The 51060-nt window shown below is 32.4% G+C and carries 40 protein-coding genes and 1 other RNA gene (1 of these 41 running past the window's edge); 14 read left to right on the top strand and 27 right to left on the bottom strand.

The features are described from left to right. From ACNQF6_RS06930 to ACNQF6_RS06915, 4 genes are all read left to right on the top strand, one after another. A partial coding sequence (locus tag ACNQF6_RS06930) for a T9SS type B sorting domain-containing protein (RefSeq protein ID WP_417964475.1) occupies positions 1–2359 on the top strand: 2359 nt, incomplete at its 5' end. 152 nt (positions 2360–2511) lie between these two features. Then, positions 2512–3420 carry a PorP/SprF family type IX secretion system membrane protein gene (locus ACNQF6_RS06925; RefSeq protein WP_417964473.1) on the top strand — a complete coding sequence of 303 codons (909 nt, stop codon included), beginning with the start codon at positions 2512–2514 and terminating at the stop codon, positions 3418–3420. Between the two features lie 11 nt (positions 3421–3431). Beyond that, the gene (locus tag ACNQF6_RS06920) at positions 3432–3827 is read left to right on the top strand and encodes a tetratricopeptide repeat protein (RefSeq protein WP_417964471.1); all 396 of its coding nucleotides are present in this window, start codon (positions 3432–3434) and stop codon (positions 3825–3827) included. Between the two features lie 42 nt (positions 3828–3869). After that, positions 3870–5810: an OmpA family protein gene (locus ACNQF6_RS06915; RefSeq protein WP_417964469.1), complete on the top strand. Its 1941-nt coding sequence runs from the start codon at positions 3870–3872 to the stop codon at positions 5808–5810. Positions 5811–6139: 329 nt separating this feature from the next. Here the strand turns inward: ACNQF6_RS06915 and ACNQF6_RS06910 are convergent, their stop codons facing one another. The 12 genes from ACNQF6_RS06910 to ACNQF6_RS06855 form a co-directional block, all read right to left on the bottom strand. Further along, a complete protein-coding gene (locus tag ACNQF6_RS06910) occupies positions 6140–6643 on the bottom strand; it encodes a CAP domain-containing protein (RefSeq protein WP_417964467.1) in 504 nt (167 codons plus the stop codon). 162 nt (positions 6644–6805) lie between these two features. Continuing rightward, positions 6806–7450 (bottom strand): pyridoxamine 5'-phosphate oxidase, encoded by a 645-nt coding sequence (pdxH, locus tag ACNQF6_RS06905; RefSeq protein ID WP_417964465.1) that lies wholly within the window; start codon positions 7448–7450, stop codon positions 6806–6808. Between the two features lie 96 nt (positions 7451–7546). Further along, positions 7547–8452, bottom strand: a complete 906-nt coding sequence (locus ACNQF6_RS06900; protein ID WP_417964463.1) for a ribonuclease Z — start codon at positions 8450–8452, stop codon at positions 7547–7549. A gap of 96 nt (positions 8453–8548) precedes the next feature. After that, positions 8549–8881 carry a ribonuclease Z gene (locus tag ACNQF6_RS06895; protein ID WP_417964461.1) on the bottom strand — a complete coding sequence of 111 codons (333 nt, stop codon included), beginning with the start codon at positions 8879–8881 and terminating at the stop codon, positions 8549–8551. A gap of 71 nt (positions 8882–8952) precedes the next feature. Next, on the bottom strand, positions 8953–9879 hold the full coding sequence (locus ACNQF6_RS06890; RefSeq protein WP_417964459.1) for an aspartate carbamoyltransferase catalytic subunit: 927 nt from the start codon (positions 9877–9879) through the stop codon (positions 8953–8955). A 52-nt stretch (positions 9880–9931) separates the two neighbouring features. Beyond that, a complete protein-coding gene (pyrR, locus tag ACNQF6_RS06885) occupies positions 9932–10471 on the bottom strand; it encodes a bifunctional pyr operon transcriptional regulator/uracil phosphoribosyltransferase PyrR (protein ID WP_282716456.1) in 540 nt (179 codons plus the stop codon). An 85-nt stretch (positions 10472–10556) separates the two neighbouring features. After that, complete coding sequence (locus ACNQF6_RS06880; protein WP_417964457.1) at positions 10557–11741, bottom strand: DUF418 domain-containing protein; 1185 nt, start codon at positions 11739–11741, stop codon at positions 10557–10559. A 459-nt stretch (positions 11742–12200) separates the two neighbouring features. After that, positions 12201–13820, bottom strand: a complete 1620-nt coding sequence (locus ACNQF6_RS06875; RefSeq protein WP_417964455.1) for an ABC-F family ATP-binding cassette domain-containing protein — start codon at positions 13818–13820, stop codon at positions 12201–12203. Between the two features lie 220 nt (positions 13821–14040). Further along, a complete protein-coding gene (locus ACNQF6_RS06870; protein WP_417964453.1) occupies positions 14041–16068 on the bottom strand; it encodes a beta-N-acetylhexosaminidase in 2028 nt (675 codons plus the stop codon). A 28-nt stretch (positions 16069–16096) separates the two neighbouring features. Beyond that, the gene (gene nagB / locus ACNQF6_RS06865; RefSeq protein ID WP_417964451.1) at positions 16097–18034 is read right to left on the bottom strand and encodes a glucosamine-6-phosphate deaminase; all 1938 of its coding nucleotides are present in this window, start codon (positions 18032–18034) and stop codon (positions 16097–16099) included. A 288-nt stretch (positions 18035–18322) separates the two neighbouring features. Continuing rightward, positions 18323–19927 carry a RagB/SusD family nutrient uptake outer membrane protein gene (locus ACNQF6_RS06860; RefSeq protein ID WP_417964449.1) on the bottom strand — a complete coding sequence of 535 codons (1605 nt, stop codon included), beginning with the start codon at positions 19925–19927 and terminating at the stop codon, positions 18323–18325. Positions 19928–19939: 12 nt separating this feature from the next. After that, complete coding sequence (locus ACNQF6_RS06855) at positions 19940–22969, bottom strand: SusC/RagA family TonB-linked outer membrane protein (protein ID WP_417964446.1); 3030 nt, start codon at positions 22967–22969, stop codon at positions 19940–19942. A 272-nt stretch (positions 22970–23241) separates the two neighbouring features. Between ACNQF6_RS06855 and ACNQF6_RS06850 the strand changes: the two genes are divergently transcribed. From ACNQF6_RS06850 to ACNQF6_RS06840, 3 genes are all read left to right on the top strand, one after another. Then, a complete protein-coding gene (locus ACNQF6_RS06850) occupies positions 23242–24294 on the top strand; it encodes a sensor histidine kinase (RefSeq protein ID WP_417964444.1) in 1053 nt (350 codons plus the stop codon). After that, on the top strand, positions 24284–24985 hold the full coding sequence (locus ACNQF6_RS06845; protein WP_417964442.1) for a LytR/AlgR family response regulator transcription factor: 702 nt from the start codon (positions 24284–24286) through the stop codon (positions 24983–24985). The genes ACNQF6_RS06850 and ACNQF6_RS06845 overlap by 11 nt, the downstream gene beginning before the upstream one ends. 195 nt (positions 24986–25180) lie before the next feature. After that, on the top strand, positions 25181–26650 hold the full coding sequence (locus ACNQF6_RS06840) for an MFS transporter (protein WP_417964440.1): 1470 nt from the start codon (positions 25181–25183) through the stop codon (positions 26648–26650). A 120-nt stretch (positions 26651–26770) separates the two neighbouring features. Here the strand turns inward: ACNQF6_RS06840 and fsa are convergent, their stop codons facing one another. The 3 genes from fsa to ffs form a co-directional block, all read right to left on the bottom strand. Continuing rightward, positions 26771–27427: a fructose-6-phosphate aldolase gene (fsa, locus tag ACNQF6_RS06835; RefSeq protein WP_417964438.1), complete on the bottom strand. Its 657-nt coding sequence runs from the start codon at positions 27425–27427 to the stop codon at positions 26771–26773. 124 nt (positions 27428–27551) lie between these two features. Further along, positions 27552–28355 (bottom strand): SDR family oxidoreductase, encoded by an 804-nt coding sequence (locus tag ACNQF6_RS06830; RefSeq protein WP_417964436.1) that lies wholly within the window; start codon positions 28353–28355, stop codon positions 27552–27554. A 79-nt stretch (positions 28356–28434) separates the two neighbouring features. Beyond that, positions 28435–28532: signal recognition particle sRNA small type (ffs, locus tag ACNQF6_RS06825), an RNA gene on the bottom strand. A gap of 88 nt (positions 28533–28620) precedes the next feature. Between ffs and ACNQF6_RS06820 the strand changes: the two genes are divergently transcribed. Continuing rightward, the gene (locus ACNQF6_RS06820) at positions 28621–29670 is read left to right on the top strand and encodes a glutaminyl-peptide cyclotransferase (protein WP_417964434.1); all 1050 of its coding nucleotides are present in this window, start codon (positions 28621–28623) and stop codon (positions 29668–29670) included. A gap of 12 nt (positions 29671–29682) precedes the next feature. Further along, entirely contained in the window at positions 29683–30921 is a 1239-nt protein-coding gene (hutI, locus tag ACNQF6_RS06815) for an imidazolonepropionase (RefSeq protein WP_417964432.1), read from the top strand. A gap of 50 nt (positions 30922–30971) precedes the next feature. Here hutI and ACNQF6_RS06810 read toward each other — a convergent pair whose 3' ends face one another. Next, positions 30972–31856, bottom strand: coding sequence for a hypothetical protein (locus ACNQF6_RS06810; RefSeq protein WP_417964430.1), 885 nt, complete (start codon positions 31854–31856; stop codon positions 30972–30974). A 104-nt stretch (positions 31857–31960) separates the two neighbouring features. Between ACNQF6_RS06810 and ACNQF6_RS06805 the strand changes: the two genes are divergently transcribed. The 3 genes from ACNQF6_RS06805 (at position 31961) to ACNQF6_RS06795 (ending at position 34880) form a co-directional block, all read left to right on the top strand. Next, positions 31961–32992 carry a formimidoylglutamase gene (locus tag ACNQF6_RS06805; RefSeq protein WP_417964428.1) on the top strand — a complete coding sequence of 344 codons (1032 nt, stop codon included), beginning with the start codon at positions 31961–31963 and terminating at the stop codon, positions 32990–32992. Positions 32993–33131: 139 nt separating this feature from the next. Next, positions 33132–34385: a DEAD/DEAH box helicase gene (locus tag ACNQF6_RS06800; RefSeq protein ID WP_417964503.1), complete on the top strand. Its 1254-nt coding sequence runs from the start codon at positions 33132–33134 to the stop codon at positions 34383–34385. A gap of 279 nt (positions 34386–34664) precedes the next feature. Further along, positions 34665–34880, top strand: coding sequence for an Hsp20/alpha crystallin family protein (locus ACNQF6_RS06795; RefSeq protein ID WP_417964501.1), 216 nt, complete (start codon positions 34665–34667; stop codon positions 34878–34880). A 135-nt stretch (positions 34881–35015) separates the two neighbouring features. Here the strand turns inward: ACNQF6_RS06795 and ACNQF6_RS06790 are convergent, their stop codons facing one another. The 3 genes from ACNQF6_RS06790 to aroC all read right to left on the bottom strand — a co-directional run bounded on the left by ACNQF6_RS06790 (position 35016) and on the right by aroC (position 39933). Continuing rightward, positions 35016–37223, bottom strand: coding sequence for a response regulator (locus tag ACNQF6_RS06790; RefSeq protein ID WP_417964426.1), 2208 nt, complete (start codon positions 37221–37223; stop codon positions 35016–35018). Between the two features lie 221 nt (positions 37224–37444). Further along, entirely contained in the window at positions 37445–38725 is a 1281-nt protein-coding gene (locus ACNQF6_RS06785) for a dicarboxylate/amino acid:cation symporter (protein ID WP_417964424.1), read from the bottom strand. A gap of 149 nt (positions 38726–38874) precedes the next feature. Continuing rightward, positions 38875–39933 carry a chorismate synthase gene (gene aroC, locus ACNQF6_RS06780; RefSeq protein WP_417964422.1) on the bottom strand — a complete coding sequence of 353 codons (1059 nt, stop codon included), beginning with the start codon at positions 39931–39933 and terminating at the stop codon, positions 38875–38877. A gap of 194 nt (positions 39934–40127) precedes the next feature. Here aroC and ACNQF6_RS06775 point away from each other — a divergent pair, with 194 nt between their 5' ends. Both ACNQF6_RS06775 and ACNQF6_RS06770 read left to right on the top strand, forming a co-directional pair. Further along, positions 40128–40967, top strand: coding sequence for a UDP-2,3-diacylglucosamine diphosphatase (locus tag ACNQF6_RS06775; RefSeq protein WP_417964420.1), 840 nt, complete (start codon positions 40128–40130; stop codon positions 40965–40967). 118 nt (positions 40968–41085) lie between these two features. Further along, positions 41086–41592: a hypothetical protein gene (locus ACNQF6_RS06770; RefSeq protein WP_417964418.1), complete on the top strand. Its 507-nt coding sequence runs from the start codon at positions 41086–41088 to the stop codon at positions 41590–41592. 48 nt (positions 41593–41640) lie between these two features. Here the strand turns inward: ACNQF6_RS06770 and ACNQF6_RS06765 are convergent, their stop codons facing one another. The 8 genes from ACNQF6_RS06765 to ACNQF6_RS06730 form a co-directional block, all read right to left on the bottom strand. Continuing rightward, on the bottom strand, positions 41641–42069 hold the full coding sequence (locus tag ACNQF6_RS06765) for a protease complex subunit PrcB family protein (RefSeq protein WP_417964417.1): 429 nt from the start codon (positions 42067–42069) through the stop codon (positions 41641–41643). A gap of 71 nt (positions 42070–42140) precedes the next feature. After that, positions 42141–43274, bottom strand: coding sequence for an N-acetyl-alpha-D-glucosaminyl L-malate synthase BshA (gene bshA, locus ACNQF6_RS06760; RefSeq protein WP_417964415.1), 1134 nt, complete (start codon positions 43272–43274; stop codon positions 42141–42143). Between the two features lie 75 nt (positions 43275–43349). Beyond that, a complete protein-coding gene (locus ACNQF6_RS06755; protein ID WP_417964413.1) occupies positions 43350–45362 on the bottom strand; it encodes a heavy metal translocating P-type ATPase in 2013 nt (670 codons plus the stop codon). Positions 45363–45570: 208 nt separating this feature from the next. Beyond that, complete coding sequence (locus ACNQF6_RS06750) at positions 45571–46191, bottom strand: phosphatase PAP2 family protein (RefSeq protein WP_417964411.1); 621 nt, start codon at positions 46189–46191, stop codon at positions 45571–45573. A gap of 155 nt (positions 46192–46346) precedes the next feature. Next, positions 46347–49343 carry a glycoside hydrolase family 3 N-terminal domain-containing protein gene (locus ACNQF6_RS06745; protein WP_417964409.1) on the bottom strand — a complete coding sequence of 999 codons (2997 nt, stop codon included), beginning with the start codon at positions 49341–49343 and terminating at the stop codon, positions 46347–46349. A 13-nt stretch (positions 49344–49356) separates the two neighbouring features. Then, positions 49357–49839 carry an ABC transporter ATPase gene (locus tag ACNQF6_RS06740; RefSeq protein WP_417964407.1) on the bottom strand — a complete coding sequence of 161 codons (483 nt, stop codon included), beginning with the start codon at positions 49837–49839 and terminating at the stop codon, positions 49357–49359. Between the two features lie 65 nt (positions 49840–49904). Then, on the bottom strand, positions 49905–50696 hold the full coding sequence (locus tag ACNQF6_RS06735) for a (Fe-S)-binding protein (RefSeq protein ID WP_417964405.1): 792 nt from the start codon (positions 50694–50696) through the stop codon (positions 49905–49907). A 103-nt stretch (positions 50697–50799) separates the two neighbouring features. Next, positions 50800–51060, bottom strand: the final stretch of a protein-coding gene (locus ACNQF6_RS06730) for a 4Fe-4S dicluster domain-containing protein (protein ID WP_417964403.1). It continues 1071 nt past the right edge of the window; only the last 261 of its 1332 coding nucleotides appear in the window; its start codon lies beyond the right edge, outside the window; the stop codon is at positions 50800–50802.

Below are 51060 nucleotides of genomic sequence, written 5' to 3'. Positions count from 1 at the left end.
TCTTGCAACTTCTGCTACGCAGTTCTCTAACGTAGGTGCTTACCCTATCGTGGTGACTTTAGGTAGTAATCCTAACTATGACGTTACTCCAGTAAACGGAACTTTGACAGTTACGCCAAGAGAAATTCAGGCTGTTGTGGATACAAATGTAATTCCTGTGAATGGAACAACTGGAGGAAATTCAGGTGTGAATGTTTTAACTAACGATACATTGAACGGATTGCCTATTAATCCTGCGGATGTAGTATTAAGCGCTACTCCAAACGGACCATTGACTATTAATCCTGATGGAACTGTGACTGTAGTACCAAAAACACCTGCGGGGACTTATACCATAAATTACACTATTTGTGAGATATTGAACCCTACTAATTGTGATACAGCTACAGTTACTATTGTTGTCGCTGCTCCTGTTATTAATGCTGTTGTGGATACAAATGCAATTCCTGTGAATGGAACAACTGGAGGAAATTCAGGTGTGAATGTTTTAACTAACGATACATTGAACGGATTGCCTATTAATCCTGCGGATGTAGTATTAAGCGCTACTCCAAACGGACCATTGACTATTAATCCTGATGGAACTGTGACTGTAGTACCAAAAACACCTGCGGGGACTTATACCATAAATTACACTATTTGTGAGATATTGAACCCTACTAATTGTGATACAGCTACAGTTACTATTGTTGTCGCTGCTCCTGTTATTAATGCTGTTGTGGATACAAATGCAATTCCTGTGAATGGAACAACTGGAGGAAATTCAGGTGTGAATGTTTTAACTAACGATACATTGAACGGATTGCCTATTAATCCTGAGGATGTAGTATTAAGCGCTACTCCAAACGGACCATTGACTATTAATCCTGATGGAACTGTGACTGTAGTACCAAAAACACCTGCGGGGACTTATACCATAAATTACACTATTTGTGAGGTATTGAACCCTACTAATTGTGATACAGCTACAGTTACTATTGTTGTTGCTGCTACTACTATTGATGCTGTTGCGGATACTTATTCTAATATAAATTGTACTTCATTTGGTGTAATTGGTAATGTATTAGCTAATGATACTTTAAATGGCAATCCAACGAAATCAGAAGAAGTTAACATCTTATCAATTTCAGGAGATAATCCAAATATCACATTAGATAATCTAGGTAACATTAATGTTCAAAGCGGAATAGTTAGTGGTTCATATATACTAATATATCAAATATGTGAAAAACTAAATCCAACTAATTGTCATACGGCTACAATAACAATAAATGTTCAAGATACAACTACTCCAATAATTACACAATTACCAGTCGCTTCAACAATATCTTGTGGTTTAACACCTAACTTTACTCAAGCATTGGCAACAGATACTTGTAGCTCTGTAAACTTAACATTCGTTGACCTAACAGTACAAGGAAGTTGTGTTGGCTCTTACACAATTACTAGAACTTGGACCGCGACTGATTTATCAGGAAACACCTCTACAGCTTCTCAAGTTATTACTGTTCAAGACACTGCTGGTCCAACTACAACAACAGCTTTTACGGCGATAGTTAGTGTAAATTGTGATGCAATACCTGCTAAGCCTGAACTTATATTTATTGACAATTGCTCTACTGTTTCACCGGCTATTTTTACTGAAAATATTATAAACAGAACCGAAAATTCTTATTCAATCGTAAGGAAATGGTCTGTGTCTGATGCTTGTGGAAATGTATCTGAGTTTACTCAAACAATCAATGTAAGTATTGCCAATAGTATTTTATCAATAAATAGTTCTATTTGTAATGATGGAGAAATCACAACGACAAATCTAAATGATTTCTTACCAATGGGAACTCCAACAAACGGAACTTGGGTAGATGTAAATAATTCTGGTGGATTACAAGGAAACATACTTAATACTGCTGGTCTTTCGGTTAGAGATTACACATTTGAATATAAAATTAATGATGCAAATTGCCCAAGAACTGTAAGAGTTGTCATGAAGGTAAATACTGGTTGTGGTGGTATTGTATTAGCTTGTGGAACCATATTAGTACATAATGCTATTTCTCCAAATGGAGACGGAATTAATGAAAAATTCATAATCGATAGTATTGATGATACCGTTTGTTATCCAGATAATACTGTAGAAATTTATAATCGTTGGGGAGTATTGGTTTTTGAAACAAAAGGTTATAATAACACTAGTAACTTTTTTGATGGTACTTCTCAAGGTAGAACAACCATCAGTCAACCTACAGGTTTACCTACAGGTACTTACTTCTATATCTTGAATTATACTTCTGTTGCTAGTGACGGAAAAATCATGATGAATAAAAAAGACGGATATTTATATATCGTAAATAATTAAAAAAAATAATGCCTGAGGACAAAAGTTCTCAGGCATTCTAAAATTAAAACAGCTCTATTTCTTAAATAAAAAACGCTAATAAAATTTATCAAGCCGACCTGCGGATTCTTAAAATGAGTTCGATAGATAGTTTAAGATAATAAATATCTACTATGAAAACAAAATTATTTTCTTTCGTTTTGATTTTTACAGCCTTTGTAAGTTATGCGCAACAAGATGCTCAATTTACTCAATACATGTACAACACAATCAATATTAATCCCGCTTATGCTGGATCAAGAGGTGCTTTAAGTATTTTTGCGCTACACCGTACTCAATGGGTAGGGCTTGATGGTGCTCCAGTAACTAATGCTGTAACTCTAAATACACCTCTCAACGAAAGTAATTTAGGTTTAGGAGTATCAATAATAAATGATAAAATTGGGCCTACCACTGAAAATAACATTTCGGCTGATTTATCATACACCGTTCCTACTTCTGAAACTTTTAAATTATCTTTTGGAATAAAAGCAACAGCTAACTTTTTCAATTTAGATATCAATCGATTGAATCCCGTTGATGATGATCCTAGTCTGCATGATTTCAATAATAAATTTACTCCTAATATTGGAGCTGGAGTTTATTTACATTCTGACAAAGCTTATGTAGGGTTTTCAATACCAAATTTCATTGAAAGCAACCGGTATGATGATAATGAAGTTGCGATTTTTAAAGAAAAAATCAACTATTATTTAATCGCAGGTTATGTATTTAATATGAATGAATCCATAAAATTCAAACCCGCATTATTAACAAAAGTTGTTGGGGGGGCTCCACTTCAAGTGGATGTATCAGGAAACTTTATGTTCAATGATAAATTTGTTATAGGTATTGCCTACAGATGGTCTGCTGCTATTAGTGCCATGGTTGGATTTCAAGTTTCTGACGGAATGTATATAGGATATGGTTATGACCACGAAACAACTAATCTGAACAACTACAATTCCGGTTCCCATGAAATATTTTTACGTTATGAAATATTTAAAAATAATGATAAAATTATAACTCCAAGATTCTTCTAGGAAGTAAGGCTATGAAAAAATTTGTATTCTTTTACATAACTATAATAAGTCTTGTTTCTTTTAAAGGGAATGCACAAGATTCAAAATTTTATGTAACAGATAAAATAAGTGACAAGTATGCTTACATAGATGTTATCAAAACATATGAAAGGATTGCTGAAAAAGGGTATAAATCAGTAGATTTATTTAAAAAACTTGGAGATTCCTATTACTCAAACGCAGATTTTAACAAAGCTGCTAAATGGTATTGTGAATTATTTGACATAAGCAATGATTTGGAAACTGAATATTATTATAAATATGCTAAGTGTTTACTGTCTATTGGTCAGGTTGATAATGCCAATCAAATTTTGGAAAAATTAAAACAAAAATCAGGGGCAATAAAAGAGAAAAAAAATCGAAATTAACGATAAAATTACAACTCCAAAATTCTTTTAAAAACAATTATTATGAAAAAAAATATACTCCTTTACATAACAATAGTAAGTGTTTTTTCTATTAACATTTATTCCCAAAAAGCAAAATTGGCTACAGCCAATAAAAAGTATGATGGCTATGCATATGTAGACGCTATCAAAACCTATGAAAGGGTTGCTGAAAAAGGATATAAATCAGTTGATATGTTCAAAAAGTTAGGTAACGCATACTATTTTAATGCAGAGTTTGATAAAGCCTCTAGATGGTATGGTGAATTGTTTACTATGGATACCGCCAATTTAGAACCTGAATATTATCATCGCTATGCTCAATCTTTAAGAGCAATCGATCAAAATGATAAGGCCAATGAGATGATGGAATTATTCAATCAAAAATCAAGAAACGATAGCAGAGCTAAGCTATTTAAAAAAAACACCAACTATTTAGAAGCTATAAAAGCAAATTCTGGAAGGTACGACATTGAAGATGCCGGAATAAATTCTATCTATTCCGATTATGGAACTGCACTATATTCGAATAAATTAGTTTTTGCTTCTGCTAGAGATACAGGAAGTCTTGGACAAAGAAAGCACAAATGGACCAATCAATATTTCACAAACTTATACTCAGCAGATTTAGGATCAGACTTGACACCGGGTGCTGCAAAACAGTTTAATGGACCTATTAATTCAAAGTTTCATGAATCAACTCCTACTTTTAGCACTGATGGAAAAACTATGTATTTTACTCGAAACAACTATCTCAATGGAAAAAAAGGAAAAGATGGAAATAAAATTATTTTAATAAAAATATACAAAGCCACTCTGGAGAATGATAAATGGGCGAGTGTAACCGAACTCCCTTTTGACAGTGACAATTACAGTACTGCACATCCTGTATTAAGTCCTGATGGAAAAACATTATATTTTGCTTCTGATATGCCTGGAACATTAGGACAATCTGATTTATTCAAAGTAACAATAAATGAAGATGGTACTTTTGGAACTCCTGAAAATTTAGGGAATACAATTAATACCGAAGGAAGAGAAACTTTCCCTTTTATTAATGATGAAAATGAAATTTACTTTGCATCTGACGGCCATCCTGGTCTTGGAGGATTAGATGTGTTTATGTCTAAAATTAATGAAGATGGTACTTTCAATGAAGTTCAAAATATAGGGGCTGATGTCAACTCTCCTAAAGATGATTTTGCTTATTTAATTGATACAAAATTAAGAAGAGGTTTTTTTACTTCCAATAGAGACGGTGGTAAAGGCTATGACGACATCTATAAATTTTTGGAAACAAGAAGACTTATTTGCGAGCAACTTCTATATGGTGAAATCACCGATATAAAAACGGGAGAACTACTGGCTAACACAAAAATAACCTTATACGATAATCAATTTAAGGTTGTCAATACTGCTATTTCAGATGATAAAGGAAAATATAGATTTACGGTTGAATGTGGAAAGAATTACAATGTAAGAGCTGAAAAGCCAGAATACACAACCAAAGAAGAAAAAATTACTATAGCTGCAACAACTGGAAAAACGTGTTTACCAATCGCTTTAGAAAAAGAAATATGCAAAGTAGCTGTTGGTGATGATTTGGGAAAATGTTTTGGTATAAAAATGATTTATTTCGATTTAGACAAATCGAATATCAGACAAGAAGCGGCTTTAGATTTAGAAAAAATATTAGATGTTTTAAATCAGAATCCAACAATGAAAATCGACATCCGTTCTCATACTGACAGCAGACAAACCTTTAAATACAATGAAGCATTATCTGAAAGAAGAGCTAAATCAACCATTAACTGGTTAGTTAAAAATGGAATTGATACAAGCAGATTAACAGGTAAAGGATATGGTGAAACTCAACTGGTAAACAAATGCGCTGATGATGTAATTTGTTCCGAAGAAGAGCACCAACTTAACAGAAGAAGTGAGTTTATTATTACAGCTTTGTAATTCTTATCATAAAATTTAATAGGTTATATTTAATTATATAGCCTATTTTTTTTTGAATACCATTTTATGAAAATAAGGAATTGCTATATGAAGTATATACAATTTATTTTGCTATAAGACCTTAGAATAAACTCTTTTTAGAGTTAAGTAAAACCAAAAGATAATTACTCAAAACAAAAAAGTCCAACATAAATTATTTCATTGAACTTTCATTCAAATGACCACACTAAAATAGCTAAACGTTATTAATTATCGTTTAGATACTGTTAAATATAAAAAGGCTGCCTTTTGGGAGAAGACAGCCTTTTAATTTTAAAAACAAACTCTAACTATATTTTTGCGAAAATATTAGTGTAATACTTTCTACCATTTGCAGGATTTTCTTTAATTGCAATTCCAAAATGAGTATGATCACCTTCAATGTTAGCTTTATGACTAGGGCTAGCTAACCATGCATCTAAAACAGCCTCAGGAGTGTTATAGTTGTAAGCTATATTTTCACTTACCGTTTTAGCTCCTAAAGTTTTAATGATATTTTCAGAACGAGCTACAAAATCATTATGATTAACTACATTATTAGCAATCATGTAATTATCATGCTCTTCTGACTTAAATGACATGTGATTAATTTTTTCCAAAGGTTTTAATCCAACACTGATTCTATGTTTATTAATCAAAGCCATTGTTCCTAACTCTATAGAATTATAGGAATAACTTATTACTTTTTGTGCAGATGCCTCAGTAGTTTGTGTCTCAGATTCATCTGAGGAGCAAGAATTCATAGTACAGATAACAGTAACAAGTAATAATGCGCGAAGTAATTTTATTTTCATAATATAGTAGTTTAAGTTTAAGGTAGAATGTGGGGCAAACTCCTTTAATAAATAAATTTATGTTCGTAATTCTTGTACAAACATACTTGTTTTGTCGTTAAACTACCAAAAAAAATCGACAAACTACACAATAAAAATATTTAAATATATATTTTTCTTACATTAAGGCGATAAGCGATCCGTTTTCCATGAAAAATCTTCTTGACTACTATATCTAATTCTGTCATGTAATCTGTTAGGTCTTCCTTGCCAAAATTCTACCTCTAAAGGTGTAACAAGAAATCCTCCCCAATGTTTTGGTCTAGGAATAACCATACCATCAAAATCCTTTTCTAACTCTTTTAGATTTTCTTCTAAAAATTCTCGGGAAGGGACAATTACACTTTGGTTAGAAACAATTGCGCCTAACTTGCTGCCGTCAGGTCTGGATTCAAAATAATTATCTGAAATCGTTTCTGTAGTTTTATGGGCAATCCCTTTAATAATAACCTGGCGTTCCATAGTGTGCCAAAAAAAAGAAAGACAAATTTTAGGATTTTGGGCAATAGCCCTACCCTTTTCTGAATTATAATTGGTATAAAAAATAAACCCTTCCTCATTAAATTTTTTTAACAAAACTACTCTGGCCTTTGGAAACCCATCTAATCCTATTGTAGATACCGTCATAGCGTTAACCTCGCTATCGCCACCAAAATCCTCTACCTCATGAAACCATCTGCTAAAAAGGTTTATTGGGTCTTCAGGAATATTTGATTCTAATAGCTCACTCTTTTCGTAAGATTTTCTATAGTTACTTAAATCGTTCATGATTTTTATTTTAAGATTATTAGATATTTGAATGATTCGGTTTAAGAGTATTCAAATATCCAAATGTGAATTCAGATGAAATAAATTATTTTTTATTTAAAAATCAAAGCTTTTTCCATCATCGGCCAAAAGCACTTCCGGAAAAATAGTTGCAGCCTCTTCTCTAAAAAGGTCAATATTTTCATATCGAGTAGAATAATGCCCTAAAATTAATTGCTTTGCATTAGATTTCAAAGCAATTGTAGCCGCTTCTTTTGCTGTGGAATGCAAAGTCTTTTTAGCTAAATTTTCTTCTGATTGCAAGAAAGTTGATTCATGGTATAAAACATCAATATTTTCAATGATTGGAATCATAGCTTCATTATATGCAGTATCAGAACAAAAAGCATAATTTTTTGCAGGAATTGGATCAAATGTTAATTTATCATTTTCAATAACTCGACCATCTTCTAAAGTAATGTCTTTTCCGTTTTTTATTTTTTGATAATAACAGGTATCAATTTCATAATTTTGAACAGCATCCAAATTAAGTTTTCTCGGTGCTGCTTTTTCTTGGAACAAAAACCCATTCGTATATACACGGTGCTTTAAAGGAATGGTTTTTACCAAAACTTTTTCATCTTCAAAAATTACTTCGCTTTCGTTAGATTCTAATTCATGAAAGAACAAACCATAATTAGTCCATGAATTAGACAATCTCAATTGTAACTTGATGATTTCTTGAATTCCCTTTGGACCATAAATATGTAAATCGGTAGTTCTGTTCAGTAAAGTAAAAGTAGATACTAATCCTATTAGTCCAAAAAAATGATCTCCATGTAAATGAGAAATGAAGATATGATTAATCTTAGAAAATCGGATTTTATTTTTCCGCAGTTGTACTTGGGTTCCTTCTGCGCAATCAATCAGAAAAATTCTGTTTTTTATTTCTAAAATCTGTGAGGTTGGATTCGTAATTGTTCGGGGTGTTGCGGCATAGCAACCAAGGATTGTTAGTTTCAAGTTTAATTTATTCGGTTATTTGTTTAACTGTTTAATCGGTTATGCTTATATGGTTAAATAAATTAGGCGGCTAAACCAGTAACCGAATAAACGTATCTAAAAGCCTAAATCTCTTTCAATCTCTTCCATTTCTATAATATCATGTGCTTCTAATAAAGAAGGAACAACAGTTAATTTCTCTGGAACGGCATTGTAATCAAAATCAGAAGTAACAATAACAAATGATTTTTTTGCTTTTTTATGAAGTTTTGATAAAGGCATAAATAATTTTATATTACCCGCGGATAAATCTTTGTACAACAAAAGATCTATGATTAAATTATGCTTTTCAAATGTCTTATATTGATGAGTAACCTTCATTAAAAAAGAGGTAATATCACCTTGGGTATCTCTAATGCTAATTGTGTGTCCTTTTTGATCTACTTTCATCTTTTTAATTTCTAAGTCTACTCAAGGCAGAGATGTTTATAAATAGCTAATTTACAAAGTTTTATATTAAACTACTGAATTTTTGATGCCAAAAGATAAATTACGGCCATTCTAATCGCCACACCATTTTCGACTTGATTTAAAATCACCGATTGTTGTGAATCAGCCACCTCACTGGTAATTTCGACACCACGATTAATTGGTCCGGGATGCATAATTATGATTTCTTTATTAAGCGAATCCAAAAGCGGTTTATCGACTCCATATTGTTGAGCATACTCTCTTGTAGATGGAAAATAATTCACATCCATACGTTCATTTTGCACGCGTAGCATATTTGCCACATCACACCATTCTAATGCTTTTCTTAAATCAGGTTCTACCGTTACACCCAGCGATTCAATATGTCTTGGAATAAGTGTTTTTGGCCCGCAAACTTTCACCTCAGCGCCTTGCATCTGCAAAGCATAAATATTGGACAAGGCAACTCTGGAATGCAAAACATCACCTACAATCACTACTTTTTTTCCGGCCACTTCGCCTAATTTTTCTCTAATCGAATAACTGTCTAATAAGGCTTGTGTAGGATGCTCATGTGCGCCATCTCCCGCATTTACAATACTGGCTTTTACGTTTTTTGAAAGAAAATAAGCAGCACCTGGATTAGCATGTCGCATGACTACCATATCAACTTTCATCGAAAGTATATTATTAACGGTATCTATTAGTGTTTCCCCTTTTTTTACTGAAGATTGTGCTGCCGAAAAACTGATAACATCGGCAGATAAACGTTTTTGTGCTAATTCAAAGGAGAGTTTTGTTCTAGTGCTATTTTCGAAAAAAATATTGGCAATGGTAATATCTCGTAAGGAAGGTACTTTCTTAATTGGTCGATTGATAACTTCTTTAAAATGATCGGCTGTTTCAAAAATTAAGTCAATATCATTCTTGTTGATGTATTTTATTCCTAATAAATGATTTACGCTTAATTCTTTCATTTCTTTTTACGATTATTAGTTTTTAATGTTAGACTTTTAAACAAATTATAATCTAACTTGTAATTAAATAGACACCATCCTCACCATCATTTTCTTTCCAACTCACTTTGACTTTTTCGTTATTGATGGCATCTACCTGTCTTCCTCTATAATCTGGTTGAATCGGTAAATTGCGGCTAAAACGTCTGTCAATCAAAACTAGAAGTTCAATTTCTGATGGTCTGCCAAAAGATTGAATGGCTGTCAAAGCGGAACGTATACTTCGTCCTGTAAATAAAACATCATCAATGAAAATAACTTTTTTGTTTTCAACGATAAAATTAATCTTGGTTTTATTTGCTTCTAATGGCTTATCCGTTCTTCTAAAATCATCTCTGAAAAAGGTAATATCCAAATAACCCAATTGAATTTCAGGTGTTTGGTATTCTTTTTCTAATATTTCTTTCAAACGTTCTGCTAAAAAAACGCCTCTAGGTTGAATACCTACTAAAATAGTGTCTGAAAAATCTAAGTGTTTTTCAATTAATTGACAGGCCAAACGATGTAATATAATAGTAACTTCTTTTGCAGTAAGTAATACTTTTTGACTCATTGTAAAGTGTGTTGTTTGGTTTTGCAAATATACGAATTCCGATTTATGATTTTATAATTATAAAGAGAGAAAATAGAGGCATTCATTATTTGCCCCAAGAAATCCATGTAGCTTTATGCCAAATCGTTTCTAAAGGTCCTTGTTTATGCGTTTTAAGCCACCAAGTACAAAATGTTAATTGTATAAAAAATAGCACAATACCTATCAATAAACAATATGTTGCTCCTGTATATTCAAAAAGCCCTAATCCGTATCGGTAATAAAGAAAGGAACCAATCATAGATTGCATAATGTAATTAGTCAAACTCATTTTTCCAAAAGGAATTAGCTTAGAAAATACTTTATTAACAGAATCCTTTTGGTACAATAAAACAAATCCTGAAACGAGAACTAACATAAATGCCACGTTTGACCAAGAAGTAAATATAATGGTGAGTTTATTAGATAATGTTACTCTTGCTACTACATCTACCGTATGAGTCTTTAATACAAATAATGGTATAAATAAAATACTTGAATACACTAATACTTTTTTCCAAAACTGTTGGTTCACATCGGTTATGTTAAAAAGTTGTTTTCGACCCAGTAACATCCCAAACATAAATAAAGCAGGAGCCTGAAAAAACCTTCCATTTTCCCAAGACCATAATAGAGAAGCGATTTTTCCTAATGTCAAGTTTCCAACTACATAATCTACGAAAGAACCATTTTTCATATAAAGTGCAATACTTTCATAATATCCAGTTGATACGTTAGGCGGTGCTATATAATCCGGATTCAGTATATAATAAATACACCTTCCCCATTCTAAAGGTTGTAACATCAAAATAACAGCTGTTATAAAAATGGCTTTGTTACTCCAGTTGACAACCGGTATCAATAAAAGCCCCAGAAAAGCATATAAGGTCAGGATATCTCCTTGATAAAATGCAGTATTTATTAGTCCAAAAACTAATAATAGCATCATACGCCAAAAAAAACGACCTCGGAAATCATTTCCTTTTTTAGCTTGATTGTCATTTTGAATGTAAAAACTAAACCCAAAAAGAAGCGCAAAAATGGCATATGATTTTCCTCCAAAAATAAAAAACATAGAGTCCCAAACTATTTTATCCATAGCGACAAGCCAAGCTGGAAAATTTTCAGGCAAATGATAATATTCAAAATGTTCTACATTATGAAGTAACATAATAGACATAATGGCAAAACCACGTAAGGCATCTACCACTTCTATTCTAGGAGATTTTAAATTTAAAGTATTGTTAGTCATGTTAATTGTTTAGGTTCTATAGAAATAATAAAAATCAAAAATATATTTTTTTACCTAAAGAGTGGTTTAAAAAATATTTATAAAGGTGCATTTTGTGATTTTTTTTATAACTATTGAAAAATTTCACAATAAACCGTAGAAATTATATAACAAATAAGCCCTCCTATTTAGTATTTTTATATTTCTAAATAAAGAAAAAAATCATGCAAAAAAAACTAACCAGATTGTTAATGCTTTTAGTAGTATTACTATCGTTTACGAGTTGTTCAATTATAGAAGGTATATTTAAAGCAGGAGTTGGAGTAGGTATTTTTATTGTGGTTGCTGTGCTAGCCATTATCGCGTTTATTGTGAGTAAAATTTTCAGCAGAAAGTAGACGAAAATAATTTTAATGAATATTCATTAAACAAAAAAATCTCCCGTTATTGCGGGAGATTTTCTATTTAATATATCACTTTTTATACGGTGTACATTTTAGCTCTTAATTCCTGAACACCTTCGTTATCCAAGTATTCATCGAAAGTCATATATCTATCAATAGCGCCATTTGGTGTCAATTCGACAACTCTATTTCCAACGGTTTGAGCAAATTCATGATCGTGTGTAGTAAAGATTACGGAACCTTTATAGTTTTTTAATGAGTTATTAAAAGCTGTAATCGATTCTAAATCCAAGTGATTTGTAGGTTCGTCAAGCATTAAAACATTGGCTCTTTCCATCATCATTCGAGACAACATACAACGTACTTTTTCTCCTCCTGATAATACTCTACAGGTTTTCAACGCTTCCTCACCAGAGAAAATCATTTTCCCAAGAAAACTACGAATGTTTACCTCATCACGTTCCTCTTCCGTTTTTACCCATTGACGCAACCAATCTACAAGAGAATAATCACTTTCGAAAAATGAATGATTATCACCCGGCAAATAGGCTTGGTTTGTTGTAACTCCCCAATCAAAAGTTCCAGAATCTGAGGTTTGATTTGCGTTTAATATTTCATAAAATGCAGTTGTTGCACGGGAATCTTTAGAGAAAAGAACGATTTTATCGCCTTTGGCCATATTCAAATCTACTCCTTTAAACAAAATTTCTCCGTCGATGGAAGCGCTTAAATTTTGCACATTCAAAATTTGATCTCCTGCTTCACGCTCTTGGTCAAAAATAATAGCTGGGTAACGACGACTTGATGGTTTTATCTCGGAAATATTCAACTTGCTAATCATTTTTTTACGTGAAGTAGCTTGTTTTGATTTGGCTACATTCGCACTAAAACGACGAATAAATTCTTCTAGTTCCTGTTTCTTTTCTTCTGCTTTTTTGTTTTGTTGCGCGCGTTGTTTTGCGGCTAATTGGCTTGATTCATACCAGAATGTATAGTTTCCTGAGTAATGATTTATTTTACTGAAATCAATATCAGAAATATGCGTACAAACGGAATCTAAAAAGTGTCTGTCGTGAGAAACTACAATTACGGTATTTTCATAGTTAGCCAAGAAATTTTCTAACCAAGCAATAGTTTCAAAATCCAAATCATTGGTAGGCTCATCCATAATAAGTAAATCAGGGTTTCCAAAAAGTGCTTGTGCCAAAAGGACACGAACTTTTATTTTCCCTTCCAAATCTCCCATTAAAGTATAATGATGATCTTCGCTAATGCCAAGATTTGATAGCATTGATGCAGCATCAGAATCAGCATTCCAACCGTTCATTTCTTCAAATTGCACTTGCAATTCACCTATTCTGTCAGCATTTGAATCATTATAATCTAAATACAAAGCATCCATTTCTTTTTTGATGGCATATAATGTTTTATTACCCATCATTACAGTCTCAAGAACGGTACTCTCATCAAACATATTATGGTTTTGGTTTAAAACCGACATACGTTTACCTGGCTCCAAATGAATATGTCCTGAGGTAGGATCCATTTCACCGGCAATTATTTTAAGAAAAGTAGATTTTCCAGCACCGTTGGCTCCAATAACTCCGTATATATTACCGTGTGTGAAGGTAGTATTAACCTCGTCAAACAAAATTCGTTTGCCAAACTGAACTGATAAATTATTTACTGTTAACATGAATGTTTTTTTTATAAAATTTTTGCAAAAATACGAAAAAAATACTAATTTTTTTTATTCGGAAAATACATTTTCATCAATTGTATTTTGCTTAACATGAAAGTGCTAATCAAAAAAAATCCTGACAGAATAAGACCTGTCAGGATTGCAATATTAATTTTCTTAAAACAAACCATTGACCAAATAGAAAAGAAACTAATATTTTATATCGATTTATAACTTAAAGCAATTTTTTTAAACTATTGTAAACTGCTAATTCAACATCAGCATTCTTTTTAGAATTACATTGTTCTAATAAATTATTCAAAACAGTTGGGTTTACCGTTTTTTTATTCTCTATTACGAGTAACAATTGTTGTGATAAATCACTTAAACTTTTTGATAATGGCAAAAGCGGCTGCACCAGCGGAGCATTAGCACTTAAACTAATTAAGTCAGCATTCATAGCAATCCATTTTCTAAAAAAATTAGCGATCAAAATTTGATTTTCTTGACTTTTATTTTCTAAATAGTTTTTCACTGCGGTATCAAAATCAAAAACATCTAATGCATCCGCAGTACATGCATCTGCAAATAAAGTCAACGGAGAATGCATTCGATATTTTTTTCCTCCACCATTACGGGTATAATTTTTCAACGGTTCACAAACATTCGAAAAATCATTCAGTGCTGCAGTTTTTTGATTGTTACTAATATTTCTCAAAATCACTTCTTTATTTCTTAAATGTGTAATTCCAAGTTCTTCTAATCTAAATGAAATTGTTTTCAATCTTTTGCGTAAGCTATTCATGTCAATAACATTTTCATTAGACCACAATCGTTCCGCAATAGCAGCTGTTCGAGGCCAAATCCTTGAGTCTATGTTTGACGGTGTTGCGAGCTCGCTCCACATGGCTGCTTCTCCACCCAATATTCTGGCCTTTTCATCCGGAGTCAGAATACTGTTCTTGGGTACCGGGTCATTCAAATAATGTTTCTCCACACCAAGCATTAAATCAATATAATAGCCATTTGATAAAACGGTATTAAAGCCACTTTTTGCTGCTTTTATTAATGCCCCACCAGCTTCTTGCCCTTCATTCGTTCCTCTCCAGGCATGAATTATGGCATCTTTAGACATATTTTCGGTCATTATTTCTTCCCAGCCCATCATTTTTTTGTTGTGCTTTTTCAACATTGGAATCAACTGCATGTTAAAATATGTTTGCAAATCATGATTATTAGCCAAGTTGTATTTCTTCTTGAATTCCTGTATTTTAGGGTTTGCATTCCACTCTTTACCATTATTTTCATCACCGCCAATATGAAAATATTCTCCCGGAAATAACGGACAAACCTCATCAAAAATTTCGCTTAGCAATTCATAGGTTTTGGGGTTTGAAGGATCCAATGTTGCATTAAAAATTCCTGAATTTCTTTGTACTTCATAAGTAACTTTTCCATCACTTACTTTACTTCCTAGTTCTGGATAAGCAGTAAGCAAAGCAGATGCATGACCAGGCACATCTATCTCGGGAATAACGAGAATCCCTCTTTCATCAGCATATTTTACAATGTTTTTAATTTCTTCTTGAGTATAGTAACTCCCATCTGAAGCTAATTCAATCAATTTAGGATGTTTTTTCATTTCAATTCTCCATCCTTGATCATCTACTAAATGCCAATGGAAAACATTCATTTTCATCGAAGCCATTGCATCAAGATTTCTTTTGATTACATCCACCGGTTGAAAATGTCTTGCTCCATCAATCATCAATCCTCTCCAGGTAAATCTTGGTGAATCTATAATCTCAACTGTCGGAAAATAATATGATGTACTGCTATTTTGCAGTAATTGTAATAAAGTCTCCAAACCATGTAACGCACCTAAATCAGATGTGGCATTGATTGTTATTTTATTAGAAGCAATAATTAGTTTATAACTTTCATCTTCATTTATTTCTATTTTTCCGTTGCGAACACAATTAATTTGCAATTCTGCTTCTGGACTTTCATTCACTTTTGTCAAAAAACTTTGTTCCAAAAACAGTCCTGTTCTGCCGTCTAATCTTCGTAAAAAGCGGGTTGCGCCTATAAAAATTCTAGGATTTGGATTACCGGTAATATTCACTTTAAAATTTTTGCTTAAAGCAAAAGTACCAGCGGTCAAATTTATATTTTGAGGCCACGGCATAAGACTCAATTGTTCTTTTTGTATCTGGGCATTTGACACAAAAGCAGCAAATAGTAATATTAGGATGTATTTCATATTTTTTTGTCCGGTTTTAAAGATAATTTTAATAACTAAAACGCTTGAAAGCTTCAATAGCTTCATATTCGGCAAGACCTAAATTATCATACAATTTTGCGGTATTTTTATTACGATCTTCAGCTCTTACCCAAAATTCTCTGGAGTCGTTACCTTGAAACATCACCCTGTCTTTTTGAGATTGATGGTATAAAATAGCATGTCTTTTTAACAAAACTTCGTCAGGACTTAAAGGAACTGCCATATCTATTTCGTGAATATCCCATTCATGCCAAGCACCTCTGTAAAGCCACAACCAACAATCATCCATGTATTTCTCTGGCTTCAATTGCTTCATAGCCGCAAAAATAGCATTCAGACAAACTTCGTGGGTACCATGTGGATCTGCCAAATCTCCTGCTGCAAAAACTTGATGTGGTTTTATTTTGGCAATAATAGCAGCCACTAAAGCTACATCTTTTTCGCCTATTGGATTTTTCTTTATTTGTCCGGTTTCGTAAAAAGGCATATCCAAAAAATGAATATTTTCATCTTTCAATCCTATGTATCGTGTAGCTGCGTAGGATTCACGGCGTCTAATAAGTCCTTTTAATTTTCTAACTTCAAGAGAGTCAATTTGGTTTTCTTTTTTATTATTTAAAAAATCGATAACCTCTTTAAAATTAATTTTAGCGTCATCAATACCTACAAAATCATTACAAACTTCGGCAAACTTTAAAGCTTCATCATCTGTAACAGCAATATTTCCTGAAGTCTGATACACTACATGAACATCATGTCCTTGTTTTATTAATTTTGAAAAAGTTCCTCCCATAGAAATCACATCATCATCTGGATGCGGGCTAAAAAGGATTACTCTCTTTTTCGCTGGAGTAGCTCTTTCCGGTCTATACGTATCATCCGTATTAGGCTTTCCTCCAGGCCATCCAGTTATCGTATGTTGTAACACATTGAACATGTTTATGTTCAAATCGTAAGCTGAACCTTCTTGAGCCAAAAGATCAGACATTCCATTATTGTTGTAATCTCTGTCGGTTAGTTTTAAAATAGATTGGTCTGTTTTTTGGCACAGCCAAACAATTGCTTTGCTTTTTAATTCTTGAGTCCAAATGCATTCTCCAACCAGCCAAGGTGTTTTAAAACGGGTTAATTCTGAAGCTGCCGATTGGTCTAAAACGAAGGTTGCATTAGTATGATTTTGCAAAAATGTAGCCGGAACTTCAGAGCTAATATCTCCTTGAATGGTTCTTTTTATAATATCAGCTTTATTTTGGCCCCAAGCCATTAACACAATCCTTTTAGATCTTAGAATAGTTGAAACTCCCATGGTAATTGCTCTTTTAGGAACATTGTCAATTCCATTAAAATCCGATGAAGCATCTACTCTTGTAATATGATCCAAAGTAATTATTCGAGTTCCTGAATTGATGTGAGACCCCGGCTCATTGAAACCTACGTGACCTGTACGACCAATTCCTAATAGCTGAAAATCAAGACCACCTGCATTTTTTATTTTCATTTCATAATCAATACAATATTGGTTCAGTTCTTCAATAGCCACAGTACCGTTTGGAATATTGACATTTTCAGGTTTAATGTCTATGTGATTAAAAAGATGCTGATACATGAAATAATGATAGCTCTGATTATTCTCTTTTGTCATTGGATAATACTCATCCAAATTAAAAGTGATTACATTACTAAAACTTAGACCTTCTTCTTTATACATTCGAACCAATTCTTCATACACTTTTATAGGCGAAGATCCTGTTGCTAAACCTAGAACACAAAGTTTGTTTTCTTCTTGTCTTGATCTAATTAATTGTGCAATTTCCTGAGCGACAATGACTGACGCTTCTACTGAGTTTTTAAAAATTTCATTATGAATTTTTTCAAATCTCGTTTCTTCAAATTTACCGGCACTTTTATAGCTGATGTCAGGTTTAATTTCTAAAGCACTTTTCATTTTATTTTTATTTATTCGATTTAATTACTTCTGTGATATTAATTGTTTTAATCTAAGTATAAAAGTAACTGAAACGTTTTTCCTGAAAAAATAATTTATACCAACGGTCATGAAATTTCAACAAACGACATGATTTACTACATAATCCGTTTTAAAAAAAAGGCTTATTTTATAATGTCAGCAGCAAAATTATTTAATTAGATATTCTCCCTTTAAAAGGTCTTTGATAAAAAAATGGTGTAAATAATTATGAGTTACTTACACCATTTTTAATCGGTACTAATTTAATTAAAAATTAGGTCCTGTAGTATCCCACCAAAGTCTAGTTCCTCCATTATCTGCTCCACCAAGTTTAGCAACTCCTGAAGCTACACCACCCGGGTTTCCATCTTTTTCAGATTGAACAAAATTTACTCTTCGTATTCCCAAAGCAGAATTTATTGTTCCTCCACTGGTATTTTTAAGTACCGGTAATAATTTTGGGTATCCTGTTCTTCTATATTCAGACCAAGCTTCTTGACCTTCCGGGAAACCGGCAATCCATTTTTGAGTAATAATCTTTTGTAATTTGACCTCATTTGTCGCTGAACCGTCCCAAGCTACTGTAACGTTATTAAGAGCTACTCCATTGTTTACAGGGAAGTTTGGATCTACGTAAGCTTTTGCTTTTTTTACATTATCAGCCATGTAAGTAGCTGCTCCAGAAACTCCATGCTGATCGAAAGATGCAGTGATTCCCATTTCATACAAACTTTGAGCCGTTCCACCCATATTCCAACCTCTTAAAGCGCCTTCAGCTCTTAGTAAATATACTTCGGCAGTATTCATCAAAACAATTTCTTTTGAATTGACAATTGGACCAACACCAGAGAAATTTACATGATCCGCTTTAGCAGCGATTTCAATTCCAGTACGAACTCCTTTATATTCTCCTGGAAACTGTACTGATGTATTGAAAAATACAGATAATCTAGGGTCCGAATAACCACCCATAATAGATTCCATATCAGCTGACATACGAATGTCTCCCCAAGCGTTGCTTATAGTAGCAATAGGATTATTGTATGTAGGAGATATCACTTTAAAAGTATCAGCATTAACAGTCATCACACTAAATTTATGTGCAATCGCTTTTTCTGCTTCGGCTTTCGCCAAAGTTGGATTCTTTTTCACAATACGCATTGCTAATCTCAGGCGCAATGAATTAGCAAATTTAACCCATTGCTTGTAATGCTCTCCGGGACCTGCCTTTTCTGCTTCTTTATAACTTGACAAATCAGTAGTTAAGAAAGTTGACGGCTCTTTTGCATCAGCTCTTTTTGTCAACTCTGCAACTGCTATATCTAATTCCTTAAACATTAAATTATAGACTGCTTCTTGAGAATCATATTCAATAACAGGATCTGTTGTACCAAATTTTGAATACACAATAGGTCCGTAGGTATCTGTTATTCTATGCATTCCTTCTACCTTTAAAATCAATGACAAAGCATAAAACTGATCATATTTTCCTTTTGCTTTTTGCTCAATTGAATACGCATTATACATTACATCCCCATAACCAGAAGCCCATGCAAAACCGTTCCAACCATCAACTAAATCATATGTTGTATTGTTAGTTCCTCCTCTAAAAGCGGTTCCGGTAGCCATGTAACCCGACCAGATATCTCCTTGCAATCCTTGCTGTACTTGGTATTTCCATTCAGGAGTAAGAACTATTATGTTATTGAACATAGGATCAAATGAACCTTTTATATGATTAAAATCTTGTTCGTATAGTTCAGGCGTAATCCCGTTAGGATTGGTATTGATATCTTCAAAATTATCTGTACAACTTACTGCTGCGAGTAAAGAAACACAAATAGCTGTTCTTTTTATAGTATTTAATTTCATGATTTTTTGTGATTAGAAAGTTACGTTTAAATTAAGACCGATACTTCTCGTAGATGGCATTCCGTAAACGTCAATACCTTGCAAACCTTCACCTGTACTTAATGAAATGTTAGGGTCGAATGGAGCGTCTTTGTAGATAAAACCTAAATTTCTGGCAATTAATGACAAACTTGCCGATTGTAAGAAAGATAATTTTTTGACATTAAAAGTATAGCCAATAGAAACCTCTCTTACACTTACATTGGTCGCGTCATAAACATATTCTCCTGTTGCTCCTGCTCTTCCGCCAGTTTGCTTATAATAACTCTCTGCCGGATATTTTCCTGCATAAGCAGTTCCATCGGGATATACTGCATTAATAGTAACTCCATCAACATTTCTGGCATCACCTGTTACTTTCGAAACTCCAAACTCATCGTTCACAGCTTCGGTTAAACTCATTACATCACCACCAAAACGAGCATCTATCAATACATTTGCAAAGAAAGAGCCAAATTTAAACGAGTTCGAGAAACCTAACATAAAATCTGGATTTGCATTACCCACTTCTTCAAAACCTGTTTTTTGTATCGTCCCATCTGCATTTAACAACACTCTACCTTGAGCATCTTTCTTTATATTTACACCTTCAATTACACCAAAAGGTTTTCCTTGCTCTAAAACATATCTGTAGTTATTCACTCCTGCTTCAGTCAAAATTACTTTTCCTCCTAGTTCTGCAGGAATTTCTTGTACCGTATTTTTATTTTGAGAATAGTTTACAGTAGCATCCCAAGAGAACTTATCCGCTTTAACAATCTTTCCAGTCACTACAGCTTCAAAACCTACATTTTTAATACTACCCGCATTTATACCGTAATATTTTACACCTAGAGGATTGGTTAACGGAGCAAGGATTTGCAAATATTGGTGTTTAGTCTCTGAATTGTAGTAGGATAATTCAAATCCAAGTCTGTTATCAAACATTCTCCATTCGGTACCAATTTCAACCTCTGATTTTAATTCCGGTCTCAATGATTCCCCTGGTCTTGGAGCCACTAATGGGGGTTTATTCCCTTCAGAAGTAAATCCGTAAGTTGGCGATGTAACAAAAGAAAACACATCATTACCTACTCTGGCATAAGTTGCACGAACTTTTCCGAAATTGATAAACTCCGGTAAAGTGGTCATTTCACTAATAATAGCCGTAACTCCTACCGAAGGATAAAAAAATCCTGGATTATTTGTATTTACTAATGTTGAAGACCAATCGTTTCTTGCTGCAAGATCTAAAAACAACATGTCTTTATATCCCAAAGTTGTAGCTGCAAATAAAGACTGTACTTCTTTTGAAGAATCTAAGGTTTGCAAATTACCTGCATTATTAACAAAATTCCCTAATGTAAACCAGTTTGCTTTTTGTAAACCACCACCAATACCGGAATCAAGCGTTGTTCTTTGATTTCCTAATGTATTTGTAATACTGGTTCCAATGTTTGCATTAAAGCTAAAGTCATCATTGAATTTTGTATTGATTGTAGCAATCAAATCACCGTAACGTTGTGTACTTAATGTACTAACATTAATGTATCTACCATTTATGTGAGAAAGTGTTCCTTGAGTTGTTGCGTATATTTTTTTATCAAAACCACTCTCAACACGGTTATAACTGTATCTAGAAGCTATAGAAAACCAACTGTTAACTTTATAATCTAAAGCGATTGATCCGTTAAAAAATTGATTAGTATCCTCTGATTTATTTCTATTGATTCCCCAAAATGGATTTTGAAGGATGTCTCTATCCGTCATCCAATTTTGAGCCATCAGATTTCTCGTAGGATCAAAAACCTCAAAATTCTCTTTATATTCATTAAAATCATTTCCTCTTGGCATCAAATAAACTCCTGTCAAAGGATTGAAATAAAGTCCGTTCACAGGTTTGTTAAAAACTGTTTGAGTTGTATAATTGGCATTAGCCGCAACATTCAATTTATCATTGAAGAATTTTGCAGTTTGACGAATACCAAAATTATTTTTCTTAATACTGTTTCCCGGAATAATTCCTGAACCGCTTGTATTAGCATATGATAAAGTTGTTGAAGATGTTGCTGATCCAGATGAAAAAGCCAATGAAGTAATTTGAGTATTTCCTGTTTCAAAGAAATCTTTTACATGATCATCACTAGCTCCTTTTGCTCCCCAAGTTTCTTCTCCGTTAGGAACTGCAACATATTCATTTTGAAATTTAGGCAAATAAGCTGCCGATTCGAAAGTGGTTACTGAAGATGCTTTAAGATTTGATCTTCCCTCTTTTTCTTTTTTAGAAGAAAGTAAAATAACTCCATTTGCACCTTGACTTCCATACAATACAGATGCAGCTGCACCTTTTAGAACAGTCATACCTTCATAATCATCAGGATTGATAAGAGAAACTACGTCTCCACCATCGCGGTTTCCTCCAGCTGTATCTCCAAAAGCATTATTTGGTTGCCCAGAAGTTCCATTAAATAAAGGAATACCGTCTATAACATAAAGCGGCTGGTTATTACTCACTGAAGAGTTTCCACGAATAACAACTTTAGTAGAACCTCCAGTTCCTCCAGCACTTTTTGTCACAGCTACACCGGCAATTTTCCCTGCTATAGTGTTAATAATATTAGCGTCTTTGACACGTGTTAATTCTTCTCCTTTTAGTTCTTGAGCAGCGTAAGTCAAAGATTTTCGTGTTTTCTTGATACCCAACGAAGTCACTACTACTTCATTTAAAGCATTTGAAGCTGATTCTTTCAATTGAACTGTAATAGTATTTTGATCACCTACTACAATACTTTGAGTTTCTAAACCCAAATAAGAAATTATCAAGGTTTTGCCTTTTTGCACTTCAAGAGAAAAATTACCATCAAAATCGGTAATAGTTCCATTTGATTCTCCTTGAACTGCAATAGATGCACCAGGCAGTGGTGAACCGACAGCATCGGTTACTGAACCTTTGACAGTTTTCGCTTGCGCAAGCGTAACTTGCGAAGTAAAAACAATCATAAAGATTAAGATAATTTGTTTCATTTTTTTAAGTTTTTGTTAGTTATGGCGTAAATTTATCTGTATGGGTTTTCTAAAAAAAATAATTTATACCAACGGTAGTTTATTTTAAACCAACGACACAATTCTGTCAATAATGCGTTTTCAAACCGTAATAATTATGAGTTTTTTTTACCAATTTGAATATTTTTGATATTTTTATTTAAAAAAAGTTCTTTTTTATTGTCAAATTGATTAAAGTTGTAGAAAATTTACTTTTTATAAATGGTCACTACAAAAGATAATTTTAACAGAAAATGAAGCATACAAAAGAGGAAAAATTCGATATCAAACTTCAAAATCATTTTTGGTTCTGGGGACTATTTTTTTTAATGAACTTTCTTCGATGGGGAGCGTATTTCAATGATTATGAATATTCATTTAAATCGAATGTCTTAGAATTCTCTCTTCATATTCCATTAGTCTATTTCAATTTATTTGTTCTAATTCCCCGCTATGTTTTAACATCAAAATATTACAAGTATACATTTACTTTACTTTTGAGTTTAATGATTATCTATTTATTAAAAACAGGTTTCACCTATTATATCATTTCGGAGGATATTTGGCCCGAGGCAAACAGAGAGTACAAACCATTTGAAATAAATCATATTGTTGCCGTATGCATCGGTGAATTGTATGTTATTGCAATCGCCTCATCCATTTATTTTACACAAATTTGGCTCAAAGAAAGAGAACGAAATAGCGCCATAATTGAGAATCAATCCAAGATGAAACTGAAGTATTTAAAGACTCAAATTCAGCCTCATTTTTTCTTCAACACCTTAAACAATTTATACGCATTATCACTAGAATCATCTAATAAGGTTCCCGATGTGATAATTAAATTATCAAAATTGATGGAATATGTTTTATATGATATCAAAGACACTAAATTTGTACCATTAATAAAAGAAATTGATTACATTCAGAATTATATTGAAATTGAAAAACTTCGGTTTGAAAACGTAGAAATAAGTATAAACCTAGAATCGAATATTGATGAAGTCAAAGTACCGCCGTTACTGCTGATTTCCTTTCTAGAAAATGCCTTTAAACATGGTGGAGTAAATAATAACAATCTTAAAATAAAGATAAATTGTAAAATTATTGATGGGTCCACCCTTCATTTTGAAATACTAAATAATTTTGTACTTTCACCAGATACAAAAGAAAAAAAAGGAATTGGTCTAACGAATACTAAAAAGAGATTAAAGTTAATTTTCAAGAAAAAATATAAATTAGAACAACAGGTAAAGTTCAATTTTTATATCATTTGCTTACAAATACCGCTAACTAATGAAGATTAAATGTGTTTTGATTGACGACGAACCATTAGCCATAAAAGTATTGCAGAATTATTTTAATAATTTTGCCGACTTTGAAATTACTGCTACATTCAATAATGCATTAGAGGCGCTAGAGTTCATAAACAACAATACTGTTGATGCTGTTTTTTTGGATATTAATATGCCAATGATGACTGGATTTGAATTAATACGATTGATAGAATATAAGACCAAAATTATTATCACCACGGCCTTCAGAGAATTTGCTGCCGAAAGTTATGATCTAGACGTATTAGATTATTTAGTAAAACCAATACCACTTCCAAGATTTATAAAATGCATTCATAAAATTGAAGCCGATTTCAATTTAAAAAATAATATCAAAATTGAACCGCATAAAATTGAACCGCATATTTTTATCAAAGTCGATAAGAAAATGGTAAAAATAACAATTGATGAAATCCTATTTATTGAAGGGATGAAGGAATATATAAAAGTAGTAACATCGGATAAAACATATATCACCCACAAATCATTGACCTCATTATCCGAAGAATTACCTGCTGATAGGTTCATGCGCATCCATAAATCATTTACTATAGCCATTGATAAAGTAAAATCAATCGAAGGCAACAGGATTCAAATTCTTACTTACACACTACCTATTGGTAGAAATTATACCAAAAATGTAAAAAGTAAAATTTTAGAGTAAATTCCAATTCAACATTTTATTTGAAAAAGCAAAAACTTCGAAAAAAAAGCATTTTTTTTTAACAAAAAGTAATTATTCTATAATTCTAACAATATTTATTCTAAATAATTTTTTTTTAATTTACTTAACAAATACATTTACCATCTTACTGCAAAAAAAATTATAAATTAAACTAAAACCAAACCATTTACAATCATGAGTTCAGAAAATTTACAAACCAAATGGGGACAATTTATCTCATTAATAATCGTCTTCTTCTTTTGGGGTTTTGTTGGATCTGCCAACGACATTCTAATACCAGTATTTAAAAAAGTGTTTACTTTATCTCAAGTACAATCCCAATTAGTAGCCTGGGCATTTTATGCAGCATACTTTGTAGGATCTATAATTTTCTTTTTAGTATCCTTAAAAATTGATGTTTTACAAAAATTTGGATATAAAAAAACACTTTCTGTAGGCTTAATTATTTCTGCTATTGGCTCTTTTCTATTTATTCCTGCTGCAACAATGGAAAGTTTTCCATTCTTTTTAACTGCATTGTTTACTGTAGGTTTAGGATTTTCAATTCAACAAATCGTAGCTAATCCTTTAGCAATTAAAATGGGAAGTCCCTCAACAGGAGCCCACCGTCTGACTTTAGCTGGAGGTGTCAATTCTTTTGGAACAACTATCGGTGCTATTTTATTAGGAATCGCTTTGTTTGGAATGGGTGACGATAAAAAAACTTCCCTTTCATTGGAAGACATTAAACTGCCTTTCATTATTTTAGGACTTGCTTTTATTGTAGTGGCCATTTTTATGAACTTTTCTAAAATTGAAAACCCTGTAAAACTAGAAGAAACTGAAATTAAACTTGCGCACGAAAAATTCAATATTTTAGACTATCCACAGCTATATTTAGGAATGTTAGCCATTTTTATCTATGTTGGAACCGAGGTAACTATAATTAGTAATTTACCTGCTTTATTAAAAACTGCAGAATTTGGCAGTATTTTAGAAGATGCCATTTCGCCATTTATAGCATTATATTGGGGAAGTTTAATGATTGGTCGTTGGAATGGTGGTGTCAATGTTTTCAACACCTCAAAAATAGCTAATATTGCTCTTAAATTTATTGTTCCAGCTCTAGGATTTGGGGTTATAATTGGAGCTAATATATTTGCTGGTCATGATGTCTCTGCGTTTTATATTTATCCTATTTGGATATTAATCTTTATAGCCGTAAGTTTTATAGGCGGTAAAAATGCAGGCAAAACATTAATGCTTTTTGGTCTTTCTGGATTACTGATGATGTTTATAGGATTAGTTTGTACTGATACTGAAATTGCTAAATTTTTCCTTATTTCTGGTGGATTATTCTTATCTATTATGTGGCCTTCAATTTTTGATTTGGCTATTGCTGGTTTAGGTAAAAACACTGGAAAAGCATCTTCTTTCTTAATTATGATGATTCTTGGAGGAGGAGTAATTCCTCTGATTCAAGGAAGTATTTGTGACATTGACAGCACAAGTCCAAATGGAATATTTGGCATTTCTTGGACCCATTTTTCTTACATTGTTCCGCTTATAGGTTTTGCATATTTAGGATTCTACGGTTTCTATTGCCCTAAAATATTAAAAAAACAAGGAATTAATCATATTGAAAGCGAAGGAGGAGGACACTAATTTTTATACAATATAATACCAACCAAAAAACAAACCAAATAAAAAATCCCATTTCAATGAAATGGGATTTTTTTATTTAAATTTTATTCATTGAATACTGAACAAAATGAAACGATAATATTATTTATTTCCTTTCTCAAAATCAGCAACAAACTGTGCCAATCCAATATCAGTTAATGGGTGTTTCAACAAACCGTAAATGGCAGATAATGGTCCAGTCATAACATCAGCACCTAACTTTGCACAGTTTACAATATGCATAGTATGACGAACAGAAGCAGCAAGAATTTGAGTTTCATAACCGTAGTTATCATAAATCAATCTAATTTCTTCAATCAAAGCCAATCCGTCCGTAGAAACATCATCCAAACGACCAATAAACGGAGAAACATATGTAGCTCCCGCTTTTGCAGCCAATAGAGCCTGTCCAGCCGAAAACACTAAAGTCACATTGGTTTTAATCCCTTTATCCGAAAAGTATTTAGCAGCCATAACTCCTTCTTTAGTCATAGGTAATTTTACAACGATTTGCTCATGTAAATCAGCTAATTCCTCTCCTTCTTTAACCATTCCGTCAAAATCCAATGCATTTACTTCGGCACTAACATCTCCATCAACTAGGTTACAAATGTCAACGTAATGTTTCAAAATGCTGTTTTTCCCTGTTATTCCCTCTTTTGCCATCAATGATGGATTAGTTGTAACACCATCCAAAACGCCTAATGCTTGTGCTTCCTTAATTTGAGCTAAATTAGCCGTGTCAATAAAAAACTTCATAATATATCTATTTAATTGTGTGTTTTATAATTTTGGCGTGACCACAAGGGTCAGGCTTTTCGCTATATCCTCGCAAAAAAACGAGGGATGTCGCTACTATCCTTCACGCGAATTCGACGCAAAATTACAACTTATAATGATTCATAAGCATTTTTTCATACACTTTATCTGGTAAAATTCTCTTCAAGACAATCGAAAATTTTTGCATAAAAACGCCTACTTTATAATGAATTTTAGGTTCCGGAGTTTGTATGATTTTATATACCGCTTCAGCCATTTCATTAGGATTACTCCCACTATCCACGTGTTCATCCATAGTCTTTAATGTATTTCCATAAGGACTTTCATAAGCAGAACCTTTTATAACCGGAGCATGAAAACGTCCCAAAGCTATATTCGTAGCAAAATCACCCGGAGCTACATTCGTAATATGAACGCCAAAAGATTTTACTTCCATTCGCAATGCTTCGGTTATGAGCTCAAGAGCGCCTTTGGAAGCTGAATAAATACTTCGGTATGGCAAGCCCATATAACCCGCAATCGAAGTTACATTGATGATTAAACCTGATTGTTGGGCTCGCATTTGCGGCAACACTGCTTTCATTACTTCAATGGGACCAAAAAAATTAGTCTCGAAATTATTTTTTATTTCCTGCATTGAAATTTCTTCCAATGGTCCAGTAATTCCCACACCGGCATTATTAATAACAACATCAAGTCTTCCAGAAGTCGCAATCACTTTGGCAACAGCCGCATGAATAGAATCCGCATTACGAACATCTAAAGCAACCAATGGAAAAATCGAATTTAAAACTCGTTCCGGATTTCTGCTGGTTCCGTAAACAACAAAACCTTTTTGATGTAAAAATTCACCTATTGATTTCCCAATTCCCGAAGAACCTCCTGTAATTAAAACTACTTTATTCATGATTATTGATGTTTGTTGTACGAAAGGTCCAAAAATAAAAAAATCCTCCCGAAGGAAGACTACTTTTGTAAGAAATAAAAAATGGCAAGCGACCTACATCGCACCGCTCAACCACTTACCCTTGCTATGTTCCCATCCTGGGGGAGTCTGCAGGAGCTGGTCGTGTAGGACTTGCCGGTGCAAATATACAACCTTTTTATATTTTTGCAAGTGCTTTGCAGCTATTAAAATAACGTTGTATATTGGGGTATTCAAATTTTACATTATGAAAAACTATAACATACTATCTATCATTTTATTAGGAACCTTACTGGTTAATTGTGGAGATAAAAAAAAAGGTGAAAATTCTTTATTTACATTTGATAATTCAAAGTTCAAGGAACAATACCAACCTCAAGAAGCACTTTCTTTGGAAATTTTGAACTCAAATTCAAAAACTATTGACAGTGTTATTTACTATGTGAATGATAAAAAAATTGGTTCAAAAAAAGGAGTTGACAAATTAACTTTTGAATTAAAAGATCAAAAACTAGGCTATCAAAACATAAAGGCTTTGGTATATTATGAAGGACAATCCTCAGAAGCTACCACAAGAGTAGAATTAGTTTCAAACATTCTGCCAAAATTATTAAAATACACCATCTTAAATACGTATTCTCACGACACGGCTTCTTTTACCCAAGGTCTAGAATTCTACAAGGACACTTTATATGAGAGTACCGGACAAAATGGAACATCTTACGTACGAAAATACGATTATAAGACAGGAAAAATCTTTAAACAAACTGACTTAGAAAAAGCCTATTTTGGAGAAGGAATTTCTATACTAAATGATCAAATATTTCAATTGACATGGACCGAAAAAACAGGTTTTGTATATAATGCAGACAATCTAAAACTTGAAAAAACCTTTACTTATGATAAAGATATTCAAGGCTGGGGGCTGACAAATGATGGTAAATACTTATACCAATCAGATGGAACCGAAAAAATTTGGAAAATGGATCCAAAAACACTTAAAATAGTTGACAATATCAATGTTTATACCACTAGTATTAAAATTAAAAGTATCAATGAACTGGAGTGGATTGATGGTCTTATTTATGGTAATATTTGGCAAAAAGATGCAATTGCTATTATAAACCCAATTAATGGTGCAGTGGAAGCGGTATTAAATTTGTCTGGTTTAAGAAAATTAGTAAAAGCTACCGAAAACGACTTCCTAAACGGAATTGCTTACAACCCAAAAACAAAAACCATATTTGTAACCGGTAAAAACTGGGATAAAATGTTTGAAATCAAAGTTTCAGAATAATTTTTATATAAAATGACAACGTTAATTATCAATATAAAGGAATTACTTCAGGTGCGGAAAACTTCAATTGATAAAGTTTCTGGTGCTGAAATGGCTATTCTTCCAACTCTCAAAAATGCTTATTTAGTAATTAAAGACAACTTAATTGCTGATTTTGGTATTATGGATAATCTACCTAAAATAGATGTTGACAAAACGATTGATGCCACTGGGAAAATGATTTTACCATCTTGGTGCGACAGTCATACTCATATTGTTTATGCCGGTAATCGAGAACAGGAATTTGTAGACCGAATCAATGGCATGACGTATGAAGAAATTGCCAATCGTGGCGGAGGAATCTTAAATTCAGCTAAAAAACTAAATGAATGCTTTGAAGAAGAAATCTACAACCAATCTAAAGCTAGGCTGGAAGAAGTTATGCGTTTAGGAACTGGAGCTGTAGAAATTAAATCGGGATACGGATTAACAGTTGAAGGAGAATTGAAAATGCTTCGTGTGATTAAGCGATTAACTCAAAACTATCCAATAACAATAAAAGCTACTTTTCTTGGTGCTCACGCTTTCCCATTAGAGTTTAAAGAAAACCATCAAGGATATATAGATTTAATCGTCAAAGAAATGCTTCCTAAAATTGCCAAAAATAAACTGGCAGATTTCATAGATGTATTTTGTGAAACTGGTTATTTTACTGTTGAAGAAACCCAACAAATTATGAAAGCAGGAATTAAATTTGGCTTAAAGCCAAAGATTCATGTCAATCAGTTCAACTCTATTGGCGGAATTCAGGCCGGAATAAAATACAATGCGCTTTCTGTAGATCATCTAGAAATTATGACCACAGAAGATATTGAGGCTTTAAAAAATACTGAAACAATGCCAGTGGCGTTGCCTTCATGTTCCTATTTTTTAAGTATTCCATATACGCCAGCACGAGAAATGATAAAAGCCGGACTTCCTCTTGCCCTTGCAACTGATTATAATCCAGGTTCTACTCCTTCCGGAAATATGAACTTTGTAGTTGCAACTGCCTGTATTAAAATGAAAATGACTCCCGAAGAAGCCATAAATGCAGCTACAATAAACGGAGCTTATGCCATGGGAATTTCAACAACACACGGAAGCATAACCATTGGAAAAAAAGCAAATCTTATAATTACAAAAACTATTCCCTCCTATTATCAATTGCCGTACGCTTTTGGCAGCAATCTAATTGATACTGTATTGATCGAAGGAGAAATTTTTGCATAAAAAAAGAGGAACATTAAGTTCCTCTTTTTTTATTACGTTAACTATTGTTGTTATCTTAAAACAAAACTTGTTTTAGAAACTAATAGATCTCTATCAAAAATATTAATGTAATACGTCCCTTTAGCAAAATCTTTTCCTCTTAAATCTTCAGAAACATTGATAGTTTTGTTCTCATATTTCACATTAGTTAAAAAACTATATGTTAAAGTATTATCTCCAAAAGTCTCTGTTTTTTTGTCGCCTAAAACATTGTTTTTACTGTCAATTACTTGAACAAAATATGTTTTATCACCAGATTTAGCAATTTGATTTTCAGCTATTGTAAAATTAACTCTAAGAACATCAGCTCTGCTTGCTTTATCAGTTTCAATTTGTTTACCAGAACTTCTTAATTTAAAAGCAGAACCTCTAGTGTTTAAAACCGTCAATTTTGAACCGATTTCAACCGCTTTAGCCAACTCTTCATTTTGACCAGTTAATGCTTCAACATTCTTTTTAGTTTCTCCTAATACTACAACTGTACTATCACGTTGCGTAGTAAGTGTTGTATTGGCCTTTTTTAAGTTATCATTCTCAGCCATTAAAACCTTCATATTCCCTTGCAAAGCATTAAATTGAGATCTGTATTTCGATAATGAAGCTACATCGCCTTTAGATTTACTTAAATCAGACATTAAATTAACCACTTTATCTCTTTCTTGAATTAACTCTTCAGACATAGAAGTGTTTTCTGCAATTGCAGCATCATATGTTGATTTCAATTCTTGTAGATCTTTCATAACTGATTCTTTCTCAGTTAATGTGGATTTCAATTCTGTTTTAACGATTTCGGTATCTGAAGTCATTTTAAAAATATAAACTAAACTTCCCACTAATAAAATAGCTAATACTGCTATAACCGCTTTAAGACTTGAACTGCTTTTTTGATTTTCCATCTTTTAATTTATTTATTTTATTTTACAAATTTAACAATATATAACCATGTAATAACGTCAGTTAACGTAATTATATTATTTTTGGAAAAAAAATATTTTTTTTAATGGAAAAAATTATCCCGTTTACTATCAAAGATCTTGCAAAAATTACAAACCATAGAAGTGGTGAAATAAAATTTGGAGAGAAAATGATAACTGTTCCAAAAGAGACCGATCCTGTTGAGTTTCTAAAAACTTGCGAAGCAAAATATGTATTGTTTGGAATTCCGGAAGATATTGGCATAAGAGCTAATTATGGTAGACCTGGTGCTGCTTCAGCTTGGGATAGCGCCATTAAAAGTATTGCTAATATTCAGCATAATCGATTTTGTAAAGGAAGTCAACTTTTTGTTTTAGGCCAATTGAATGTTAGCGTGGAAATGAAAGAAGTAGAACATTTGGATTTTAATGATATTGATGATCGATCTAAATTAAGTCAATTAGTAGAAAAAATTGATAAAGATGTTTCTCATATCATCTTCAATATTGTTAAACTAGGAAAAATACCTATAATTATAGGTGGCGGACACAATAATTCCTATGGAAACATAAAAGGAACTGCGCTTGCTAAAGGAAAACCAATCAATGCTATAAACTTTGATGCTCATTCCGATTTTAGAATTTTAGAAGGACGTCACAGCGGTAATGGTTTCTCCTATGCATTTGAAGAAGGGTTTTTAAAAAAATATTTTATTTTTGGTTTACACGAAAATTATACTTCCAAAAGTGTATTAGACATCATTAAAAAAATTGAAGACCGCGTACGCTTCAATACCTATGATAGTGTAAACATTCGAAAAGAAAAAGATTTCAATCAGGAAATGGCTCTAGCCTCAGAGTTTATAAATGACGACTTTTTTGGAATTGAAATCGATTTAGATTCGATTCCTAATATTGCTTGTAGTGCAATGACTTTGAGTGGTTTCTCAGTGGAGCAACTGCGTCAATTTATTTCCTATTTCGCAAAAAATAAAAATGCAGCCTATTTACACATTTGCGAAGGTGCGCCCGATTTAGGTGAAGAAAAAAACAATCATTTAATAGGTAAACTTATAGGATATTTAGTAACTGATTTTATTAAATCTAATACTATTTAGTCTGTTTTATTGATGGATTTCTGGATTTAAATTCCAGAAGTTTTAAGCCTAAATACCATATAGATTATCATCAAAAATAATAATACTATCTTTGTTGTGCTATCGATGTACTTAATACATGATATTTAATACCAAAAATATGTTATTCGAAGATTTATCGCTCTCAAAAAGTATACAAAAAGCCGTATTTGAACAAGGCTACCTTAACCCAACTCCTATTCAAGAACAGTCTATCCCAATTGTATTATCGGGAAAAGATTTAATAGGTTGCGCACAAACCGGAACTGGAAAAACAGCCGCATTTGCTATTCCTATTATACATCAATTACACAGAATTGTAGGCTCATCTAAAAAAGCCAAACAAATTCGCGCTTTAGTTGTTACTCCAACCCGTGAATTAGCTGTTCAAATAGGACAAAGCTTTGATACGTACGGAAAATACACAAACCTGACACAGCTTACCATTTTTGGTGGAGTTTCTCAAAATCCACAAGTAGACACTTTAAAGAACGGTGTAGATATTTTGATTGCAACCCCAGGAAGATTATTAGATTTGCACAAACAGGGTTTTATTGATTTAGATCATCTACATACTTTAGTACTTGACGAAGCGGATCAAATGCTGGATATGGGATTTGTAAATGATGTAAAGAAAATTGTAAAACTTACGCCAAAAAACAGACAAACATTATTTTTCTCAGCTACCATGCCAATTGCTATCCGAGAATTAGCCGAAATGTTTTTGACTGATCCTGCAACGGTAACTGTTTCTCCTGTATCTTCAACTGCTGAAAATGTAGAGCAACGCGTTTATTTTGTTGAAAAAGCCGAAAAAAGAAACTTACTATATCATTTAATTAAAAATGAAAACCTATCCGATGTTTTAGTTTTTTCAAGAACCAAGCACGGTGCTGATAATGTTGTAAAAGCATTACGAAAAAACAATATTGTCGCAGAAGCCATTCACGGTGACAAATCACAAAATGCAAGACAACGGGTTTTGGATGCTTTTAAAAATAAAGAAGTTGGTGTTCTCGTAGCTACTGATATTGCAGCTAGAGGAATTGATATTGACCAATTGCCTTTTGTAATCAATTTTGATTTACCTAATATTCCTGAAACATATGTTCACCGTATTGGTAGAACTGGTCGAGCCGGAAATGGTGGTATTGCAATCTCTTTTTGCAGTAAAGATGAACATACCTATTGGAAAGACATCCAAAAACTAATAAAAGTAGATGTAAAAACTGTAAATGATCATCCTTATCATTGGCATTCCGGAAGTCCTGAAACTGCTCCTGGTTCACAACAAAAAAATTCAAACCGAAGTGGTGGAGCTCACAAATCAAGAAAATCAGAAGTGTCTAAACAAAACAAAAAACGTTGGTATTAAAAAATTCAATACTTATTTTTTGCCCGTAAAAATACCTTCTCAAGCTTTATCGAAAAAAGACTTTATTATACAGAAAATGTTTATTTCCCGGGGGGGAATACATTTTTCTATGATTTTATTTCAAGAAATCTTTTTGATTGGAATGATAACAATTTTACTACTATTGTCATTAATTTACCTTTAGTGAGTTTAAAAGAAACTGATGATAAATTAGAATTAGTAGCTGCGGGAATAAAAAAATTTCAAAGTTGAAATTGACAACAAAATGCTTATGATTTCATCCAAAAAAAAGGAATAAAAAGAAGAAACAAGAAAAAAAATGATTACGTCCGAAAAGCATTTAATTATCAATCATTCTATAGAACTTTTACTTTACCTGAATACATTGATGTAAGTAAAATTGAAGCCAGTAGTAAAAATAGAATCTTACATGTAGACATTTCTAAAAAGAAATTGTCAAGAAAAAAGCAATCAAACAAATATAATTTAATGTAGTTATTAAACCGTGCCTAAAAATCGTTAAATCCAAGAAATCAGTTATGTTTTAGGTATTTAACGATTTTAATTTTAATACAATCTATTAAATTCCGCATTAAACGATTTTTCAAAACACGATTAGATAGAAATAAATTAGGCAATATTTTTAGGGTTTGATATTAGAATGCTGATGATTTCAAATAATTTAATCGAGTCAAAAGGTTTTATGATAATATCATTAATTCCTGCTGAAAGAGCTTCTTCTGTTATTTCTGTTTTATCAAATGCAGTTAATGCGACAATAGGTGTACCAATACCTTTAAGACGAATCTTTCTTGTGGTTTCAAAACCATTTATTAAAGGCATATTAATATCCATTAATATCACATCAAAACTCTCTTTTTCTAATATTTCTAGTGCGGCATAACCATTGTCAACAACACTACATTTATAGTTGTTCTTCTCAATCGCTTTTCTAGTAATAACCTGATTTATGCGGTTATCCTCTACAACCAATACATTAACAGTTTGGGTTGAACTCATATCGACTTGAATGTTATTTATAATTTCAATTTTTCGCTCTGGATTAAATTCAAATGCTATAACAAATTTAAATGAAGTACCCTTTCCTACGGCACTGTCCAGCGAAATTTCACTGTCAAACAATCCTAACATTTGCTTTACAATAGAAAGACCTAAACCAGTCCCTTGGTAATCAGTTTCCTGCCTGCTAACCTGAACAAATTTATCAAAAATATTTTCCTGATCTGTAGCATGAATTCCAATTCCGTTGTCTTTAATAATAAACTCTAAAAAATGCGCCTTATCTTCTATTCGAACCAAGTTAACATTTATACTTACTTCTCCTTTTTTTGTAAACTTCAATGCGTTACTGACTAAATTCATAATGATTTGAGATAGTCTTAACTTGTCGCCAATTAAATATTCCGGAATACTAGGATCAATATTCACGTGGAGTACATTATCATTAGTTTTAGTTAAAAATGATAAAGAACTTTTAATCATATCAATTTCATCAGAAATATTAAAAGTTAAATTCTCAAGAACAATTCTGTTATCTTCAATTTTATTAATTTGAAGAATATCATTCACTAATGATAGTAGATATCGGGCAGAAAATTTAAGAGAACTTAGATGTGGACTATGAGCTAACTCTTTATGCTCATCAAGCAACATGTTTGTAATTCCTACTACACCGTATAATGGAGTCCTTAATTCATGACTAATGGTAGAGACAAATTGTGATTTTAATAAAGCCGCTTCTTCTACTTTTTCTTTGGCTACCAGTAGTTCTATATTTGTTTGAGAAAGCTTCTCATTGGCTTTTTTCTTAAAATTATTATTCCTGAATAAAATGTAGAGTAATAATAACAAAAAGCAAAAAACTACTCCAAATAGCAATACAATGATTTTTGATTTTCTTAAACTTTGTAGCTGAGCCACTTTCTCTGTTTCAATTTTATCTATCTCTCTTTTGTATTCATCTAATTCTAAATTTATCCCGGCTAAATTAGCTTTCTTAATTTTTTCCTCGTTATATAATTCATCAGTAATTATGTTGTAATGGGCGAGATTTTCATAGGCATTTTTATAATCACCTTTCTTCAATAAATATTTTGAATATTCAAGATATGAATAGGATAAATCTGATTTTTCATTTCCTTCATTTCCAAATTTTATAGCATTGATAAACGATGATGTTGCTTTATCATGGACTCCTTTGTAACTATAATAGATTCCATTTAGCATATTTACAACTACGGTGTTTGTTTCATCACCATATTTTTTATTGTATTTGTTGATGAATTCTAAACTAGAAAAACCTTTTTCAAACTGACCAATATCAAAATAAGCCCAAGCTATATTAAGCTTAGTCATAAAAACCTGATTGGTATCTGCTAGTTTTTGACTGTATTTAAGAGAGTTTTCGTAAAAATTTATCCCTTTCTCATATTGCTTTTTCTCAAAACAATAGATATTTCCTAAATTATTATTTATTCGTTTTCTTAATGTGTCATTATTCGTCTTATTTGCATAGGATAGACTCTTGTTATAGAAGAATATTGCTTTATCAAATTCAGACATTTCGGCATAATTTGCTGCAATTGTAATATAGGAAATAGCTGTTGAATATAAATCATTAGCGTTAATAGAGGCCCGAAGTGCCAATTTAGAAATATCCAAAGATTTTTCAAAATTAGCCTCCTTTAAGTATCGAGAAGCCTCATCAGTTAGTTTAGTGATTTCTTGCTTAGAATATGTTCTTGTTTGAGCAATTAAATTACCACCAAAACAATTTAACACAAACAATAGCAATAAAACTATGCGTAAATGATACATAAACAATTAGAGTTTATCAAATATACATTTTATTAATAAAAAAAGAGGGATAAATGCATATTATACATTAAAATAAATTGAGTAAATACATTTGTCTTTAAAGTAACACCTGCTTTAAAATAAGAAACAATCAAAACTCTGAGGTTTTAAATCCAAAAAAAAACCTGCTCAACTAATTGAGCAGGTTAAAGATGTTATTTATTGGAAAATGTACTTAATAACTATTCTGAAGTTACAGTTTCATTTTCATCATTACCTTCCCATTGTCCTACAACTGATGTCGCTAGGGCATTCCCTAAAACATTAGTTGCACTACGAAACATATCACAAAAATGATCTATTGGTAAAATTAATGCGATTCCTTCAATTGGAATATCAAACATACCGCAAGTAGCAGCAACTACAACTAAACTTGCTCTTGGAACACCTGCAATCCCTTTGCTGGTAAGCATTAAAACTAAAAGCATAGTCATTTGTGTTCCTAAATCTAAATCAATACCATAAGCTTGAGCAATAAAAATACTGGCAAAGGTCATGTACATCATACTCCCATCCAGATTAAATGAATAACCTAATGGCAACATAAAAGAAACGATTCTGTCTTTTACTCCAAAACGTTCTAATTCCTCTGTCAATTTTGGAAAAACTGCTTCACTGCTGGTTGTCCCAAAAGCAATAATCAAAGGACTTACAATTCTTTTAAGCAAAACAGTCATTCTGCTTTTTAGAAAAATGTAACCCACCACTATTAATACCAACCAAAGTGATGAAATTCCAACTAAGAATGAACCAAAAAATTTGAAATATGTAATCGCTAATTCTTGAAAATCTCTTACCGCGAAAACTCCGGCAATAGCTCCAAAAACTCCTATTGGAGCAAATTTCATTACGTAGTTCACCATTTTAAGAACTATGTGTGAGGTTTTATCTAAAGCATTTGTAACTGGCTTAACATAATCTCCCAATGATGCTGCTGCCAAACCAAAGAAAATAGAGAAAATCACAATTTGTAAAATTTCATTGGTAGCCATTGCTTCAAAAATACTTTTGGGAACAATATGCTCAATAAAATTTTCAAAAGATATATTTTGAGTTTTTGCAGTAACTTCTGAAACAGAGGCCAAATCAACATTTGATAAATTAAGACCTACTCCTGGTTCAAGTATGTTTACAAAAAACATTCCCAATAATAAAGAAATGAATGAAGCTGTAAAAAACCAACCCATTGCTTTTCCTCCAATTCTTCCAACAGCTTTAATATCGCCCAACTTTGCAATTCCCACAACAAGTGTTGTAAAAACTAATGGCGAGATAATCATCTGTACTAATCGAATGAAAACTGTTGCTAGGATTTTTATTTTTGCGCTAAAACCTTGGGCAGCTTCTGGCGAAATAGAATTATGAATTACAATGCCTAAAATAGCACCTAAAACCATCGCAATTAATATTTGTCCCGTTAATCCTGAAAAAAAAGATGGCTTTTTAGTTGTTTTGGTGTTCATTAAATTGATTATTAGGTTTTAGTCTTAACCTATTACTTCACTCAACATTAGATGTGTTTAGTAAATTTTCTTTACTATAACTCATTTCTTGTATGCTGCCAATCAAGGAAACATAAAGTGTAAAGCAGGAAAAACTTCAAAAATTAATATTAATAGGTTTTGTTTATCAAATAAAAATCAGCTAATACAATGGCAACCATAGCCTCAACTATAGGCACAGCACGTGGTACTACACAAGGATCATGACGTCCCTTTCCTGTCATTTCAGTAATATTACCTTTGTTATCCAATGATTCTTGTTTTTGCATAATGGTAGCTACAGGCTTAAAAGCCACGCGGAAATAAATATCCATTCCGTTGCTAATTCCTCCTTGAATCCCACCGGAAAGGTTGGTTTTAGTAGTACCGTCAGGGTTGTATAAATCATTATGCTCGCTTCCTTTCATTCTAGATCCATCAAAACCACTTCCAAACTCAAATCCTTTTACGGCATTAATAGAAAGCATGGCTTTACCCAATTCAGCATGTAGTTTGTCAAAAACAGGTTCTCCTAAACCAATAGGCACATTTTGAATCACGCAAGTTACAGTTCCACCTACAGTGTCACCTTGTTTACGAATATCTCTAATATACTCCTCCATGATTACCGCTGATGCTTCATCAGGGCAACGCACAGGATTATTTTCGGTTTTTGAAAAATCTAATCCTTGGTATGGTTTTTCTAAAAATATAGGACCTACAGAAGAAACGTAAGCATTGATTTTTATTTCTGGCAGCATTTGCTTTGCTATCGCTCCAGCAACTACTCTACTGGCCGTTTCGCGTGCAGAACTTCGTCCACCACCACGGTAATCACGAACACCATATTTTTTTTCATACACATAATCAGCATGACTGGGTCTGTAATTATCTTTTATATGAGAATAATCGTCTGATTTTTGATTGGTATTAGGAATAATAAAACCTATAGGTGTTCCTGTCGTTTTTCCTTCAAATATTCCGGATAAAAATTGTACATCATCCGGCTCTTTACGTTGGGTAACTATAGCCGATTGACCCGGCTTTCTTCTTGACATTTCAAATTGAATTGCATCTAAATCTATAGTTATTCCAGGAGGGCAACCATCTATTATACCGCCTAATGCTTCACCATGTGATTCTCCAAAAGTTGTTATTCTAAATAGTGTTCCGTAGCTATTTCCTGCCATTATAATTAGTTTTTAACAAAAGTACCATTTTAGTTTAAAGTTTAAAAGCTTATCCCAAGATTTCGGGATAAAGTTTTAAGAAACATTTCACATTTATTGATATTAAGTTAATCTTGTCTTAGATTTCTTAACCTTTAATTCCATTTCTATTGCTGGTAATTCTATTAATTTGGTAAACTTCAAATTCAAATACATTGAAAAAAAGAAAAGTCGAGTTAGTAGTGATTTCTGATGTACACTTAGGAACTTATGGTAGTCATGCAAAAGAACTTTATAATTATTTATCTTCTATAAAACCTAAAACGCTAGTCTTGAATGGTGATATTATAGATGTATGGCAATTCCGAAAATCCTATTTTCCAAAAGCGCATTTAAAAGTCATACAAAAAATTATAAGTTTTGCTTCCAAAGGAACAAAGGTTTACTACATAACAGGAAATCATGATGAAATGCTCCGGAAATTTAGCGATATGAATCTGGGTAATTTCGCATTAGTAGACAAGTTAGTTTTAGATCTTGATGACAAAAAAGCGTGGATATTTCATGGTGATGTTTTTGATGCCTCAGTTCAACATTCAAAATGGATAGCTAAACTTGGTGGCTTAGGCTATGATTATTTAATTCTTTCAAACCGTTTTGTCAATTGGTGTTTGTCCAAAATAGGAAGAGAACCATATTCTTTTTCTAAAAAAATAAAAGCCAGCGTAAAAAAAGCAGTTAAACACATTTCTGATTTTGAGGCAACTGCAACTGAATTAGCCATCGAAAAAAAATACGATTATGTTATTTGTGGACACATTCATGAACCAAAAATGATTCATAAAGAAACCAAAAATGGAACTACCTTATATTTAAATTCTGGAGATTGGGTAGAAAATTTGACAGCATTGGAATACAATAAAAAACGTTGGAAATTATATAATTATTCCGAAGCTAACTATCTTGAAGAAGAGAACCTTTTTGAAATGGAAGATTTTTTAAGTAATCAAATAGTGGCTTCAGCACTTTTCTCCAAACAAAATATTCTAATATAATAACAATATAAAAAAGTATCAAAATCCTGAAAAACGTAAATTATATAACTTTTCTACAAAATTTTATAAACTTCACACCTTACTAAAATTATACATTTGTACCTATAAAAACTTACTTATGAAAAAAATTATTTTATCGGCAATAATGTTAATTGGATTAGCATTTACCGCACAAGCACAAGACATTTCGAAAAATGCATTGGGTTTACGTTTAGGTGGTAATAATGGTTTTGGTGGAGAACTTTCTTACCAAAGAGCATTAGGAAGCAACAATAGACTTGAACTTGATTTAGGTTGGAGAAACAGAAATAACTACAACAATAAAGGTTATGATGATGATGCAATAAAACTAGCAGCTTTGTACCAATGGGTATGGAACATTGATGGTGGTTTCAACTGGTATGCTGGTGTAGGTGGTGGTATTGGAAGCTACGGTTATGATGATAATGACAATAACTCTGTTAATGAAACTTTTGTTTTTGCTGCAGGAGATATCGGAATTGAATATAACTTTGATATTCCTTTGTTAATTTCTCTAGATTTTAGACCTGAGTTTGGAGGAAATGGATATTACGAAAACAATTACGGTTCTGATATTGCATTAGGTCTTAGATACCAATTCTAATATTTTAGAAAATATATTAAAAACGCCACTAGCAATAGTGGCGTTTTTTTATTTAAAAATAATATCTTTTTTAGAATTTATTTTGACCACACAAAAAGGATTTGTAAAAGCTTGTGTAACGATACTACCCGGTTCCGGACTAGTTTCTTTTATGGTAATAACAATATTTTTATCGGTTTCAAACACGCTATCAATTCCTATACTATACCCTCCCGATGTTTTTTCTCCCATATTCAAAACTATAAAATTCGCAGTCTGAACATCATTTGAACTAATTTTATTTTTTAAATTTTCATCATTCTGCAACATTGCAATTTCATTTGGCTCCGAAAGAATTTCAAAAAAACGAATACTTGCGCCACCATTTGTCTGTTGCGTCAAGACTTCATATAAAGAACTTTTATCGGAACTTTTTGTAACTGTTGCACCGCAGGAAACTAAAGCGACAGCCACTAGTGAAACTATTATTTTTTTCATTGCAGGATTTTGTTGATTAATAAATAAAACTCGAAAGTTTTACTACATTTTATATTGGAAAAATGTCAAATCTATACATATTTTTTTATGGCTTTTTTATATAATGCTTCATAAAGTGGCAAGATGTTTTTGATGTCAAATTGTTTTGCAACTGACAGCGCATTTTCTTTAAATTTATGAAGAGTAGCATCATCTTTTAAAATTTTCAAAGCGTTTTGTGCCATTTCATCTGTATTCCCCACATCACTTAAATATCCGGAAATACCGTCAAAATTCACTTCCGGCAAACCTCCCGATTTACTTGAAATTACAGGAACACTCCAAGCCATAGCTTCAAGTGCAGCAAGTCCAAAACTTTCAGTTTCAGATGGCAACAAGAATAAATCAGTATAACTCAAAATTTTATCAATCTCATTGCTGTTTCCAAAAAAGATGACTTTATCCTGAATTCCTAAATCCTTACATAAACTTTCTGCTTTTTCTTTTTCAGGACCATCCCCTACCATCATCAATTTAGCAGGGATTTCTTTTTGAATATTATAGAAAATCTTAATTATATCTGGAATTCGTTTTACTTTTCTGAAATTACTGATATGCGTGATGATTCTCTCATTTTTATTAGCCATTACAGAACGATGACAGGCTGTACTGGGATCATTATGGTTTTTATCTAATTCTATAAAATTAGGGATTACCTCAATTTCATTTTTTATATTAAATAATTTATGGGTATCATCTTTCAAACTTTGGGAAACCGAAGTAACAAAATCCGATTTGTTAATGCTAAAAGTTACGGCTGGCTTATAAAATGGATGGTTCCCAACTAATGTAATATCAGTTCCGTGAAGTGTAGTCACCATTGGAATATTAATTCCCTCATCTTTCAGCATTTGTTTAGCCATATAACCCGCATAAGCATGAGGAATTGCATAATGTACATGCAATAATTCGATTTTATAAAGTTTTACCATATCCACTAATTTGCTTGATAAAGCCAATTCGTAAGGTTGATAATGAAATAACGGATATTCAGGAACATTCACTTCGTGGTAATGCACATTTGGATTTAAAAGTGCCAAACGTACGGGCTGACTATACGTTATAAAATGGATTTCGTGACCACGTCTTGCCAATTCAAGACCTAATTCTGTAGCGACAACACCACTTCCTCCAAAGGTAGGATAACAAACTATTGCAATTTTCATCTATGTATTTTAATGAAACGAAATTAATAAAAATAGAAATGTGTTTTATGGAAATTTAAGTTAAATCTTTAAAATCTAAAACTTAATACGTTGGATTCTTACGGCATTTAAAATAGCCAACAAAGCCACACCAACATCAGCAAAAACGGCTTCCCACATCGTAGCTAATCCTCCTGCTCCCATTACCAAAACTATCAATTTAACAGTAAAGGCTAAAAAAATATTTTGCCAAACTATTTGTTTTGTCTTTTTTCCAATATTAATTGCTGTATAAATCTTAGTGGGTTGATCATTTTGAATCACAACATCAGCAGTTTCAATGGTGGCGTCACTTCCTAAACCACCCATTGCGATTCCTACATTTGCCAAAGCAATTACCGGAGCATCATTTACCCCATCACCAACAAATGCAACACTTAAATTTTGCTTCAATAGAGCTTCTAATTTTTCAACTTTATTTTCAGGCAATAAATTTCCGAAAGCCTGATCAATATTCAACTGTTTTGCAACAACAGAAACTATTGCTTGATTATCGCCAGAAAGCATAATGGTTGCTACATTTAATTTGTGTAAACTCTGAATTGCTTCTTTTGCATCTTCTTTAACTTCATCAGCAATACTAAAATAACCGGCATATTTTTGATTAACAGCAACAAGTATAATTGTAAATGGAATCATATCAATTTCAGCATCATAAGCGATATTGTAATTTTTCATCAACTTAGCATTTCCTACTAAAATCTCTTTTCCATCCACAAAACCTTTTAATCCCAATCCTGGAATTTCCTTTACTTCAGTTACACTAGTAGTTTTTGTATAGTCTTTGGCAAATTCTATAATTGCCGAACCCACTGGATGTGTGGATTTAGTTTCAATTGCGGCTGTATATTTTACCAAATCAATTTCTGAAATCCCAACAGCTACTACTTTTTGAACTTTAAAAACTCCTTTAGTCAATGTTCCTGTTTTATCAAAAACGACTACTTTGACTGATGCAATTATATCTAAAAATGTAGATCCTTTGAATAAAATTCCATTTTTACTTGCTGCACCAATTCCCCCAAAATATCCTAACGGAATAGAAATTACCAATGCGCAAGGACAAGAGATTACCAAGAAAACTAATGCTCGATATAACCAATCCTTAAAAATATAATTATCTACAAATACAATTGGAAGTACACAAATTGCTATTGCGAGATAAACCACAATTGGCGTGTATATTTTAGCAAATTTCCGGATAAACAGTTCGGTTGGTGCTTTTTTTGCAGTAGCTTCCTGAACCATTTCTAAAATTTTGGATAATTTACTATCCGTAAATGCAGTAGTAACTTCAACTTGAGAAATCGTAGTAAGATTAATCATTCCTGCAAGAATTATTTCTCCTTTTGATTTGGTATCAGGTTTACTTTCACCAGTTAATGCAGCAGTATTGAAAGTCGCGTAATCCGAAAGTAGTTTTCCATCTAGTGCTAATTTTTCTCCAGGTTTCAATTCTATGATTTCTCCAATAGTTACTTCTGAAGCTTTTTTGGGAACAATACTAACCCCATCAAGAACATTCGCTACATCCGGTCTTTGATCTAGTAATGATTTTATATTCGATTTTGCTCTTTTTACGGCTAACATCTGAAATAATTCACCAATGGCGTAAAATAACATTACTGCAACACCTTCGGCATATTGACCAATTCCAAATGCGCCTAATGTGGCAATTCCCATTAAGAAAAATTCAGAAAAAACAGCTCCTTTACGAATACTTTCATACGCTTCTTTCAAAACCGGAATACCTACCGGAATATAAGCTATAACATACCAAACAATTCGAATCCAACCATTAAACCAAGATTGAGGAACGTAATTATCAAATAGTATAGCAATTAGTAATACTATAAAACTAATTATAGAAGGTAAAAACATTCTGAAGGTACTTTCATCACCATTAGAATGATCGTGATTTTGATCATTATGGTTTTCTGACTCACTGTGAGAAGAAAAACATCCTGAATCTTGGTCTGATTTATTGGCTTTTTTTTCTTCTAAAGCACAGCAAGATTGTTCATCATCTATAACATGTTTGTGTGTCATTTTAGATAATTTATTTTAATAAAAAAAGAACTAATAACATTCAAAAGTGTTACTATTACTGTAAATTTAGTTGATTTTAGTGTTTTATCTTTTGATATAGCACATAAAATTACCGTTAATAATAGCCAGACAATTATTTATTTACAATTAAATGATTTAGACTTGAATTCTTTATCATTTTGAAACGTTAATTACAGTATTCTAAGCGCTACTTGTCCTTTTTAGTACTTTTTTTATTAATCCATTTATTCACTTTATAGCTAAGATAAGCCGAACCGCTACCAATAATTGCCCCTGCAAATACATCACTTGGATAATGAACCCCTAAATGCATTCGAGAATATCCCACTGCGCCAGCCCACACAAAAGACGGTGCAATAACATACCATTTGGGATAAGCTAAACTCAGTGATGTTGCTGTTGCGAAAGCTAAAGAAGTATGCCCAGAAGGAAATGATCTTCCCAAAGACGATGCTGCTTGATCAATATCAGGATAGGTTTCAAATGGTCTGTTCCTTTTTATAGTATGTTTCAATGCAGTGGTAATAAATGCATTTACTAAGAATGTTTCTCCTATAAAAATTGCTTGTTTCTTGATGGTACTATCTTTCTTTATTAAAGCAACTGAATAAATAATAAGGGGAGTTGCAACACTTATTGGAACCGCACTATTTGTTACTAATTTAAAAGTAGGATCTAAATTCTTATTCCTATCAACATTGATATCTCGTAGAATATTAATATCAATATTTTGAGCATTTACAAAAGTCATGCAAAAAAGCAATACAACTAAATGGACTTTTGTAAAAAATGTATTCCTATTTTTCATCAAACTATTTTTATCTCAAATATACTATAATACAGCTACAATTTGTAACTAAATATTTCTAATAAAAGTATTGAAAACGTTTTTAATATAAATAGTCCAAATGAAATTCTCAATAATTTCATTTGGACTATTTATATCATTCCTTCAAACTTATGTTAATTAATAATCGCTTCATAAATCACCTTTTGGATATCTTCTCGAATGTTTTCTTTGGATAATCTATTTTCACCAGCAATTGGAAAAGTTCTATTGGATAAGAATACATAGACAATTTGCGTTTCAGGATCAGCCCAAGCCATCGTTCCTGTATAACCGGTATGACCAAAACTGGTCATCGAAGCGCAACCGCACGTAGGGCCTTCAGCACCTAATTGTGGTTTATCAAAACCTACACCTCTCCTATTTCCTGCGGCACAAAAATAACACGTATTAAAATCATCAAATGTCTTTTCAGAAAAATACTGCTGATTGCCATAATTTCCTTTTTGCAGATAAAGCTCCATTATTTTAGCCACATCCATAGCATTCGAAAAAACTCCGGCATGCCCGGAAACTCCGCCTTCTAAAGCTGCTGATAAATCATTGACATATCCTTGTAAAAGTTGATGACGGAAATAGGTATCAGTTTCTGTTGGTGGAATTCTGTTTTTATCAAATTTTCCTAACGGATTGAAACTTGAATTATTCATTCCCAGTGAACGGTAGAAATTCTCTTGAATCAAAATATCTAATGTTTTACCCGTTGTTTTTTCTAAATAATCTTTCAGAATCATAAAGGTAAGATCGCTGTACTTGTATTCTTTTTTCAAGGAAAGCTTGCTCTTAACAATCATTTTCATAATGGTGTCGCTAAAATCATTTCTTATAAAAAGACTGTCTGTCATTCGTTTAGAAAACTGCTCTTCGGATGTTTTTCTAAAATAAACTTCCGAAGGAAATTTAGATTTATCCATTGTCGCTTTATAAAATGGAATTCCTGCGGCAAGTCCGGCGTAATGAGACAATAAATCCTTAAAATTAATATTGGCTTTATTGGAATCTTTAAAAATAGGAGACATTGTTCCTAATGTAGTTTCCAGATTTATTTTTTGCTGATCGTATTGCAACATTACATTGGGCAATGTAGCCAGAATTTTTGTCAATGAAGCAACATCATAAATATCTGAATCTTGAACTTTAATCGTTTTATCATACGTATGGTGCCCGAATGATTTTTGATAAATAACTTTTCCTTTTCTGGCAACCAAAACTTGAATTCCTGGTGTCATTTTACCATTAATCGCTTTATTGGCAATGGCATCAATTTTGGATAAAATTTCAGCATTCATTTCTACATTTTCAGGAGTTGTAAATCCCAAACGATTTAACTTTTCAGTGGCTAAACCATCATTTACTTTAAAATTATTATTAATAGAAACTGGTAATTTTCCTTTGGCTTCTATAGCTCCAAAAATTAGTTCTGCAGAAACTATTTGAGCAATCGTACTGTTTTGATAGGAAACAATTAATCCTTCGAAATCTTCAAAATTTGTAATGGGTAACAACGAGTAAGGTTTTGCAAAAACATCCAGAATTACATTATTGTTTTTGGCTAAAAAATTAATTTTAAACAATTCATTTGCTTTTAAATCATCATTTCTAAAAGCTACATCTGATTTGTGATATCCAATAATTACAGTTGTAAACCCTTGCAATTTTACTTGTAAACTATCTAAATTAGTATCTGCAACTACAGTTACGTCAGCGTATTTTTTTAAAGTCGAAACAAAAGCATCATTACTGTCATCTCCTATTTTTACATAGGCTATTTTTTGTTTGTCCAAATTTTTTATTGGTAAAACAGCAGCCGTATTTTTTAGAACAGTAATTGCGTTTTCATACAACTCATATTGTAAAGCATCATTTTCAGATGAGTTTAAATCGTTATATAAATTTTCTGTTGCAATAGGTTTATAAGAGTTTAAACCTGCTTTATATTTAAATTTCAAAATTTTCTTTACCGAAAAAGCCAATCTTTCTTCAGAAAATAAATTAGATGAATACGCCAACTTAAATTTTTCAATTGCTGAAGGAACATCTTCAGGAAATAACAACACATCATTTCCAGCCATAAAAGCTTCAAAATTAATTTCGCTTGGTAATTTAAAGTTACTTACACTTTTCATATTCAAAGCATCAGTAAAAATAAGTCCTTTGAATCCTAATTCTTTTTGAAGAATATTAGTTACGACATTATAGGAAATCGACGAAGGATAATTAGGTCTTGACTCTAAACTGGGAACATTTAAATGCGCCACCATAACAGACGAAAGTCCTTCATGAAACATTTTTTTATAAGGATAAAACTCTACATCCATAAATCTTTCTTTCGAAAAATTAATCGTTGGTAATCCTTTATGTGAATCCGTTTCAGTATCGCCATGACCAGGAAAATGCTTTCCTGTGGAGAAGATTCCTTGACTCTGAACCCCTTTCATTAAAGCAATGGCGCGTTCTGTAACTTTGAATTTATCTTCGCCAAAAGAGCGAAAACCTATAATGGGATTTCTGGGATTTGTATTGATATCAAGAACTGGTGCAAAGTTAAATTGCAATCCCAATCGCTTGCTTTGTTTCCCCATTTGAGCACCAACTTTCTCTAATAATTTCATGTCTTGAATGGCTCCAAGTGTCATATTCCAAGGATATCGATAGGTTGAATCTAATCGCATACCCAAACCCCATTCGGCATCACTACCAATAAACAAGGGGATTTTTGACTTCGATTGAAAACGGTTGGTTAATTTAACTTGACGAACGGGACCTCCTTGAAAGAAAATTAATCCACCTATTTTATTTTCCTGAATCAGTTTATCAATAGCGTTGAAGTGAACAGTATCTTTATTAGAATAAGCGGCAACCATAAATAATTGCCCAAATTTTTCCTCTAAAGTCATAGCATTGTAAACACTATCAACCCATTTATTTCCTTGGGGAAATAATTCAAAAAGTGTGGGGATATTACTCGATTTTGTACTGTCCAAATTTTCTGTTTTGGACGCAACGTTGGTAATAATTACTTTATTCTTATTAATTTTTGTCCCAACACAACTTGAAGCTACAAAGAAAATTAAGACATAAAATAAAACAATTTTGACGCCTATTTTTCTCATTGAACTGTTTTGTTTAAAAAAAGCGACTATGCCAGCTATCGATAGCAGGAACTTCCCAGGATTCATTGTATTCTTCTATATTATTAACTAAATTATTGAAAACTATAGTGTTTTCAGTAACCGCTTTATCTTTTACCATTTTCTTGAAATCAATCAAAGGCTTGTGGGCAATGTGCTCTCCAAGTTTGAAAGTAACATTCATTTTGTCCAATAAATCAACGGTATATTTTTGTTCTAAACTTTGAATAAATTCAACAGATGAATCGATAGAACAACCTGTTGCTGCTTGCACATCCTGATTTACGGCGATAATGATAAATCTGTTGTATTTTAATTGATACGATGACTCTAAACTCGTACCGTGTGCAGCCCAACCTTCAAGAAAGGATTGTAAGGATGTTTCTATTTCAGAAAATTCGGCATCCGAAAATTTTCTGTTTGATTGATAAATCCAGATTTTAGATTCTTCGGGTAAATTTTCAAATGGAACGTACATGGTAATTATGAATTATGAGTTATAAATTTTGATTTAAATAATCAAAATTTTTAATTTTAATTGATTTATAAATCTTGTGCATTAGCAATCAATTCAGCAATATCCATAACTTTTACTTCGCCTTCCTTTTCTTTGTTTTTAATACCATCAGTCATCATAGTATTACAAAAAGGACAACCCGCAGCAATTATTTCTGGTTTAGTTTCTAATGCGTTTTCGGTTCTTTCGACGTTGACTTCCTTGTTTCCTGGTTCAGCATCTTTAAACATTTGGGCACCGCCGGCACCACAACATAAACCATTTGCTTTCGAACGCTTCATTTCAACTAATTCAGCATCTAATTTAAGAATCAAATCTCTTGGTGCTTCATACACATTATTGGCTCTTCCTAAATAGCAAGGATCGTGAAAAGTAATTCGCTTTCCCTTGAATTGCCCACCTTCAATAGTCAGCCTTCCTTCATCTAACAATGATTTAAGAAACTCCGTATGGTGAACTACTTCATATTTCCCGCCTAATTCCGGATATTCGTTTTTTAAAGTATTGAAACAATGCGGGCAAGCGGTAACTATTTTTTTTGCTTCGTAAGCATTCAAAACCTCAATATTCATCATGGCTTGCATCTGAAACAAAAACTCATTTCCGGCTCTTTTTGCAGGATCACCGGTACAACTTTCTTCAGTACCTAAAACGGCAAAAGGAACATTTGCACGATTTAAAATTCGAACAAACGCTTTAGTTATTTTCTTTGCTCTATCATCAAAACTTCCAGCACAACCTACCCAGAATAAAACTTCTGGTTGTTTTCCTTGAGCTAACATTTCGGCCATAGTTGGCACTATTAAATTCTCTGACATACTATTTTGTTGATTCGGTTATTTGCTTATTTACTTAATCACAAATTCTTAATTTATAAATCGGTTATTCGTTAAACAAATAACAAATTAAACGATTTAACGACTATTCATTTTTCCAATTCAATCGATCTTGCTGATTGTATTGCCATGGGGCACCGTTATTCTCTATATTAGTCATCATTGCATTAATTGGCATTGGTGCAGCGCTTTGCTCCATTACTAAATAACGTCTCATATCCATGATAATTGAAAGCGGACTAATATTTACTGGACATTCCTCAACACACGCATTACATGAGGTACATGCCCAAAGTTCTTCTGGTGTGATATAATCGTTCAATAATGTTTTGTTATCCGGAATAAA

The sequence above is a fragment of the Flavobacterium pasteuri genome, from assembly GCF_048286615.1.
GTDB lineage: Bacteria > Bacteroidota > Bacteroidia > Flavobacteriales > Flavobacteriaceae > Flavobacterium.
This window is presented reverse-complemented; position numbering and strand designations above follow the sequence as displayed.

Coding starts and splice junctions, on each gene's coding strand:
- ACNQF6_RS06925 (WP_417964473.1), top strand. CDS start 2,512: ATGAAAACAAAATTATTTTCTTTCGTTTTGATTTTTACAGCCTTTGTA.
- ACNQF6_RS06920 (WP_417964471.1), top strand. CDS start 3,432: ATGAAAAAATTTGTATTCTTTTACATAACTATAATAAGTCTTGTTTCT.
- ACNQF6_RS06915 (WP_417964469.1), top strand. CDS start 3,870: ATGAAAAAAAATATACTCCTTTACATAACAATAGTAAGTGTTTTTTCT.
- ACNQF6_RS06910 (WP_417964467.1), bottom strand. CDS start 6,643: ATGAAAATAAAATTACTTCGCGCATTATTACTTGTTACTGTTATCTGT.
- pdxH (WP_417964465.1), bottom strand. CDS start 7,450: ATGAACGATTTAAGTAACTATAGAAAATCTTACGAAAAGAGTGAGCTA.
- ACNQF6_RS06895 (WP_417964461.1), bottom strand. CDS start 8,881: ATGAAAGTAGATCAAAAAGGACACACAATTAGCATTAGAGATACCCAA.
- ACNQF6_RS06890 (WP_417964459.1), bottom strand. CDS start 9,879: ATGAAAGAATTAAGCGTAAATCATTTATTAGGAATAAAATACATCAAC.
- pyrR (WP_282716456.1), bottom strand. CDS start 10,471: ATGAGTCAAAAAGTATTACTTACTGCAAAAGAAGTTACTATTATATTA.
- ACNQF6_RS06880 (WP_417964457.1), bottom strand. CDS start 11,741: ATGACTAACAATACTTTAAATTTAAAATCTCCTAGAATAGAAGTGGTA.
- ACNQF6_RS06875 (WP_417964455.1), bottom strand. CDS start 13,820: ATGTTAACAGTAAATAATTTATCAGTTCAGTTTGGCAAACGAATTTTG.
- ACNQF6_RS06870 (WP_417964453.1), bottom strand. CDS start 16,068: ATGAAATACATCCTAATATTACTATTTGCTGCTTTTGTGTCAAATGCC.
- nagB (WP_417964451.1), bottom strand. CDS start 18,034: ATGAAAAGTGCTTTAGAAATTAAACCTGACATCAGCTATAAAAGTGCC.
- ACNQF6_RS06860 (WP_417964449.1), bottom strand. CDS start 19,927: ATGAAATTAAATACTATAAAAAGAACAGCTATTTGTGTTTCTTTACTC.
- ACNQF6_RS06855 (WP_417964446.1), bottom strand. CDS start 22,969: ATGAAACAAATTATCTTAATCTTTATGATTGTTTTTACTTCGCAAGTT.
- ACNQF6_RS06850 (WP_417964444.1), top strand. CDS start 23,242: ATGAAGCATACAAAAGAGGAAAAATTCGATATCAAACTTCAAAATCAT.
- ACNQF6_RS06845 (WP_417964442.1), top strand. CDS start 24,284: ATGAAGATTAAATGTGTTTTGATTGACGACGAACCATTAGCCATAAAA.
- ACNQF6_RS06840 (WP_417964440.1), top strand. CDS start 25,181: ATGAGTTCAGAAAATTTACAAACCAAATGGGGACAATTTATCTCATTA.
- fsa (WP_417964438.1), bottom strand. CDS start 27,427: ATGAAGTTTTTTATTGACACGGCTAATTTAGCTCAAATTAAGGAAGCA.
- ACNQF6_RS06830 (WP_417964436.1), bottom strand. CDS start 28,355: ATGAATAAAGTAGTTTTAATTACAGGAGGTTCTTCGGGAATTGGGAAA.
- ACNQF6_RS06820 (WP_417964434.1), top strand. CDS start 28,621: ATGAAAAACTATAACATACTATCTATCATTTTATTAGGAACCTTACTG.
- hutI (WP_417964432.1), top strand. CDS start 29,683: ATGACAACGTTAATTATCAATATAAAGGAATTACTTCAGGTGCGGAAA.
- ACNQF6_RS06810 (WP_417964430.1), bottom strand. CDS start 31,856: ATGGAAAATCAAAAAAGCAGTTCAAGTCTTAAAGCGGTTATAGCAGTA.
- ACNQF6_RS06805 (WP_417964428.1), top strand. CDS start 31,961: ATGGAAAAAATTATCCCGTTTACTATCAAAGATCTTGCAAAAATTACA.
- ACNQF6_RS06800 (WP_417964503.1), top strand. CDS start 33,132: ATGTTATTCGAAGATTTATCGCTCTCAAAAAGTATACAAAAAGCCGTA.
- ACNQF6_RS06790 (WP_417964426.1), bottom strand. CDS start 37,223: ATGTATCATTTACGCATAGTTTTATTGCTATTGTTTGTGTTAAATTGT.
- ACNQF6_RS06785 (WP_417964424.1), bottom strand. CDS start 38,725: ATGAACACCAAAACAACTAAAAAGCCATCTTTTTTTTCAGGATTAACG.
- aroC (WP_417964422.1), bottom strand. CDS start 39,933: ATGGCAGGAAATAGCTACGGAACACTATTTAGAATAACAACTTTTGGA.
- ACNQF6_RS06770 (WP_417964418.1), top strand. CDS start 41,086: ATGAAAAAAATTATTTTATCGGCAATAATGTTAATTGGATTAGCATTT.
- ACNQF6_RS06765 (WP_417964417.1), bottom strand. CDS start 42,069: ATGAAAAAAATAATAGTTTCACTAGTGGCTGTCGCTTTAGTTTCCTGC.
- bshA (WP_417964415.1), bottom strand. CDS start 43,274: ATGAAAATTGCAATAGTTTGTTATCCTACCTTTGGAGGAAGTGGTGTT.
- ACNQF6_RS06755 (WP_417964413.1), bottom strand. CDS start 45,362: ATGACACACAAACATGTTATAGATGATGAACAATCTTGCTGTGCTTTA.
- ACNQF6_RS06750 (WP_417964411.1), bottom strand. CDS start 46,191: ATGAAAAATAGGAATACATTTTTTACAAAAGTCCATTTAGTTGTATTG.
- ACNQF6_RS06745 (WP_417964409.1), bottom strand. CDS start 49,343: ATGAGAAAAATAGGCGTCAAAATTGTTTTATTTTATGTCTTAATTTTC.
- ACNQF6_RS06740 (WP_417964407.1), bottom strand. CDS start 49,839: ATGTACGTTCCATTTGAAAATTTACCCGAAGAATCTAAAATCTGGATT.
- ACNQF6_RS06735 (WP_417964405.1), bottom strand. CDS start 50,696: ATGTCAGAGAATTTAATAGTGCCAACTATGGCCGAAATGTTAGCTCAA.